We start from the raw sequence: 57,671 nt of genomic DNA, 5'->3' as shown, positions 1-57,671 counted from the left end.
TTCACGGCCAGCAGGCCGAGGCAATGCAGCGCATCTGGAACGCGACCAAGTCCTGAAATCAGCCGTGCCAGGCCATAGCTGACCCCGGAGCAGGGCCGCCGCGCTTAGTCCCGTAGCTGTCAGGGCCTCCCTCTGGTGACCACAGTGGCGCCAGAGCTAGCGGTGCTCCACTTACGCACTCCGCAGTAACTGCTCACTCTCCGCCTGCAGCAGCCGCGTAATCCATCAGTGCTCTCTCAAGCAGGGCGGTGGCGAACTCGGCGGCTGGCTTGAGATCGTTCTCGCTCAATGTGAGGGTCAATATGTAGCCGCCACGGATACGCTCAGCGCTCTCGGGCTCACTCAGCCGCAGGAGGGGCCATGTGCGACCATGTGCGAACGCCGAAGTTTCGCGCCATCTGGCCCTCCCGGTTCCTCGCGGCATGCTGACGGCTTCCGCCGCATATGCCACAGCGTCCGAGTACGTGAACTTCGTGTTCAGCGCCTGAGGTCGAAGGCCAAGGTTGTTGGCTATCGTGATGAGCTGCGCGGCCCGAGCGCGTCCGTTCAGGGCAGGCGACTGGGGGACAAAGCCAAGGTCGTCCTCCCATTTTCCACGCTCAGCGAGATCATGATGCCAGACGCGCAGTGCTCGTTCCTGTCGGTGCTTCCGATTGGAGTCGTCGAGAATCCACACAGCGACGGAGCTTGGTTCTATAACTCCTCGTAGGAGCGTCCAGGGCGCAGCATTCGTTACTACACGAGCACGGGTAACGAGCAGTTGCAACGTCAGGGCATGATCGAGAGCGGCTCCGATTGCATGCATGACGATGCTGGAGGTGTTGTACCCATCCATGCCAACGTCATCTTGCGCCAGCGAGCTGCTAGCACCGATCTCCCCTAGGCCAAAGCCCACCCGCTCACTGCCCTTGTCCGTCAGCGACTCGCCGATTTCGAAGAGGGGCGCGAGGAAGTCGAGGTTTCCCTGAGTCACGACATGTAACCGTACGCCCAACTTCCGTCAGTCGCCTTCTATTTTGCTCGTCACCCACCGTCATACCAGCGCAAGCTGGCGTATGGGGGGACCCCGACCTGGCATTCGATCTGGCGAGGAGAGTCACGCACTCATTGATGCACTTCTGTAACAAGCGCCGGTAAGCGCACCGCCAACCGCATCCAGTTCCGGGTGCGTCAACATCTGGCAGCCTTCCGTAGGAGTCGCAAATGCCGCAGCACGGCTCCACCGCAAGGGTCTCCGTCCGGATATCCCGTAGGGCCCACCGACGGACCACGTTGAAGATCCACACGCTCGAGGACTCGCAGGAGAGCCTGGCGAACGTGATTGGCTGCTTCTGCGGCATGTTCCTGTACCTGATGGAACACTCCGCGTAACGATCCTTCAGACGGCAAGTGGAGCGTTACGAGGTCGCAGGAGCCCCAACTTAAGGAGCGGGCGGGCTATGCGGACATACCCACGCGCGCAATCAGAAAATTCGAACTGACTTTCGCCACAGCTCTAAGGCCGACCGGTAGCCCATGAGGCCACCAAGCAACTACCGATTGCGGGCCGTAACGAATACCATCTACACACGTATATACAATCGAGCCCTTAATCATACCGAGGAAAAGGACCGCATGGATCTCGATCGTCAGCCCGCAATGGACCCTGGCAGCGCATTTGAGCAAACATGCTGGAATATCCTTCGCCGTCGCTATCCACCGGAGAAGCTTGCCTACATTCCGGCGGAAATGGGAGGCGACTGCGGAATCGAAGGATACTCTACGGACGGCATTGCGTACCAGTGTTATGCAGATCGAGATTCCTTGACTCTTCGCCATCGAACAGACAAGCAGAAAGGTAAGTTGTATGATGACACCGTGAAACTAAAGAAGTACGCCACTCGACTCGAAGGAGTTCTCAATGGGTTGATCATTCAACACTATTTTCTCATGGTTCCCGAGTATCATGCTGCCGATCTCATCTCATACGCCCATGATCGAGCAGCAGCAGTGCGCGGCTATGGCCTCAGCTTTATCAGCGATAATTTCGCCATTCATATCAAAACTCTCCAAGACTACCCGGCCGAACTGCGGGCTGCGCTGAAGGACGGGGCGGCCAAGGCTTCGATCCCACCACCTTCAATTGATATCGCCGAAGTCGTGCCGTTTCAGGTGGAGAAACCCCAACTGGTCACCGTAATCGAGGGCAAGTTGGCGTCCATCAGGAGTCGCAACCCTAATGCCAACCTAGACGCCCTGCGCGACCGCTTCATCCATGCTTTCCTACAGAAAGAGGAAGTCATGGCCGCCTTACGCGAATGGCCAGACACCTGGGAAGCGATAGAGCGTCGACGCCAGCTGCGTGAGGAATATTTGGAGCTTGAGAGCGAGCTGAGTCCAGACGACCCTAAGTCGCGAATCCTAGTGCTTGTGAAGACATATCAGGCAGAACTGGAGGCAAATGTAGCCGGCCTACGTGAGCCTGACGCTCAAAGGGTTGCGATGGGACAGGTAGGGGACTGGCTGATGCGTTGCCCCCTTGACTTCCGGGCGGCATCGTGAACGCCTCCCAGCCCTCAGACATAGAGGACCTTCTGAACATTCCTTATCACTTCACGAGGCAGCCTGACCCTGTCCCTCCTGCGCTGCGACCAGAACGCCGTGTGCCACTGGTCCTCCTTTTAGTTGCTAAATGTCACGGATCCGGCGCGAGCTGGAAGGTTCTACAGCTTCTAAGTTGGGCGATTCGAGATCGGAATCACATCGCGCTCATGATTGCCCTGTTGAGTGGCCGTGATCTCCCAGATCGGCCGGTAGTTCGTTTCGAACCTGCGTTAGATCGCGCCCTCGATTTAGCAGTAGGCCACGGATTCCTTGAACAGAAAGCTGCGCGTACCTTCAAGCTGACCCCAAATGGCAAGAGGCTAGTGCAGTCGATCACCTCTACAGATGCTTTCGCGAAAGAGCGTGAGATGCTATCCCTGATCCCTGGGAAGCTCACTAGAAAAGACTCTGACCGAATATACGAATGGCGCGCGATATGAGCAGACTCCGCTTTCGTCATCTCCAGCTGCGCGCTGAAACAGGTCGTGGTAGATTCGGCGCAGATATTGCTCTGCATGATGGGCTCATGGTCCTGTGGGCAGATAATTCGCGTGGCAAGTCCACGGCTGTACAAAGCTTATTGTTTGCACTCGGCCTTGAACGCATGATCACTGCGCGACCAACAAACGCGGTGACATCCGCCATGCGCGATAGGCTTATTTACGACGCCACTACAAAACAAGAGACACCTGTGTTGTCATCATGGGTAAGCGTCGAGATTGAGGGCCAGAATCGGAGGATCGCGACTATAACACGCTGGATCAAGCACGATGAATACAACTCGAGTTTGATGAGAGTTGTTGAAGGTCCAGCTATATCTTCCCCCGGAAACTACAATGGATATGACCTGTACGTGGGTCGCGCAGGAGCTGCAGCGAACCCGAGGGGCTTCCATCACTGGCTTGCGCAATTTATCGGATGGGATTTGCCGGCGTTGCCGGGAGCTGATGGCCGTATGTCCCGGCTGTACATGGAGCAAGTATTTCCACTTTTATTCGTAGAGCAAAGACGCGGGTGGGGCGGCATCCAAGCCCAGATGCCCTACTTCTCAGGCATAACCGATGTACGGCGACGTTCCATTGAGTTTCTTTTGGATCTAGAGGTTGGCAAGATCGAGGCCGAGCGTCTGCGCTTACGCGCGCAGGAAAAAGAACTTCAGGACGAGTGGCGCTCGGCTGTTCGGTCGTTCAAGGAAATCATCCGAGGCAGCGGACTCATAACTGCGCGTTTGCCCGAAACACTCACGATTGCTTGGCCCCCAAATGATGCTCCGTTCCTGGCCGAAGGGCGAGAAACAGAGTGGATTTCTATGAGCGACTTGTTGTTGCAACTCGAGGCCGAGCATCGAGAGTTGGAGGATGCAGTAGTACCCCGTGTAGCCGATATAGAATTCGGGACCGAAGAACGCCTTACGACTGCCCTTCGTGAGATTGACGGCGTGCGCGAAGCAGGCGAGTATCTTAGGGATGATATTCTGCGCGATCGCAACGAGTACCACGCGCTGCAAAAGCGCTTAGACGCATTGAGGGAAGACCTTCGACAGCATCAAGATATCGTCACCCTACAACGTCTCGGTTCAACTGATATAGATCGACTCCATGGCGACTGTCCTGTCTGTCACCAAGAACTTCCAGCCTCACTTATCGGCGCCCCATCGCCGATCCGCACTCTGAGCCCAGAAGACACTGTTTCCTATATAAAGCAGCAAATCGAACTTTTCGAAGTGATGGCGCGGGACACCGAGAGGACACTGACCGCCAAGGAGGAGCGGTGGGCAGCCATGCGTTCCAGGGCTTCAGAACTCAACTCCCTTGTCAGGGCTCTACGCGCAACCCTTAACACACCTAGCGGCACTCCATCTATCGAACTGATAACCCGCCAGGTTCAGCTTCGTGCGCGCATCGATCGGCTACGTTCATTGAACGAAAGATTCCTGGAATTGATTGGAACTCTAGACCGAGTCGCCGCTAATGGCAGGCTGATCCGTGCCGCCCTCCAAGACCTGCCTACAGACAGGCTGTCTGCCGCCGATCGCGAAAAATTGAACCGATTGGAGAGTTCCTTCGTTCAGCAACTTCATGCTTATGATTTTGGGTCATTCTCTGATGAGCGACTGCGCATCTCTGACATAGACTATCTTCCTAGGCGTGACGATTTTGACTTGCAGGCCGACATCTCAGCCTCAGACTCAATTAGGGTGATTTGGGCATACCTCTTGGGCTTGTTAGAGGTTTCCAAGAAAATGGAGAGCAACCATGTTGGTCTCCTAGTTTTGGATGAACCAAGACAGCAGAGCGCAAAACAAGTCTCGTTCAGGGCTCTGCTCGAACGGGCGTCTACGGACGCTAAGGATTGCCAGATTATCTTCGCGACGTCTGAGGATCTGGCAACTTTGAGACGAATGCTCACCGGCCTTCCTCATTACTTGTACGCAGTTGAAGACTACGTTTTGAAGCCGGTGGCTGAATAGAGCTCTGCGTGGTTCAGTGCCGACAGCTACAATCGTTGGAGTAATTCCCACGGCTCTTGCCACTGTCGTAGCAGAGTGAGTGTCCCGCGGAGCGGTGGGCTTTGGGGCGCCGGCGTGGCTGCCGAGATGTAGGAGCTATCGGCGAGATCTTCGGTGTGTATCGCCAAGTCCTCACTGAAGGGGTTCCCGCCGATGGCCGTGTTGGAGTATGCCGTATCCGAACTGTAGGAGGTACTGCGCACCAGCGACGCCGTTGATCTGATTCCGCGAGTCGCTCCGGATCGTGCTGCAGGAGCTCATCGACGCCTAGGCGAGCAACGTGAACGGCGCCGCCCGCTGCGAACGCACCAACTTGCGAGTCAACGAACGAAACGGCTCGCGGCCGCAGATCCTGGCGGCTTAGGCCGGTGATATCGACCTGGGGATCCCCAAGCTGCTCAAGGGGCCGTCCTTCCCGCTGATTCTCGACCCGCGCCGCCGCCAGCCGGGTGGCAGAGCGGTCATGACCAGATCGCCCCGGTTTGTCACGGCGTGAGATTCAGTCGCAGATGTAGCGAGGCTGTCGTTGGGTGGGCCCTCTTCGGGTGAGGAGGCCAACCATGCCGAGGCTGACGGCCCTGGGTGATCGCCTTAGAGATGGCGGGATTGCGCTCGTAGTCGCGGGCCAGGTCGCAGCAGGCGGGTCAACCTAGCCAAGGTCCGTAGGTGCACAACCCCCAGGGGTAGTTCGGAGACAGACTTGAACGCCACCATGCTCTGGAGCTTGGCCGCGTATTGGCCGTGAGAAGCCGTAGACCAACAGTTCGGCCATGGCCTTCCGTACCGTGACGAGAGCGACGGACTGCTCCACGTCGCCCACGTCGTCGCCGTCCCCGTCCAGCAGGCCGACAGTGCCACAGCCCTCGACATCTACTTCCACCCGGACGGTCTCCGCATAGGGGCTCATAGCGGCGAGCGTAGAGCCCGCCACCGACAAACCGGCCAGTTCAGCGCCGATCTCAGAACATCAACCTCATCGTCAAGAACGCCGCCACGTTGGCTGGGCTTTGCCGCTTCGGCACCTACACTGGCCACGAGCTTGCGCGCGGGCGGCGCCGCCTCTGCCTTCATAGCAGGAGGTCCCGCTGTCAGCGATCGCCGCCACGGCCGCTGGACCGACGGCTCTCCCGTCATCGCCAGCCACATCCGCCGGGCTCACAATGGAACGACACCCGTTTGCGGTAGCGGGCTGCAGCGCCACGTCCCTTCTCTGCATGTGGGCAGCAGGTCAGGGAAATGTCAGTAGTACCAGGAATAATCTGGTTGAGAAGGGGAGGTGCGATGTCCCGCGACGTTCCAGACCTCGATCATCAGTCCTTGCCTTCGCCCAATGGCTGCCGTTGGTGTGGCGTGGATGAACGCGATCATGCTCAGCGGTGGAAGCCACCTGTCGGCTGGCACCGCTGGGCGGAACCCACGTCCGATCAGCGCAAGGAGCGCATGCGAGAGCGCCGAGATCGGCGTGCTCGCCGTCAGGACCCTGATGCCCGCGCTACTCCGCTTGTCGCGTGAGCTCTGCGAATACCTCTCTGAGCTGGGTGGGTACCTGCTCGGGGCGAGTAAGCGACGAGGCCAGTCGGTACATCATCTCCGGCTTGCCGCCGGGACCCGCCTCGCTTTCTCGTTGAAGTAGATCTTGAACGTCCCTGCTGAACTTGCCGTTCCCACGGAGGGCTTTGAAGTCTTCGGCATACCACTGCCCTGATGTTCTGGGCCAGATAGTGTTGGCGGCCTCCGCCCACACCTCATCGTCGAAGAGTTCTTCAAACTCGTTCAGCTTCTGTGGCTCGCCGAGAAGCTTGACAATGTTGTCGTGGGCCTGCCCGAAACGCCCCCGGAGCCGGTCCGGCTTGAAGATCGCCAGATTTCTGCTGTCAGCGTCGATCATTAGCATGACCGATCGCTGATGCTCGACCAGATAGCTGGCCAGGTGCAGGGCGCCTTCGTTGTTGTTGCACGCCCACAAGGCGATGCCAGCCGCTTGTAGTGCGAGCCCCTCTGACAGACGGAACAACACCGGGATGGCCTGCTGCTCTGATGGGCCTTCGACGGCGAGGAAGACGCGCTCGTGCAGCAATACCGAGTTCCTTAGTCCCAGAGATGCTGCCAGGTGCTGCAGATGCCGGTCTATGGCGCCGTGCTCGTCGGTGCCGAGCCGTTCCATGACAGTTCGGCCCCCGTCGTCCAGCTTGAGGTTGACCACATCGGCGATGTCGACGCCGTCGATCAGGTTCATGGAGTGCGTGGCCACCATAACGCCAACGTGAGTGAGTGCGCTCTGCTCTCTGATCAACTGCATGATCTTGCGCTGATAGCCGTAGTCGAGGTGCGTGTCGGGCTCGTCATAAACAATGATCATCTGAGGTCGCGAGGGGACAGGCCCTTCCGTCGCATCCGTGGTCTCGGCGGCGAGGTCCTGCTCGGCCTGGAGAAACTCGCTTGTCCACTCCCAGATCGCCAGCGAGATCCGCCGGGCGCTGCCCTGTCCCGAGCGCTCCAGACCCACATGCTCCCCGAAAGCGCGAGCAATGCGCAGCGGAGCGGCTTTCAGCCCCTGAGAGAAGGAGACCTCAGGCTCGACGAAGACCTCCTTGAGGTCGGGGCACCGGCTCAGGATGTGGTCACACAACGATTTGGCGTCTGCCCGCAGGCTCTCTTTGACCTGGGTCTGGATCTCGTTTAGCTGCCCCTGCAGAGTTTCGTCGGACAGGTGAGTCTGAAAGCAGCTCTGCAGTACCGAGCGCACCGCCTCGTTGGGCTCAGAAGATCGTCCATCGAAAGGCAGCACGGTGGGCATGCGGGATTCCAAGTCTGGAGGAGCCTGCACCCATCCTTCAGGGCCGGAATGGAGGGCCGCGTACTCGCGCAGGGCCTGCTCGATCTCCGCCTTCTTGGTTCCGGACGGGGGCAGGCCGAGCTCCTTAGCCAATGCTCTGAGTTCAGGCACCTTGTACGAGGACAGATCGCGCAGGCGCTCGTCAAGCGGAACCGGCAGCCAGCATTCCAGGCGCGACACGAGGTCTGCGCCCGCCGAGCGCCGCAGTCGAATGGTGGCTCCGAGTCCGAATCTCTCCTGCTCCCACTCGTCGAGCGTGAACACGCCTTCGACCTCGGTCGACTCGCATCGCGACAGGCAGTCCGCCGACGACAAGTAGGTGCGGTCGTCATCTTCCAGGGGGCATCGGCCGACCAGGTAGCTCAGGGCCGCGAGGATCGCGCTCTTTCCACCGTCGTTGGGGCCTGCCAGGATCGTCGGCTTGCTAACGGGAATGCTGTCCAGCCGCAGCAGGGAGCGGAACCCCTTGACGGAGAAGCCAGTAAGCAACACGCGCTGTGAACTCCGATCGTGGGGAGGAGAGGGAGAAGTTTTGCGATCGCCTTTGATATCGGCGATAGCCACTCGAACCTCAGATGCAACATCGTAGAACGCCTATGCAGTCGAACGCTCAAGCTTTGCTCGACACGCCGGAAGGCTGAACTACACAACACTCTCGAAGGCAACAGCTCATGACTGAGCGTCCACGGATCATCGTGGCCGGGGCCGGCATCGCCGTCGCTGCCGCCACCGTGCCAGCCAGCGCACCAGGGGGATCGACGCTGCCGAGACGGGCGAAGAGGGCGACGAAAGCAGTCGCTGCCTGGAGGCCGTCGGCGGCCTCCCCGAGACCGACGCACTGGCCCGCCACCTGTACCCGCAGCTGGAAGCAGGCATGGGTGCACGGCGCCGACGGCAGCGTCCGACTGGCCGGCCCCTACTGCCTGACCGCCGCCCGCACGGCCCCAGAGCGGCCGTGCGGGTGCGCACCTGCACCACCGACGGAGACGACAAGCACGTCACCGACCCCGCCCGACACTGTGCCCACGACCCCGCCACCTCAGACGCTGCACAGCGCCACCGGCAAGAACCTGTGCCTCACCGCCAGCGGGGCGACGTCCACGACGCTAACCCTGCAGCCCTGCGACCAGCGTGGAGGTGTCCATGCAGACCATCTCCACCATCACTGACAAGGTGCTGGACGGGATGGCCGAGTGGCAGAACCGGCCGCTCGATCCGATCTACCCGGTCCTGTTCATCGACGCTATCCACGTGAAACTGCGGAACGGCCAGGTGGCCAACCGGCCGGTCTACGTGGCGATAGTGGTCACCGTCGACGGCGAGCGCGACATCCTCGGGCTATGGGCCAGCGACGGCGGTGAGGACGTCAAGTTCTGGCTGCACGTGCTGATTGAGATCAAGAACCGCGGCTGTTGGTGATGTGTTGTTGATGGTCTGCGACGGCCTGAAGGGGTTGCCGCAAGTCGTCGTACAGACGTGCGTGGTGCACCGAAGCCGTAAAGAAATAACACGATGCTTCCGGATTGATGGTTTGATGCGGTGGTATGGCCGTTCCGAGCGAGGTCCGCGAGCAGGTGGGCTTGAGGTTCGAGGTGTTGCTGCCTCATTTGAACGAGCGTCAGCGGCGGTTGCTGCTGGCTGCCGAGGCGCGGCTGCTGGGCCATGGCGGGGTGCGGGCTGTCGCCGAGATCGCTGGGGTCAGCGAGTCCACGGTCCGCAAGGGCGTGTTCGAGCTGGAAGGCGGTGAGGACCCGTTCCCCGATGGGCGGGTGCGGCGGCCGGGAGGCGGTCGTAAACAGGCTGGTCAGCTGGACCCCGAGCTGGTGAGCGCGTTATTGGCGTTGGTGGAGCCTGATGAGCGGGGTGATCCGATGTCGCCGCTGCGGTGGACCACCAAGTCACTGCGGAACCTGGCCGAGGAGCTGACTCGGCAGGGGCATCAGGTCTCGGCGCCGACGGTCGGCAGGCTGCTGCGGGCCAGTGGGTTCAGTCTCCAGGGGAATGCCAAGACATTGGAGGGCAAGCAGCATCCGGACCGGGATGCCCAGTTCCGCTATATCAACGAGCAGGTCAAAGAGCACCTGGCGGCCGGGGAACCGGTGGTCAGTGTGGATACCAAGAAGAAGGAGTATCTCGGCCGGCTGCCGATGGCGGGGACGCAGTGGCGGCCCAAGGACGAGCCCGTCGAGGTGGAGGACCACAGCTTCTTTTTCACTGGCCCGGACATTCAACATGCGATTCCGTACGGGATCTACGACCTGGCCGCAGACGCCGGCTGGGTGAATGTCGGTGTCGACCACGACACTTCGGCGTTCGCCGCCGCGTCGATCCGCCGCTGGTGGCAGGCCCGCGGCTGCAGCGACTACCCGGACGCAACCCGGCTGCTGATCACCGCGGACGCGGGTGGTTCCAACGGCTACCGGTACCGTGCTTGGAAGACGGAGATGGCCGCGTTCGCCGCCGAGGCCGCCCTGGACGTCACCGTCTGCCATTTCCCGCCGGGCACTTCCAAATGGAACAAGATCGAGCACCGGCTGTTCTCCCACATCACGATGAACTGGCGCGGTCGGCCGCTGACCAGCCACGAGGTCGTCGTGAACACGATCGCCGCGACTCGCACCCGGACCGGGCTGACGGTCCAGGCGGAGCTGGACACCGGCAGCTACCCGACCGGCGTGGCGGTCACCAAAGCGCAGGTCGAGGCGCTGCCGATCGAGCGACACGCCCACCACGGCGAGTGGAACTACACTATCCGAGCGACGACCGGTGAGCCCGGCATCCTTCTGGTGGGCAAGGCCGGGACACAGGCCCGGGCTGATGCGCTGGCGCTGCTGGCCGATCCGAGACTGACCGGGATGAGCCGCACTGAACTCGACGCACTCGCCGCCCGACTCGCCTCCGCTCAAGCCGCCCGGACCGAAGAACGCCTCTACCAGCAGCGCGGCGGACGGCGCCGCAAAGCACAAGGTGACCACGGGCGCCGGCTGTTCAGCGACGCCGACAGAGTCCTGATCACCGTGGTCTATCTGCGGCAGGTCTGCTCCCAGAAAGCGCTCTGCGAGCTCCTGGCGACTAACCCCGTCACCATCGGCCAGGCCGTGAGGGAGACCCGGAAACTCCTGGACCAGAAGCACATCGTGCTCGCCACCACCAGCCTGGCCTTCGCCACCGCCACCGACCTGCACAACTATCTCGAGCACGGGATCACCGTCGGCAGGTCGCCGCTGCCCGAGGCATTGTCCGATCCGAAGCTCACCGGGATGAGCCGCCAGCAGCTCCACCAGCTCACCGAGCGTCTGGCGCTGCCACACGCAGCCGCGGTCGAGCGTCGCCGCCACCGCCAGCGCGGCGGTGACCGCACCCCGGGAACTCGTCGAGGAGTGTTCAAGCAGAAGCTCACCGATCCCGAGCGCATCCTGGCCACCGTGCTCTACCTGCGCACACTCTGCACCCGCGAAGTCCTCGCCGAGGCATTCGACCTCAGCCGCGGCACCATCAGCAACGCCATCGCAGAAGTCGTGCCGCTTCTCAAGGAAGCCGACATCACCATCGAACCCGCAAGTACCCGATTCCGGACCGCCATCGACATGATCGCCTCCGTCGAATCAGGCAGCGAGCCCACAACACCGACCGAACCGCCGTGTTGATTCTTTACGGCTTCACCTGCTGCGCGCATCGTTCCGGTATGCCGCCCACCAGCATTGGGACGCCATCGCCAAGACCCTCAAGCCGATTTATACCGCCCCGACCGAGGCGGCCGCGCTCGATCGGTTCTACGAGTTCGCCGGAGTCTGGGGCGGCAAGTATCAGGCGATCGTGAAGTTGTGGGAGGACTCCTGGGCCGAGTTCGTGCCCTTCCTCAACTTCGACACCGAGATCCGCCGGGTGATCTGCTCGACCAACGCCATCGAATCAGTCAACGCCCGCATCCGGTGCGCAACTCGTGCCCGTCAGCGAGACCACCGGGGAAGTCAGTCCGACTGTGAGTGACACCGTCCTGTCGCGCTCACTCCTCCCTCTGGGGCCCACCTAGCCACTACTGCGCAAGACGATGGGACACCTCCAGGCGTGGCTGGCCTGAAAACTTAGCCGCGTATTGGCCGTGAAGGGCCATAGAACACCGGTGATCGCCGTAGACGACCGGACACAAAGCGAGAGGCCCGTCACCGCGTTTCCGCTGGTGACGAGCCTCTTCAAGCTGGTGTGGCAGGTGCAAGGTTCGAACTTGCGTAGGCTGAGCCGACGGTTTTACAGACCGCTCCCTTTGGCCACTCGGGCAACCTGCCGTGCCATCCGCTCTCGCGGCGACATCAGAAGAATAGCGGACTTCCGAGGTACACGTGACACCGGTTTGTCCCATGCCGGATCCCGCCTACCTGCTCCACCGAAACGGTATTCGCCCCACCATCGACCGAACCGTCCCTTTGAGCGGCCCCGCGTCCTTGACCTGCGGCGACGGCTTGCCAAGCACCAGGGCGCCGAGGAGGTCGCAGAGCGGGGCTAGCTCTGGCCTACCTTGAAGACGAGCAGGCGATCACCCGGAATGATGTCTCTGAGCTGAGCAAACGCGTTTCGAGAAGGCGGAGGGTCCGGCCCGATGCGGTTCGCCTGTTTGAAGGTGGTCGCGTTCGTGCTGGCCAACCAGCGCTGCCGAGGCTCGTACGGTGAGGATGAGCTTCGCGCGTCAGTAGGTGACAGTCGGCGCCGGCCCCAGGCACCCGCGCAATCCCCACCAACACCATCGAAAAGCGCCCTAATCGGGAGGCGACGCCGATGATCCTTCGGTGTGGCGCGTGGATCAAGGCCCGGCGCCCTGCACGACGCGCCGATGCTGGCTAGGCTCGTACGCTGGGGTCCGCGTTCGCAGAGGGCGCGTTTTCGAGGTCCGCAAGATCTGGAACCGGATACCGCCTAATGCTTACGCAGCGAGAGGATGTGCGTTTTGGCCGATTCATCTTTCGACATCGTCAGCAAGATCGACCGCCAGGAGGTCGACAACGCGCTGAACCAGACGGTCAAGGAGATCGGACACCGCTTCGACTTCAAGGGCACCGGGGCCAGCATCAGCTGGTCCGGGCAGAGTATCGAGATCAAGGCCAACAGCGAGGAGCGGGCCGGGGCCGCGCTCGACGTGTTCAAGGAGAAGGTGGTCAAGCGAGGCCTCTCCCTGAAGATCATCGACGCGGACGAGCCCAAGCTGTCCGGCAAGGAATATCGCATGCTGGTCTCGCTCAAGGAGGGCATCGACCAGGAGAACGCCAAGAAGATTTCCAAGCTGATCCGCGACGAGGGACCCAAGGGTGTCAAGGCGCAGATCCAGGGTGAGGAACTTCGGGTCAGTTCGAAGAAGAAGGACGATCTCCAGGAGGTCATGTCCCTGCTCAAGGGCAAGGATCTGGACATCGCCCTGCAGTTCGTGAACTACCGGTAGCGGGCGCCCCGCCGTACGTCAGAGATCGCGCAGGGCATATCCGGGGCACACGGCGAGCGCGCTGTCCACAAGGGCACGCGTTTTCTCCTGTGCCTCGGGCCTCCGCCCTCCATAAACGCCGCCCCTACATGTGTGCTGAGCGAGGGTGAGCCGCACGGTCTGCGCTGAAGCGCCCTGGTGACGTGGTGGAGGTCTACCAGTGCTGGCGGGCCCCGACGACGCTCGATGCCCGACTCACCGCCTCGCCAGGCCGCCGGGCGCCGTATCCGAGGCCTCGCAGTGATCCAGATATGCCAGGGTTGGCGTAATTGGGCGAGCGAAAGGTGAGGGTCTTGGCGTTATCGCGTGTTGTGGCCGGTCTGGCTGTGGGTGTGCTGGCCGCCGTACTTCCTGCGGGCAGTCCCGCCGCCCAGGCGAGCGCCGCGTTACCGCCGTGTCCGCAGATATTCGGGCATGGCGGCTACCCCAGCGGCGCCAACGGCGCCGACACCTGGAACCGGGATCAGGTACGCCAGCCCAACAACCCCACCGCCATCCGGAAGTACAAGGGCTGGGGTGCGGCAGGGGTCGAGGCGGATCTGCAGCTCACCAAAGACGGTACGAAGGCCGTCATGTGGCACAACACCTCCACCTGGGGCCTGAGCGGCGCCAAGAAGAACATCACCGACATCTGGTGGGCCGCCGGCGACACCGCGCTCAAGGGGCGGACGATCAACCGGGGCATCTTCAAAGGTGAGACCGTCTCCACCTTCCGCGAGTGGCTGGCCGCCATGAAGACCGACGGCATGATCGGGCTGGTCGAGATCAAGCCCGAGACGCGGCAGTTCCTGCTCGGCGCCGACGCCACGATCAAGTCGCGGGCGTGGGCCGAAGTCCTGGATCCGGTCAAGGAGCGATACGGGTCGCAGGAGATCATCCTGTACTCCCATGATGCCGGTATCGCGGCCGAGCTCAAGAGACGCGTCACCGCCGCGGGCCTGGCGCGGGTGCTGACCGGCGGGCCCATCTGGCCGGAGGTGACCAAATGGGAGGAACCGCCGCCCTCGTGGAAGCTGAACGAGAGCGCGTGGCAGGCCGCGCTCGATCGGTCGACCAAGCGGGTGGCGACCGACTACACCTCCCAGCTCAGCGCGTGGCTCAAGGGGAAGTGCCAATAACTGGTCATCGGCCGGCCGACTCGTCAGGGGCGTCACCATGACCATGCTCGTTCACGTCACCGCGGCCAAGAACACGCGGTCGATGCGGCGCAGCGGCATCCGTGCGGTGAGCGGTGGGCATGACGGGATCTCTGCGGGAGAGGTGTTCACCGCGCCAGGGACAGGAGGTGGAACGCGCCTCGGATGATGGACTGGCCTTTGGTCGCCACGTCCATCGTGTCGGGTGCGGTGGTGGGGTCGGACACCATGAGGCTGGTACCGCGAGCCTGCCCACCCCGGCCAGCGCGGCGTTGAGTCCGTCCGGCCCGCCGCTCGCGTCCAGCAGGGCCGGCGCCAGGCGCTGACGGATCTCACTGTCCGGCAGCGGAGCTCGGGCTGACGCGCCCAGCAGCCAGTTCAGCTGTTCTTCAGCGGTCTTGGAGGAAGTATCCGCCGCGGTTTCTTCGATCATTGCCGTGCCCCTCGTCCAAATGTCGAGTCGGTGTGGTCAGCGCGAGGTGCCAGCCAATCGGCGATGTCGGCGACGACGGCCGCGTCGACGTGCTGCGGCGACTCGTATTCCGCGGGAGTGGACGGGCCTGAGCCGGAGAAGAACAGGTGGTTGTCGGCGTCGTGGACGTGGATCGTGACGTCCGCCCGGTGGGCAAGGCCTGCTTGCCAGCGGGCGAGGTCGTCGGCGACGGTCACCTGGTAGTCGCGGCCGCCCTGCAGGATGAGCATCGGCTTGTTCAACGCCGCCGCGGTCGCCACCGGGTCATAGCCGCGCAGATCCAGCCAGTACGCCCCCGAAAAGCCGAACGGCAGGTCGGCGGCGGGCGTGTCGGGCGACAGGTCGGGGCTGTCGACCATCGCGGCCTGCCGCGTGATCATCTCGGCGGCGGCCTGCGCGCCGGGGTCCAAGGAGGCGAGGTAACTGACGACGCGCACGGCGGCCTGGTGCATCGGCTGGGCGTCACCGGCCAGCAGCACCAGACCGGCCACGGACGGCTCGGCGGCCGCGACTCGCGGGGCTACCTTGCCGCCCATGCTGTGGCCGGCGACGTACACCCGGGCGGCATCCACGTTCGAGTGGCGCTGCAGCAGGTGGATGGCGGCGACGGCGTGCGGGACGTACTCGTCGGTCATCGTGAAGTCGGACTGACCGGCGTGGGTGTAGGTCACCTTGTCGAAGCGCAGCACCGCCACGCCACGACTGGCCAGCCCCCAGGCCAGGTCCTTGAGCGGTTTGTTGGGGCCGCTGGTCTCGTCCCGGTCGAACGGTCCGCCGCCGCTGAGCAGCACCACGCCGGGCCACGGGCCGCGCCCGCGCGGCAGGCTCAATGTCCCGGGTACGGCCAGCGCGTCGGAGCCCACGGTGACCTCGTGCTCGTCGAAACTCTTACGACGCGCGTACGGCGGCGGCGTCCATTGCTCGGTGAGCGGGGGCGCGAGCCGCAGACCCTGCAGCAGGCCGGTCTCGTCGACCGACATGACCACCGTCAACCCGCCCCGCTCGCACGTCACCGGCACGCTCACCCGGGTCAGCCCCGCCTTGACCGGCTCGCTCACCGGTGTCCCCAACGCCGAGATCGGCCCGATCCTGGAGATCAGGCCCTCCCACTCGGCGCGCAGCGCCTCAGCGGACACCACCGCTCGCAGCGGCGGGGCAAATAACCGCTCGATGTCCGCGAAGTGCCCATTCTCCGCCATTTCGACGACCGCCGTGGCGGCGGCCGCCGGGCCCATTTCCACCATCATCACGACACCAACCTTTCTACTGTTTTGCGAACGGTAGCACAGCATGAGATCGTTGTGCGGATGGAATCCTTGGAGCTACTGGCACATCCGGTACGACTGCGGATCGTGCACGCGATGCGCGGCGGGCGCTCACTCACCACCACTCAGCTGTGCGCCCGGATCCCCGACGTCTCGAAAGCCATGGTCTATCGGCACGTCGACCTGCTCGCGTCCGGCGGAATCCTGGAGGTGGCCGACGAGAGGAGGGTGCGTGGCGCGGTGGAACGCCACTACCGCCTACGCCTCGACCGGGTCACCGTCGACGCCGACGCGCTCGCGGCGCTGTCGCCCGACGACCACCGGCGCGTCTTCGCCACCTCGATGGCGGTCCTGGTCGCCGAGTTCAACGCCTACCTCGACCGCGAGAACGCCGACCCGGTCGCGGATCTCGTCGGCTACCGGCAGCACGCCATCTGGCTCAACCGCGGCGAGCTGGAAGAGATGATCAACGGGCTACGTCGCGTACTCCTGCCCCTGCTGGCCAACCAGCCGACGCCGGACCGCGCGCAATACCTGCTCAGCCCCCTCTTCTTCCCTCTCGAACAGCCATCCGCCGACTCCGAGTGAAGCGCCGGCCCACCGCAAGCCGGAGAACGCCCGCATAGGCTCCAATGACGTGACGAAAATCCCCCTGCGCCGGTTCACGGCCCGTGCCCTGCCCATCGACGAACAAGGCAGGGTGCTCCTGCTCCACGGGTTCGATCCCGCCCGGCCCGATGAGCCGTTCTGGTTCACCATCGGTGGCGCCGCCGAGGACGGGGAGACGCTCCAGGAGGCCGCTCTGCGCGAGCTGCATGAGGAGGTCGGGATCCGGGTCGGGGCCGACCGGCTCACCGGTCCGTACGGCACGAGCACGATCGAGTTCTTCTTCGCCGAGTACGCCGTCACCCAGGACCAGACGTTCTTCGCGGTCCGGGTGGCCGAGGGCACGGACATCTCGTACGAGCACATGGAGGAGATCGAGAAGGCCACCACGCTGGGTCACCGCTGGTGGAGCCCCGAGGAACTGGAGGCCACTGACGAGGTCTTCTTCCCCGAGGACCTCGCCACCATCCTGCGCAAGATCAACTCGGCTGCTTGACGACCATAAGGCAATTGTTTTAAATGCGGTCATATCGGCCATCAGGAGGTCACCGTGAGTGGCGCGCCCGATTACCCGTTCCGCAATCCCACCGCTCTGGAGCCGCCTGAGGAATGGGCGAGCATGCGCGAGGGCTGCCCGGTAGCCCGGGTCCGGCTGGCCAGCGGCGATGAGGCGACGCTGCTCACTCGCTACGAGGACGTCAAGCAGGTGCTGTCAGACCCGCGGTTCACCCGGCACCTGGACGCTCCCGACGCCGCCAGGGTCAGCGCCGACGCCTCCGGCGGATCGTTCGCCAAGCGCAGGACGGGCATGGCCACCTCGGTCGGCGAGGGGCACCAGCAGTGGCGGCGGCTGGTCGGCAAGGCGTTCACGGTCAAGCGCGTCATGGCCATGCAGCCGCGGATGGTGGCGATGAGCGAGCAGTTGATCGACGCGATGGTGGAGCAGGGGGCGCCGGCCGATCTCGTCTCCGGGCTGGGGTTCCCGCTTCCGGTATGGGTGATCTGCGACCTGCTCGGGGTGCCCGATGAGGATCGTTTCCGGTTCCCGTACTGGTCCGACACGCTCCTTAACATGACGAAGTTCGAGCAGAAGGAGATCGACGCCGCGCAGGCCGACTTCAACGACTACCTCACGGCGCACATCGCCGCCAAGAAGGCCGAGCCGGGCGACGATCTGATCAGCGCCCTCCTGGCCCTCGTCGAGGAGGACGGCCTGATGACGGAGGCCGTCGTCCTGGGCACCTGCCAGGGCCTGCTGGTCGCCGGGCACGAGACCACCGCGAACATGATCGGCAAAATGGTGGCCATGCTCCTGGCCGACCGGCGGCAGTGGGAACGCCTGCTGGCGGACCCGTCCCTCATCCGCTCGGCGGTCGAGGAGATCCTGCGCTTCGACGCGAACCCTGGTTTCGGGATGCCGCGCTACCTCACCGAGGAGGTCGAGGTCGCCGGTACGACGCTGCCGGCCGGGACCACGGTGGTCTGCAGCCTGGCCTCGGCCAACCACGACGAGGACGCCTTCGCGCAGGCCGGCGACATGGACCTGGGTCGCTCGCCCAACGTCCATCTGGCCTTCGGCGTCGGGCCGTACTCCTGCTTGGGGCAGGCGCTGGCGCGTACCGAGTTGCAGACCGTTCTGGCCGTGCTGCTGCGGCGGCTGCCGTCGCTGGAGCTGGCGGTTCCCGCTCGGGAGCTGGCCCGCCGCGAAGGGCTGCTCATCGGCGGGCTTCAGCAGGTGCCCGTCAGGTGGTGACCGGGGGATGATCATGAGGGTGGCGGTGGATCGGGACAAGTGCTGCGGAGCGGGGCAGTGCGCGATGATCGCGCCGGAGGTGTTCGACCAGGATGAGGATGACGGGGTCGTGCTGCTGCTCGACGACACGCCGGATGCGCGCCTGCATCGGGCCGTACGGGAGGCGGCGAGCGTGTGCCCGGCCGCCGCGATCCAACTGTCCGAGTCCGACGTGACGGCGTAGTCACACCCCTGCCGTCCAGCTGTACGAGTCCCTGTGGTCCGCCCAGCTGTACGAGCCATCGGTGTGGCGGATTAGCCCTCGGTGCGGCGGATTAGCGGCGGTAGCCCGCCATGCGCTCCAACCGGGCGACCCGCTCGGAAGTGGGCGGGTGGGTGGAGAACAGCCGCCCGAACCCGGACCCGCTGAACGGGTTGGCGATCATCATGTGGGAAGCCGAGGTGAGGCGGCTGTTCTCCGGCAGCGGCAGTCGGCGCGCGCCCATCTCGATCTTGCGCAGCGCCGAAGCCAGCGCCAGCGGATCGCCCGTCAGCCGAGCGCCGGACTCGTCCGCCTGGAACTCCCGCGTCCTGGAGATCGCCATCTGCACCATCCCCGCCGCCACCGGTCCGAGAACCATCATGAGCAGCGCCCCCACGAACCCGGGCCCCTCATCGTCATCGGACCCGCCGAAGAACACGGCCACGTAGCTGAGCCAAGTGATCATCGTGGCCAGCGCGCCGGCTACCGACGAGACCAGGATGTCTCGGTTGTACACATGGGACAGCTCGTGGCCAAGGACTCCGCGCATCTCGTCCGGGTTGAGCAGCTGCGTGAGCCCGTACGTCACGCAGACCGCCGCCTGGCGCGGGCTCCGGCCGGTCGCGAAGGCGTTCGGCTGCACGGTGGGCGAGATGTACAGGCGCGGCATCGGCTGCCGGGCTTCGTTGGAGAGCTCCCGTACGATCCGGTAGAGCATCGGCTGCTCGACTTCGCTGACCTGCCGCGCCCGCATCGCCGACAGGGCGATCCGGTCGGAGAAGAAGTAGGCGATACCGCTGCTCGCCATGGCGAGCACGAACGCGAGCTGCAGTCCGGTGCCGCCGCCCAGCCACCCTCCCACCGCGAGTATCAACGCAGATAGGCCGCCCAGCAGAATGGCGGTGCGCAGACCGTTGTGGTGCAAGGTTCCCCCCTTCGCGGTGTGGGTTCACCTGGTCCAACGACGATCCCCCGGTTCATCGTTCCCTGTGGTGCCCGCCGCAGGGCACAGCACGACCGAACCGCCAGCTCAGAGGGTCGGAACCGCCCCCCATCCGCCAACTCTTCCGAAGGGGGATGCGCCCTATCCGCTGGCTCAGCGCGTCAGAACCACGCCCCATCCGCTGGCTCAGCGCATCGGAACTACGCCCCGTCCGCCTGCTCTTCCGGAGGGAGATGCGCCCCATCCGCTGGCTCACCCGGAGGCGGACAGCGACGTCATCCCCAGCACCAGCTGCGGTGCGACCGAGAACAGCAGCGCCACCACCACAGCGATCCCGACGGCCACCCAGGCGGCGGGAAGCGCCCTGCGAACCCCGGAGGGCGCGGGTTCGGCCGGGGTGAACAGCCGGGCCGTCCAGACCACGTAGTAGTACAGACCGATCACGGTGTTGACGGCCATGACCACCGCGAGCCACCCGGCCCCACCCTCGATGATCTCCCGGAACACCACCACCTTGGCGAACAGCCCCGCCAGCCCCGGTGGCAGACCGGCCAGGCAGATCAGGCAGAACGCCAGCGCGATCGCCGCCACCGGACTGCGGAAGGCGAGGCCACGGTAGTCGTCCAGCTCGTTGCGCGCGGTCGTCCGCGACATCAGCATGACGACCGCGAAGGCGCCCAGGTTCATGGCCGCGTAGATGACGAGGTACGCCACGGATGCCCCGATCGCCCCGGCGACATCACCGGCAGTGCCAGCCGCACCCGCCGCACCCGCACCGACGGTAAGGCTAGAGGCGGCGGTCATCGCCCCGGTCTGGGCCGTCACCGCGAGCGGGGCCAGGATGTAGCCCGACTGGGCGACCGAGGACCAGGCAAGCAGACGTACGGCGGAGCGTTGGCGCATGGCCAGGAGGTTGCCGACCGTCATGGTGAGCGCCGCGACGACCGCGATGATGGGCGACCAGGTCGACGCCTGGCCGGGCAGCGCCGTGACCAGAACGAGGATCAGGCCCGCGAACCCGGCCGCCTTCGAGATCACCGAGAGCAGCGCGGCGACCGGGATCGGCGCGCCCTGGTAGACGTCCGCCGCCCAGGCGTGGAACGGCACCACAGCGATCTTGAACGCGAAGCCCGCCACGACGAGCACCAGCCCGACCGTGACCACGCCCGGTAGCCCGTGACCGGCCGCTAGCAGCGACGAGTATGTCTCCTGCGCACCCACACCCGGCGCGGGGGCCTTCCCGCTGAACACCGAGGCGAGACGGGAGAGGTAGACCGTCCCCGCGATCCCGTACAGCAGCGAGACCCCGAACAGCATCACGGCCGTCGACACGACCGAGACCAGGAAGAGCTTGACCGCCGCCTCGGAGGAGCGCCCGTCGTAGCGTTTGAGCGCGGTGAGGGCGAAGACCGGCAGCGAGACCAGCTCCAGTGCCACCACCAGCATGATCAGGTCACGCGAGGCGGGCAGGGTCACCGCGCCGACCAGCGTACAGAGCAGCAGGAAATACCACTCACCCGCCGGAATGCCGCCCCCGGCCAGCTGGGTCATCGACATCAGCACGACCACGACGCCCGCGACCAGCACCAGCCCGGCGAAGATCAGCGTGAACCGGTCGACCACGAACGAGCACGCCGGCTCACTTCCGGGGCCCGCCGCGGTGGCGAGGCTGTCGGGAACGCAGAAGGTCGCCCGTGCGCCGTCACCTCGTACGGCCTGCGCCACGACGAACCCCAGGGCGACGACGACGCCCGCCAGACTGACCAGACCGAGCCCGGTCCTGGTACGTCCCCCGCCGGGGAGGAACGCGTCGAGCATCAGCACGAGCCCGGCCACCAGCGCGAGGACCAGGGGCACCGCGATGACCGAGTAGTCGATCTGCTGGATCATGACAGGGCCCCCAGCAGGGTCTGTACGGCAGGTGTGGTGAGCGAGAGGAGCAGTTTCGGCCAGAGCCCGAACAGCAGGATCAGCACGATCAACGGCACCCAGGCGGCGAACTCGTACCCCTGGATGTCCCGCGACACCCGCCCGCCGACGCCACCCTCGCCCTTGATCGCCCCCGCGACCCGCTTACTATCCGGCGACTCGCCTGCCCATGCAGCCTGCTCACTGTCCGGCAACTCGCCCGGCCACGCAGCCTGCTCACTGTCGGGCGACTCACCCGCCCACCCAGACCGCTCGCTGTCCGGCCACGCAGACGCGTCGGATGGTCGGCCGCCCACGCCAGAAGCGCCCGAGGGGGCGGCGGCCGGGACCGCCTGGGCGCGTTCGGGGCGCCCGTGTGTCACCCGGGACAGCATGACGAGGAAGTACGCCGCCGTCAGCACCGCGCCCAGCCCGCCGATCACCATGAACGTCAGGAACAGCCCCCGAGGCAACCCGCCCGCCGGCTGGAAGGCGCCGAAGAGGGACAGCATCTCCCCCCAGAACCCGGCCAGACCCGGCACCCCGAGCGAGGCGATGGCCGCGAAGGTCAGCACCGACCCCAGGTGGGGAAGTGTGGCCAGCATGCCGCCGCCGAGTGCGCGCATGTCGGCCGTGCCGTAGCGCTCCTTGATCGCGCCGGCGAGGAAGAACAGCAGGCCGGTGATGAGGCCGTGGGCGACGTTCGCGAACAGGGCGCCGTTGATGCCCACGGTGGTCAGCGTGGCGAAGCCCAGCAGGACGAAGCCCATGTGGCCCACGGAGGAGTAGGCGATCATGCGCTTGAGATCGCGCTGCGCGAGGCAGGCCAGGGCACCGTAGACGATGCCGACGACGGCGAACGCCCCCAGCCACGGCGCCACCGCCGCCGCCCCTTCGGGCAGGACGGGGATGGCGATCCTGGCGAAGCCGTACGTGCCCATCTTCAGTAGCACGCCGGCCAGCAGCACCGAGCCGACGGTGGGCGCTTCGGTGTGCGCGTCGGGGAGCCAGGTGTGCAGCGGCCACATGGGCGTCTTGACCGCCAGCCCGACGCCGATCGCCACGAACGCGAGGATCTGCACGGCTCTGGGCATGCCCGCGCCGTGTGCCTGGCCGAGGGCGACGATGTCGAGCGTGCCGGTGCGCGCCCAGACGAGCAGCAGGCCGAGCAGCATCACGACCGAGCCGAGCAGCGTGTAGAGGATGAACTTGATCGACGCGCCCCGGCGACCCTTGCCGCCCCAGATGGCGATCAGGAAGTACATCGGGATCAGCACGATCTCGAAGAACACGAAGAACAGCAGCAGGTCGAGCGCGAGGAACGTACCGATCATGCCGACTTCGAGCACGAGCAGCGTGAACACCAGCGCCCGCGGCCGCCCACCCCCGGCTCTCGGTCGCAGCAGCTGGCCGGGGCCGCGCGCGTCTCCCCAGCTCAGGTAGACGAAGCAGAGGAACGTCAGGAGGGCGGTCAGCGCGATCAGCGGCAACGAGATGCCGTCGACGGCAAGGTGGAAGTGGAGCCCCAGCCCGGAGATCCATTCCCGGTCGACGGCGAACTGCGGCCGCGCCGCCTGCCCGTAGTCGAACGTCGCCACCATCATCACGGCCAGCACCAGCGCGACACCCGACACGACCAGCCCGTAGACCCGCAGCCAGGGACGCAACACGCTGGGCGACACCAGCAGGAGCAACGCGCCGAGCAGCGGCACCGCCAGCAGCACCACAGGGAGCCAGCTCATCATGTGAACACCACCGCCCCCACTACGATCAGGAGGACCCCGGCGAGCACGCCGCTCACATAGAGCTGGACGTTGCCGTTCTGGGCGAGCCGCAGCAGCCCGGACAGCCCTCGCGCGGACCGCCCCGAGCCGCGCACCGCCCCGTCCACGACCACGTCGTCCGTCCTGACCACGAGCCTGGCCAGCGCCAGGACAGGCCGGACGAACAGGGCGGCGTAGACGCCGTCCACGTAGAACGCCCGCTCGCACGGCACGCGCAGGGGGCCGAGCAGCCGGGCCGGGTCGGCGAGGGGGTCGCTGCGCCAGAACGCGTACACCACCCCGCCGCCGAGCAGCGCGAGCACGACGCTGACGGCCGCCACGCCGAGCTCCACATGAAGCCCACCGGCGAACCCGAGAAGCACGGCGGGAACCGAGAGGAGCACGATGGGCACGAGCATCGTCCGCGGCGCCTCGCGGATGTCGATCACGTGGGCCGTGCCGGGCTCGGGCTCGGGGAGCGCCACGACTCTCGCCTCGCCGAAGAAGGTGCGTAGCCAGGCTCTGGTCGCGTACGCCCCGGTGACGGCGACGGTCGCGAGCGCGCAGCCGTACAGCAGCAGGGCGGCGGCATCCGTCAGGCCGCCACTCGACAGCGCGCGGTCCATGGCCAGCAGGAGCTCGTCCTTGCTGAAGAAGCCGCTGGCCGGAGGCAGCCCCGCGAGGGCGGCGAACCCGATCGTCATCGTGACGAACGTGACCGGCAGCGCCCGTCTCAGGCCGCCCATCTGACTCATCAGGTTGGAGCCGACGTGGTGGATGACCGCGCCGGCGCACAGGAACAGCAGCGCCTTGAACGCGCCGTGCGTGAGGAGGTGGAAGATCGCCGCGCTGTCGGAGCCCACCGCCAGCCCACCGGCCATATAGGACAGCTGGCTGATCGTCGAGTAGGCGAGCACGCGTTTCAGGTCGTCCTGGGCGAGCGCGGCCAGGGCGGCGCCCAGCATGCCGAGGGCGGCCATGACGGCCAGCACGTCGAGCGTGGGACGGGCGCCCTGGAACGCGGGGAAGAGCCGCGCCACGATGAAGATCCCGGCGGCCACCATGGTGGCGGCGTGGATCAGCGCGCTGATGGGGGTCGGGCCCGCCATCGCGTCAGGCAGCCAGGTGTGCAGCGGAACCTGTGCGCTCTTGCCCGCCACCCCGGCCAGCAGCAGCATGGTGGCGGTCACCAGCGTGCCCGTGGACATCTCGGGCACCTTCGCCAGCACCTCCGATATCCGGAAGCTGCCCGCGGCGCCACCGAGCACGAAGATGCCGAACAGGAAGCCGACGTCGCCGAGCCGGGTGACCAGGAACGCCTTGATGGCCGCCCGCGAGTTGCTCTTGTCCTCCCACCAGTGGCCGATGAGCAGGTAGGAGCACAGGCCCATGATCTCCCAGCCCACGTAGAGGACGAGGAGGTCGCCGGCGTAGACGACCAGCAGCATCGCGCTGGTGAACAGGCTGATGAAGGCGCTGTAGGAGGGATAGCGCGGGTCGTCGTGGAGGTAGCCGACCGAATAGACCTGTACGGCCAGCGCCACGAGGGTCACCAGGACGCCGAGGATGGCGGACAGGTCGTCGGCCTGGAGGGTCAGCGAGATCGGGACGGCGCCGGTGCCGATGGTGCCGTAGGTGCGGCCGACGGCCGGACCCGGCGTCGCGCCTTCGAGGAAGGCGAAGCCGGGTGCCCAGGCCAGCCAGAGCGCCAAGACCGCGGCGGCGGCCGTGGGCAGCACCGCGATCCACGCCGCCCGCGTGTTGGCCGCTGAGGCCCCTGAACCCGGTCTGCTTTCCGGGCGCCGGCGCGGCCAGCGCGACAGCAGCAGGCCGGCGAAGGCCGCGACGAACGGCAGGACGACGGCCAGCAGCGGGAAGACCGTCACGACGCGCCCCCTCGCTTGGCGGGCTCGGCTTTCGTGGCCGAGTCCCCCGCCGCCGCAGGCTCTGGTGTCGTGGTCGGATCCCCCGTCACCGCGTTCTCCCGCGTCGTGGTCGGGTCCTCCGCCACCGCGGGCTCACCCAGCCGACGTGTCGGCGGGTCATCCGACGTGCTGGGATCTGCGGGATCGCCCGGCATGCCGGAGTCTGCTTGGTCGCCCGACCTACCCCCCGGGTCCGCCGGGGTGTCCGACGTGCCGGGTTCGGACAGGTCGCGGAGCTGGTCGATGTCGACCGTACGGCGGTTGCGGTAGAGGGACAGCACGATCGCGAGCCCCAGCCCGACCTCGGCGGCGGCGATCACGATGATGAACAGCGTGAGCACCTGGCCGCTGTGCAATCGATCGCCCAACCACACGTCGAACGCGACCAGGTTGAGGTTGACGGCGTTGAGCATCAGCTCGACCGACATCAGCACGAGGATCGTGTTGCGCCGGGCGAGCACCCCGTAGACGCCGACGGAGAACAGAAGCGCGGAGACGACCGCCGGGTAGACGATGTGCACTAAGAACCCCCGGTCTGCTCAGGTGGCGGACCCCCGGGTATATCCGTGCGGGACAGCACGATGGCACCGATCAGCGCGGCCAGCAACAGCACCGAGAGCGCCTCGAAAGGCAGCACCCACGTGCTGAACACGCTGGCGCCCAGTTCCTTCGCCGCGCCGGCGCCGGGTTTCAGCGGTGTGTACGCCGTACGGAAGCCGTCGATCACCACGGTGACCAGGACGGCCGCCGTCGCCACCGCCACCACGGCCGCCACCCACCGGTTGCCGCTGTCGAGATCGGCGGAGCGGCCGATCGGAGCACGGGTCAGCATGATCCCGAACAGCAGCAGGACCACCACCGCGCCCACATAGATGAGCACCTGGACCCAGGCCACGAACTCGGCGGTCAGCACCAGATAGCCGCCGGCGAGGGCGCCGAACGAGACGACCAGCCAGAGGGCGGCGTGGACCAGTTGCCTGGTCGTGACGACGAGCAGCGCGGATCCGACCGCCACCGCACCCAGCAGCAAGAAGACGATCTCTTGCCCGGTGGGTGACAGATAGGAGGGCACCGCCTCGGTCACGAATCCTCCTCGGACTCCCTTGTCTTTTCAGGGTCGAGCCGCCCGGGCGGGCGGATGGATCGAGGATCGGCCATCCTGCGCCCGCGTCGGCTCGTGCCAGAAGTCTGCTCCCCGCGGCCGGGCGGCGACGACGGTTGGCCCGTGCCTGTGGAAAACTCTTCGGCAGATGGCCGACCTGTGGATGACGGGCCGGATTCGACGCCGGATTCAGCGCCGGGAGCCGGTCCGGAGGCGGTATCGGCGGCAGGTCCGGATGCGGTACTGGAAGCAGCGGTACTGGAAGCAGCGCCAGAAGCCGCTCCGGATGCGGGGCCAGAACCTACGCCAGATGCGGGGCCAGAAGCTTTATCGGTGCGGTCCGCGGCCGGGCCCGCCGTGCCAGGGCGGGCGGCGGACGGGTCACGGGCCGGGCGGCGGGCAGCGGTGAGTTCCTTCGGCGGCTCGGCGCCAGGGTCGTGGGCAGGAGGAGGCGGAACCGTGGGTGCCCAGGTCGCGAGCCGATCCTTCTCGTGCAGAAGGTTCCGAATGTCACCCTCGGCGTACTCGAACTCGGGCGACCAGAACAGCGCGTCGAACGGGCACACCTCGATGCAGATCCCGCAGTACATGCACAGGGCGAAGTCGATGGCGAACCGGTCGAGTACGTTCCGCTGGCGGGGACGTCCACCCTCAGGGGCCGGGAGGGTCTCCTTGTGCGAGTCGATGTAGATGCACCAGTCGGGGCACTCGCGCGCGCAGAGCATGCAGGAGGTGCAGTTCTCCTCGACCAGGGCGATGACGCCACGGCTGCGCGGCGGGAGGGCGGGCTTGACCTCGGGATACTGCTGGGTCACGGATTTGCGCAGCATGTGACGAAGAGTGACCGATAGGCCCTTCGCGAGGCCGACTCCCGGTATCCGCGCCATATCAACATCATGTCGCACTTGACCGCGCAGGTGAACGCTCCAGGCCCGTTGTCCCCAAGTTTTCCACAGCTATCCACAGGCAGACCGGAGGTTATCCACAAGATGTGTCCACACCCGATATGTGAAAGTCCTGCGCGATAGTCTTCCCGCCATGTCGTACAGCCAGCCGCCTCGTCCCAGCGGCGGAGCGTGGGCGGCGGCCATCGTGTGGGCGGTGCTGCCGCTGCTGACGTGTGGGCTGGCGACGCCGTTCACGATCGGGTTCGCGGCCTACTGGCTGCGGAGCACGTGGCACGTCGTCGCGGCGGGCTTCTATGCCATCTGCATCGGCTCGTTCTTGCTGGCGGCCATGAGCTACGCGGAGTTCGACGAGATCCCTGACCCGCTGTCGGGGTTGGTCTCGTTCGGGCTGGTGATCAGCTGGCTGGGCGGGGTCATCCACTCGGGCATCCTCGTACCCAAGATGGTCAGGGCCCGCCTCAACAGACCTGTCTACCAGCCTCCCCACCTGCACCGGAACACTCCCCCGCCCTTCGATCTGCACCAGCGCACCACCGCCCCGAGCCACCAGCGCCGACCGCACGAGCCCGAGTGGATCGGGCACTACCGGGTGCTCCAGCCGCTCGGGCGGGGCGGGCAGGGCGCGGTCTATCTGGCGATGGCGCCCAACGGCGTACGCGTCGCGGTCAAGGTCCTGCACGACCTCGTGGACGAGGTGGCGCGGGCCAGGTTCGCCAGGGAGGTGGACGCGGCGCGGCGGGTGGCGACGTTCTCCACGGCCCGGGTGCTCGACGTCAGCATCACGGGTCAGCACGCCTACATCGTCAGCGAATACGTCGAGGGTCCGTCGCTCGAACATCTCGTACGCAAGTACGGCCCGCGCGACGAGGACAGCCTTACGCGGCTGGCGTTATCCACAGCCGGGGCACTCGCCGCCATCCACAAGGCGGGGGTTGTCCACCGCGATTTCAAGCCGAGCAACGTACTGATCGGATCGGACGGACCGCGAGTGATCGACTTCGGGATCGCGCGGGCGCTCGACCAGATGACGGTCACCTCGGGCAAGATGGTCGGCACCCCGCCTTACATGTCGCCCGAGCAACTGTCGGGGGCACCGGTGGGGCCGCCGTCCGACGTGTTCAGCTGGGCTGTGACGATGATGTTCGCGGCGACGGGACGGCCGGCGTTCGGGGAGGACACGGTGCCCGCGGTGTTCAACCGGGTGCTCACCTTCCATCCGGACCTGTCGCCGTTACCGCCCGCCCTCCGCGCCATCGCGGGCGCCTGCCTCCACAAGAGCCCCGACGACCGGCCATCCGCGTCCGACGTGATGCTGGCCATCGTTCACTGACCCGATCCGCCTGGGCCTGACCCGCCTCCACCAGGGACGAACAGGGCCGAGCGGGCGAAGACGACTTCCGGGGCATGTGAGGCATGGGCCGCCGACATGATCAGGGTGTCGCGTCCCGGGAGTTGAGGGTCAGGGCGATGTACTCCTCACGCGACACCGCATGCACAGCCAGCCTCAGCCCGTGCCGGCGCGCGAAACGATTGGCCGCGTCGGGCAGCCATGACCCTGGGAGATGGTGCACAGCGTCTTCCCGCTTATTCAGGATTACAAGGCCTGACAAACCGTCGTAGTGGTAGAGCAGCAAGCTCACCGCGTCCGCCAGCCCCTCACCGATCCGTATCTTCGGCAGCTGAGCTTTACCCTGGTGGATCTCCAGCTTCTCGTATGGCGTAACACTGATGTACGCCCCCGTGCCGGAGCCGAGGATCAGGCCACGATCAGCACGCCAGCGCTGAATGCGAGCCGACACCGGACGTACGACGAGCAGTAGGGGGCTGAAGCCCACCGCCAGCCACTTGGCCTCCACGACGTCCAAGAGCATCCGGCCGACCGCCGAGATGCCGCGCCAGGCCATCCACATGCCGGTCGACGCGAGGTACACCATCGCGGCCAGTCCGGCGACGCCGACGCCGATGCTCACCGGTTTGCGGTACCTGAGCAGCGCTGGTGGAGGCTGGCCGTGGAGGCGACGCCAGCCGGGGGCGCGGGCGGCGAGCACGGCGCGTACCCGCTCCGAGGGGTGGTGGCGGGCGTCGACCAGCGGGATGCCGGTCCTCACCACGAAGTCGGTCAAGTGTGGGAAGTACCATTCGCCCGGCAGGTCGAGGAGCACCAGGCCGTCTTCGTCGAGCGCGGCCAAGCCCTGGACCGCGTGGGTCTTAGACTTTTTGGACGACACGAGGAACGCCTGGTCGTAGCTGTAGCAGTAGAGCGTCGCAGGCCTCAGCTGTAAGGATTGGCCGGATGCGGCGTCGGTGACCGCCAGTGCGTCACCGTCCCACGAGATGGCGGTCTTGGGACAGCGTGCTCCGGGATGCGCCCCCGCTACCGGTCGAAGCTGAACGTCCATGACGATCGTCGTCCTCCCCCTAGCCCCCTATTCACATAAGACGGATAAGTCGGAGGTAAAGTTTCGAGCACGGGAAACGCCCACGTGACGGCCCCAAACGACTAATCCGGCGACCACAATGGTCCCCGGGTGTTTCGTCACACGACCGTCGTGAGCAGAGGCCTGATAGAAGGACACCGCTTCGAGAAGCGGAAGGACGATGCCCGGCGAACCTCCATGGACACCACTCCACTAAGTGAGGACCTTCACCACACCCGTCAGCGCCAGTTGCGCCAGCGCCAGCGGCACCAGCACCACCCAGGCCAGCTTCTGCAGTTGGTCCTCGCGCAGCCGGGGAAAGCTCACCCGCAGCCAAATCACCAAAAAGGCCAGCACGAAGACCTTGACCAGCGTCCACACCCACCCGGCCAGCAACGGCCCGTGCCAGCCGCCCAAAAACAGCACTGCGGTCAGGAACGACAGCACGACGATCCCCACATACTCCGAGAGCATGAACAGGGCGAACCGCATCCCGGTGTATTCGGTCATCGGGCCCATGATGATCTCGGACTCGGCGATCGGCATGTCGAAGGGCGGGCGGCGCAGCTCGGCCAGGCCGGCCAGGAAGAACACCACGCCGCCGATGGCCTGCCACGGCAGCCACCACCACTGCCACGCCGACACGATCCCCGGGATGGACAGCGTGCCCGCCGCCATCGCGACCGAGGAGGCCGCCAGCACCAGCGGCAGCTCGTACGACATGAGCTGGGCGGCCGCCCGCATGCCGCCGAGCACCGAGTATTTGTTGGCCGACGCCCACCCCGCCATGATCGAGCCGAGCACCCCGATGCCCATCACCGCGAGTACGAAGAACAGCCCGAGGTCGAGGTCCACGCCGACGAGGCCCTGGTCGACGGGAATGGCGATCAGTACGAGCAGGTACGGCACCAGCGCGACGCCCGGGGCGATCATGAAGATGCGCCGGTCGGCCGCGGCCGGGATGACGTCCTCCTTCTGTGCGAACTTCACCCCGTCGGCGATGAGCTGCGCCCAGCCGTGGAAGCCGCCCGCGTACATCGGCCCGAGGCGCGACTGCATATGCGCCATGACCTTGTGCTCGGTCTGCCCGACGATCAGCGGCAGCACGAGGAACACGACGAGAATGGCGGCGAAGCGCAGCACCACGTCAAGCATCGGGTGTCCCCCAGTCGGCGGGTACGCCGGGCGGTAGCGTCTTGCGCCGGCTCGGCGAGCCGTGCCCCGATTCGCCCGGCTCCTTGGCTCCCGGCCAGGGCCTGGCCACCCGGGCGGCGAGGATGAAGTCCTTGCGCAGCGGATGCCCCTCGAAGCCGTCGGGCAGCAGCAGCGGCACCAGGTAGGGGTGGCCGTCGAAGAGCACCCCGAACATCTCGTACGTCTCGCGCTCGTGCCAGTTGGCACCCCGGTAGACGCCCACGGCCGAGGGCAGGCGCGGGTCGGCGCGCGGCACCCGGGTGCGGACGAGCACGCGCTCGCACGAGTCGGGGTCGTAGACGTGGGCGACCACGAAGAACCCGTCGGGCGGATCGTCGACCCCGGTCAGCCAGTCGAAGAAGGTGTGGCCGGAGTCCCTGAGGAAGGTCAGGACCTCGATCCAGTCCGCCGTGGCGACGTCGACGGTGGTCTCGCCGAAGGAGGTGGAGACCGAGACCCGCTCACCGAACCGCTCTTCCAGGGTCACAATTCTCCCTCGTGCGAGCGGGACCACACGTAGCGGTCGCTGAGCCGCTCCGCCGCGATCTTCTCCTGCAGCTTCATGATCCCGTGCAGCAGCGCCTCCGGCCTGGGCGGGCACCCGGGCACATAGACGTCCACGGGAATGATCTGGTCGACACCATTGGTGACGCAGTAGGAGTCCCAATAGGGCCCGCCGGTGTTGGAGCAGGCACCAAACGAGATCACGTACTTCGGATCGGGCATCTGCTCATAGAGACGCTTCACAGCGGGAGCCATCTTGTCGGTGACGGTGCCCGAGACGATCATCAGGTCGGCCTGGCGCGGCCCGTTGGCGAAAGGGATCACCCCGAACCGGATGAAATCGTGCCGGCTCATCGAGGTCGCGATGAACTCGATCGCGCAGCAGGCGAGCCCGAAGTTGAACACCCACAGCGAATATCGCCGCCCCCAGTTGAGCACGAAGCGCATCGGCTTGGGCGCCAAGCGCGAGATCGGCCCCACTGTGGGCATCGGGAGATCCGTGGCTGCCATACGACCATTGTCCCTCGCGATCTCCCCCAGGAGTAGAGAGTCCCCGGTTGATCGACCGAAAAACAACCTAAGTCCAGGCGAGTACGCGCTTCCGCCAGGCATAGAGGATGCCGAGCGCGATGAACCCCAGGAAGACGAACATCTCCACGAGCGTCGTCAGCCCGTATCCCGGCGCGTCGAAGACCGTGGCCCACGGGAAGAGAAAGACGGCGTCCACGGCGAAGACCACGTACAGGTAGGTGAAGACGTAGTAGCGCACCTGCGACTGGGCCCAGCCGTCGCCGACGGGGTCGACGCCGCACTCGTACGTGGTCAGCTTCTCGGCCGTCGGCCTGGTCGGGCGCAGGAGGCGGTTGGCCAGGAGGGCCCCGGCCACGATGGCCACGCCGATCAGCAGCAGCGCGGCGACCAGCACGTAGGACCCGAAGTAGCCGTCCATGTCCTGATCGTAACCCAGTCAAAGCTCCGTCCCTATCACCCCAAAACGGGGTAAACCACGCGATCTCCCCCATAGCCTGTCGGCCATGCACAAAAAGCGATTCTTCGGAGGAATCGCGCTGCTAGTCCTCTCCGCGGCAGGTGGTGGGCTGGCAACCGCCTCCCCCGAGCCTGAGCACGAGCACGACGTCATGGTCCCCGCGGAGCCGACCATGATCGACTTCGTTGACCCGGCGACCGTGGACGGTCTGGGGACCAGAAACCTGGGCGGCGACGAGGGCGAGAACGCGGGTCGCTATGTGCACATCACCTACCCCCAACTGCCGGACGCCCCCCGCCTCAACGCGGCCCTGCGCGGCGAGGCCGAGCGGGTGCTGCGCGGCTTCCGCAAGGCCACCAGGTTCGACGCGCCACGCCCCCGCCCTGAGCTGAACATGGACTGGCAGCTCACCGCCGCCTCCGGCGAGATCGTCGGGGTACGGCTGCGCACCGGCGAGTCCCTCGGCGACGGCTGGAGCAACTCCACCCGGACCCTCTGGTACGACCGCAAGACCGGCCAGGCGACCGGCTCGACGGGCCTGCTCGCCGCGCAGAGCGCGCTGTACGACCTCACGCGCCTGGTCAGGAGCCAGCTCGCCAAGCGCGGCACCCCGACGACCGCCCACGAGCTGACCGGCGAGCAGTTCGACTCGATGGCCTTCAACCATGACGGGGACCTGGTGGTGGAGTTCGACGACTGCCAGGTCGGGCCATGTTCCCTCGGCCGCGTGGCCGTGGCCGTACCCGCGCGGCAGGTGGAGCCCCTGCTTTCGCCGACCGGACGGGCCGCTCAGCATGCCGTACGGACGGCCGCCGAGCAGACGTCCGCGACCGTGCCGAAGACGGTCCCGACGCCCAGCCCGGAGGCCGCCAGCAACCAGGCGGGCTCGGTCGACTGCGCCGAGACCAAGTGTGTCGCGCTGACCTTCGACGACGGTCCAGGACCCGCCACGCCCCGGCTGCTCGACTTGCTGCTCAAGGCGAAGGCGCGAGCCACCTTCTTCATCATCGGCATCAACGCCGCCGCCCGGCCGGACCTGGTGCGCAGGATGAGTGCCGAGGGGCACCTGGTGGCCAACCACACCTGGGCGCACCGGGACCTGTCGCAGCTGCCGACCAGCAAGATCGCCGATTCGCTCGGCCGTACCCAGGACGCCATAACGACCACCATCGGCGAGCGCCCCACGCTGATGCGCGCGCCCTACGGAACGGTGAACGAGGACGTCACGGACGTGGCGGGAGAGATGGGCCTGGCCATCGTCGGCTGGGACGTCGACGCGGGCGACGGGCGCGTGGACGACGCCAAGACGATCACCGACCGGGTGACCCGCCGGGTGCGGGCCGGGAGCATCGTGCTCATGCACAACGTCAACAAGACGATCGTGGACGCGGTCCCGGACATCGTCAAAAGATTGCGCGGGAAGGGTTACACCCTCGTCACCGTTCCAGAGTTGTATGGAACAGCGGGGACGCAGGCAGGACGCCTATACCGGCCGGGGTCGGCGAGCACGCCAGAGCGCCCCCAGACGTAGTCCACGCCTTGGGGGGACGTATAGTTGGCGCTCGTGACCCGAACAGTCCTCTTCGCACGGCTGCACGTAGACCTGTGCACAATCGCCGGCGGCCTGTGTCACCCCTAGTGGTTCTCCGGTAGCCCCTGATTGCCTCCGCGTTTACCCGCATTATGTGGCGAGGAAACGTGTTGAACCTCGCGAGGATCTAGCATGGAAACTGAGAACGCGCCCACAGCCACCGGCGCGTCGAGGAGGACTGAGCTGTGACGAAGCAGGTCCAGCAACTCGACCGCGTGATCATCCGATTCGCCGGCGACTCCGGTGACGGCATGCAGCTCACGGGCGACCGCTTCACCGCGGGCACCGCGGAGTTCGGCAACGACCTGTCGACGCTGCCCAACTTCCCCGCCGAGATCCGCGCCCCCGCAGGCACCCTCCCCGGTGTGTCGAGCTTTCAGCTGCACTTCGCCGACCACGACATCCTGACGCCGGGTGACGCCCCCAACGTGCTCGTCGCGATGAACCCGGCGGCGCTCAAGGCCAACCTGGGCGACCTGCCCCGTGGCGCCGACATCATCGCCAACATCGACGAGTTCACCAAGCGCAACCTGCAGAAGGTCGGCTACGCGGCCAACCCGCTGGAGGACGACTCGCTCAGCGAGTGGCGCGTCCACGCGGTGGCACTGACCTCGCTGACGGTCAAGGCGCTCGAAGGCTTCGACCTGTCCAAGAAGGACGCCGAGCGTTCGAAGAACATGTTCGCGCTGGGCCTGCTCTCGTGGCTGTACCACCGGCCGACCGAGCACACGGTCAAGTTCCTGGAGCAGAAGTTCGCCAAGAAGCCGGAGATCGCCAAGGCCAACATCGCGGCCTTCCAGGCGGGCTGGAACTACGGCGAGACCACCGAGGCGTTCTCGGTCTCCTATGAGGTGAAGCCGGCCCAGCTGGCGCCCGGTGTCTACCGCAATATCTCGGGCAACCAGGCCCTGGCCTACGGCCTCATCGCCGCGAGCGTGCAGTCGAAGCTGCCGCTGTTCCTCGGCTCCTACCCGATCACGCCGGCCAGCGACATCCTGCACGAGCTGTCCAAGCACAAGCGGTTCGGCGTCCGCACCTTCCAGGCGGAGGACGAGATCGCGGGTGTCGGCGCGGCGCTGGGCGCGGCGTTCGGCGGCGCGCTGGGCGTGACCACGACGTCGGGGCCCGGTGTGGCGCTGAAGGCCGAGACCGTCGGCCTCGCGGTCACCACGGAGCTGCCGCTGCTCATCGTCGACGTACAGCGGGCCGGTCCGAGCACCGGCATGCCGACCAAGACCGAGCAGACCGACCTGCTGATGGCCATGTTCGGCCGCAACGGCGAGTCTCCGCTGCCGATCGTGGCGCCGATGTCGCCGAGCGACTGCTTCGACGCCGCCATCGAGGCGGCCAGGATCGCGGTCAAATACCGCACCCCGGTCATGCTGCTGTCGGACGGCTACCTGGCCAACGGCTCCGAGCCGTGGCGCCTGCCGGAGGTGTCCGAACTACCCGACATCTCCCAGGAATTCACCACGGCGCCCAACGGTGATGACGGCGAGTTCCTGCCGTTCAAGCGCGACACCGACACGCTCGCCCGCCCGTGGGCCATCCCCGGCACGCCGGGCCTGGAGCACCGGATCGGCGGCATCGAGAAGGCCGACGGCACAGGCAACATCAGCTACGACCCGAACAACCACGACCTGATGGTCAGGACCCGGGCCGCCAAGATCGCCGGCGTCGACGTGCCCGACCTTGAGGTCGACGACGCCGACGGCGACGCCAAGGTGCTGGTGCTGGGCTGGGGCTCGACCTACGGCCCGATCGCGGCGGCCGTACGCCGCATCAGGAAGAGCGGCGGCAAGGTCGCGCAGGCGCACCTGCGCCACCTCAACCCCCTGCCCGCCAACACCGGCGAGGTGCTCAAGAGCTACGACAAGGTGCTGCTGCCCGAGATCAACCTGGGCCAGCTCGCGCTGCTGCTGCGGGCGCGCTACCTCGTCGACATCATCAGCTACAACCGTGTGCGCGGGCTTCCGTTCAAGGCCGAGGAGCTGGCCGGAGTCATCCAGGACGTGATCGACAGTGACTGAGCTGATCAATGGGAAGGGCCTCTCGCTCGTCCCCAAGACGGACACCAAGCAGGGCCTGAAGGACTTCAAGTCCGACCAGGAGGTGCGCTGGTGCCCCGGTTGCGGTGACTACGCGATCCTGGCCGCCGTGCAGAGCTTCCTGCCGGAGCTCGGGCTCAAGCGCGAGAACATCGTGTTCGTCTCCGGGATCGGCTGCTCCTCCCGCTTCCCGTACTACCTCAACACCTACGGCTTCCACTCGATCCACGGCCGCGCGCCGGCGATCGCGACCGGGCTCGCCGCGAGCCGGCCCGACCTGTCGGTGTGGGTGATCACGGGTGACGGCGACGCGCTGTCGATCGGCGGCAACCACCTGATCCACGCGCTGCGCCGCAACGTCAACCTCAACATCCTGCTGTTCAACAACAGGATCTACGGTCTGACCAAGGGCCAGTACTCCCCCACCTCGGAAGTCGGCAAGATCACCAAGTCGACGCCGATGGGCTCGCTGGACAAGCCGTTCAACCCGATCTCGCTGGCCATCGGCGCCGAGGCGTCGTTCGTGGCCAGGACGATCGACTCCGACCGCAAGCACCTGCAGTCGGTGCTGCGCGAGGCCACCGCCCACCGCGGCACCTCGCTGGTGGAGATCTACCAGAACTGCAACATCTTCAACGACAACGCCTTCGAGCAGCTCAAGGATCCGGAGATCCGCGACGACATCACGCTGCGGCTGGAGCACGGGCAGCCGATCGTGTCGGCGTCGAAGGCGGTCGTCAGGGCGGCCAACGGCGGCATCGAGGTGGCCGACCGCGCCTCGGTGAGCGCCGACCAGATCCTGGTGCACGACGCGCACCACCCCGACTCGTCGCTGGCCTTCGCGCTGTCACGGCTGGACGAGCCCGCGTTCGAGCACGTGCCGATCGGCATCTTCCGCTCGATCGACCGGCCCGCGTACGACGTGCTGATGGCCGAGCAGATGGAGGAGGCCGTGGCGCAGAAGGGCGCCGGCGACCTCAGCGATCTGCTCATGGGTGGAGACACCTGGCGCATCGGCTGAAACCGTGGGGTAACGCAGCTCCTTCGCGAACCGATACACCTCCGATGCATCGGACTCGCGGGGGAGCTGCGGAGTGGCCGAAGCGCAAAACGGGCCTGGTCAATCCCGGCTGAACGCCTTCAACCTGCTGCGCCTCCTGGGCGCGCTGGCGGTCATCGTCGAGCACAGCTGGGTGCTGACCGGGCACGGGACACCCCTGACCCCCGACAGCGGGATAGGGGTCGGCGGCATAGGCGTCGGGGTCTTCTTCCTCATCAGCGGCTACCTGATCAGCACGAGCTGGCTGTCCGACCCGTCGGTCCGCCGCTACACGCTCCGCAGGGCATTGCGCATCTATCCCGCGTACGCGCTCGTCGTCGTCGCCACGGCCCTGCTGCTCGGACCCTTGGTGAGTACGCTGCCTGCCGCCTCCTACTTCGCCGGCTCCGGCGCCTGGAGCTACATCGCCAGAGGGCTGCTCATCCAGCCGGTGAGCTACGCGCTGCCGGGTGTCTTCCAGGGGCTCCCCTACCCGGACGCGGTCAACGGGTCGCTCTGGACGATCTGGGTGGAGGTGCTCTGCTACGTCGGTGTGGCGATCATGGGCCTGCTGGGGCTGCTGCGCCGCCGGACGGTCCTGGTCGGGCTGGTGCTGCTCGCGTTGGCCGCCGCCTCGGTCATCCACCTCACCGGTTACTCCGGTCCGCTCATCCCCCTGGTCGTGTCGGCGTACGCCGCGCAGCCCGTGGCGTTCTTCGCGCTCGGCATGCTGATCAGGGAGCTGCGCTGGGTCCCGCCGCTCTGGCTGACGGTCCCCGTGGTGCTCGCGTGGTGGCTGCTGTGGGGCACGCCGGTGGCCAATCTGGGGGCCATCGCGGCGGTCACCTGCCTCACGTTCCTCATCGCCTTCCGCGCGCCGACGTGGCTGCACCGGCCCACCGGCTCCTACGACCTGTCGTACGGGACCTACCTGCTGGCCTTCCCCGCCCAGCAGGTGCTGGTCCAGTACGGGCTCCGGGCGCCCGCGCTGGTGTTACTGGCCACGGTCGGCATCGTGCTGCCGCTGGCCGCGCTGAGCTGGCGGCTGGTCGAGCGGCCCGCGCTGCGCCTGCGGCAGCGCAAGCCCGCCCCGGTCCCGGTCGCGGTCCCCGAGGCCTCTTAGCGCGGCTCCGCCTGCGCCAGGAGCCGCTGCAGGTGCAGGCCCCGGTGCACGTCGATCTCGTGTGAGCGGCCGGTCCGTACGGCGGTGGCGAACTCGGAGCGCAGGGTCGCTCTGGTCTCCGTCGAGTCCTCCGGCAGGTGTTCGGAGTCGAGCACCAGCGTGCCCTCCGGGCCGTACAGCTCATAGCGGGTCCTGCGGCGCTGCGGGACCCGGCCGCAGATCGTCAGCTGGCTGATCACCTCGTTCTCGTGCAGGCAGGTCAGCGCCAGGAAGCCGGCCCGGTTGCCGGCCGGCCTGACCTCCGTGATGCGGCCCAGCGCCGCGTCGAGCAGGTCCAGGCCGTGCGGTCCGGTGTTGTAGAGCACGCCCGCGCGGGAGCGCCACGGGCTGTCGGCGAAGGTGTCGTCCAGGAATTCGCCGGTGAGCTGCATGGCGCGGGCACCGATGGCCGGGAAGTCGCGGGCCCGCTTGAGGAACTCGCGTACGGCGGGACGGTAGCGGTTGGTCAGCACGAGTTGCGTGGCCACGCCCGTGGCGTCCACCTCGCCGGCGAGCGCCTGCGCGTCGCGTACGGTCAGCGCGATCGGCTTCTCCAGCAGCAGCGCCCGGCCCTGACGTGCCGCCTGGACGGCCATGGCCGCCTGGACGTCGGGCGGGACGGCGAAGACCACGGCCTCGCACCGCTCCAGCAGCCGTTCGTAGGAGGTGAAGGCGGGCACGCCGAAGCGCTCGGCCAGCGCCCGGGCGGCCGGGGCGCGCCTGCTCCAGACGCCCGCCAGCCGGGTCTCGGGCCCGGCGGCGAAGACGGGGGCGTGGAAATCGCGCGCCCAGGGCCCGGCGCCGACCAGGCCCACGTTCACCGGCGCGCTCATGCCGTGACCTTGTAGACGTGGTAGGTGTTCTCCCGCTCGAAGGTGTCGGTGAAGCCGCCGTCCTTCACGGGCAGTGTCCTGTTCTCGAACAGCACCTCCACGCTGGAGGCCGACTCCAGCGCCTTGGGCAGTTTCAGCGTCTGCCGCCCCGGCTGGACGCCCGCCTTGGGCATGGCGAAGACGTAGGAGGAGCCGTCGAGGTCCTTGAGCATGGTGTCGAGTCCCGGCGCGAAGGTGTGGGCGTATGACTGGGTGTTCAGGACGGGCGCGAGCGTGCGGATCCGCCGGTTCAGCTCCGTCACGGCCGTCCGCGTCGCCTGGGCGCACGGCTCGCGCAGCACGTGCTGACTCGGGCAGGGCCCGGCGAAGCTGTGGTTGAAGTAGATGACGCCGCGTGCCTCGTGGATGAGGGAGTTCATCACCGCGCCGGCCAGCTCGTCGCCGGTGATCGCGCGCAGGCCGTTGGAACCCGGCCAGCCGAGCTCCACGAACGCGTAGATCGGCTGCCTCTTGCCGTCCAGGGCGTCGAGCTTTCTGCCCCGGTCGACGACCATGCCGTAGTTGGCGGCCCGCGGGCAGCGGTCGGTCGGCAGCTTGATGAAGTTCTCGGCCTCCGGGCAGATGCCGGTGTCGGTGTACCAGTACACGTCGGTGGACATGACGTCGGTGTAGCTGTTGACGAACTTCTTCGCCTCGTCGTCGGACTCCCACATGGCGATGCCCTTGCCGTAGTTGGCGTAGTGCAGGCGGCCGTCGTTCTTGGGTAGCTTGTCCTTCAGTGTGCGCATCGCCGTGTAGCCGCAGGGCGGCTTGTCGGGCAGGCACACCTGGCCCTCGCCGCCGTACTTGCCGCTCCAGACGCCGTCACCCGGCCCGGCGAACATGTCGGGCTCGTCGGCGATCATCCAGCCGACCGTCTCGCTGCCCGACCCCGCCAGCGGCTTGCTGGTGATCGCCGACATCCCGTTGGCGCGGATCAGGCTCATGTCGCTGTTGGCCGTCAGCTCGACGTAGGTGTTGAGCCCGGCCTCCTTGTCCATCCGCACGTCGCGTTCCTCGACGACGGACTCGAACCAGACCCCGATGGGGAAGAACGATGGATCGGTCCAGCCCGCGGCGGCCGGGGCGCTGAACTTGGCGTAATAGGCCGGGCCGCCGTCCCAGGGGACGCGCGGCAGGCCGAGGTCGTCACGGGTCGACTTGGCCTGCGCGAACACCCAGCCCACGGCGATCACCAACAGAGCGGTGACCGCGATGAGCAAGATCCGTCTGTTCGTCGTTCGAGAAGTCATTGCCCTCCCAGCTACGGGGCGATCCGGTAGACGTGATAGCTGTGCTCCGCGTCGAAGGTCTCGGTGAAGTGTCCCTCCCTGTCGACCGGGATGCTCCGGTCTTCGAAGATCTCCTCGATGTGGCCCGCCGCCGAAAGATCGCTGGGTACGGTCAGCACGCGCGGCCCCGGAGCCTGGCCTCGGCCGAGCATCGTGAACAGGTAGTAGGCGCCGTCGTGGCGCTTCAGCATGGTGTCCAGCTCGGGCGCGAAGTCGTAGGCGTACGACTGGGTGTTGAGCACCGGCGCGAGCCGCGCGATCCGGCGGTCGAGCTCGGCGACCCCGCGCCTGACCGCCTTCCCGCAGGCGCGCCGGAGCACGTTGTCCACCTTGCAGGCGGGGTCCGTGCCGTGCGCGTCATAGACGATCCCCCTGGCGCCGTGGATCAGGGCGCTCATCGCCGCGCCGCCCACCTGCTCGGGGGTGAGGCCGGACAGCGAGATGATCGCGTACACCGGCTGCCGTCGACCGTCGGCGGCGTCCAGGGTGCGCAGCCGCTCGACGGTCGCGCCGTAGTTGGCCGCCAGGCGGCACTGGGCCGCCGGCAGCTGCAGCCACCGGGTGGCCTCGGCGCAGACGTTGGGGTCGCCGTACCAGGAGACGTCGGCCGCGACCACGTCCGAGTAGCCGTTGACGAACTTGGCGGCCAGCGCCTCCTCCTCCCAGTAGGCCACGCCCTTGCCGAAGGAGGCGTACCGCAGCCGGTCGCCCTTGGGCGGGCGCTCGGCGAGCGTGCGCATGACGGTGTAGCCGCAGGTGACGAGTACGGGGACGCAGACGGGTTTGCTGGTGAAACCGCGGGCGCCCGTCCAGCGCCCGTTGCCCGGTCCCGCCCACACGTCGGCCTTGTCGGCGATCAGCCAGCCCACGGTCTCGGCGCCCGCGCCGGGCAGCGGGCGGCTGGTCAGCGCGGTCATGCCGGACTTCCTGAGCAGCTCAGGACGGCTGCCGTCGGCCAGTTCGACGTAGGTGTTGATCCCCGCCGCCCGGTCCAGCGCGACCTCCCGGGCAGTCCGCGCCGAGGCGAACCAGAGCCCCACGGGGAAGAACCCGGGACGGGTCCAGCCCGCCCTGGCGGCCGAGCCCTGGTAAGCGGCGGGCCCGCCTTCCCAGGGCACCGCCCGCAAGGCCATCGCCGGTGCGGGCAGCGTGCTCGCGACGGGCTTCGGCGGGACGGATCGCAGCCACAGCCCGCCCCCGACGGCCACCGTCGCGGCGGCGAGCAGCGCCGCCCACCGCGTGACTGTCAGTATCCTCACGCCATCCCTCTTCACGCCAACGCTCTCAACGCCGTGCGTCGGGTGTCTGCTCGGCCAGCGCCATGAGGTCGGCCGCCCGCGCCGACCAGGAGGCGCCGGCCAGCGAGCCGCGCAGCCGCTCCGGCGACTGCGGGCCGCCCTCGGCCAGGCAGACGCGGATGGCCTCGATGAACTGCTCAGGGGTGGTCGCGGTCCTGACGCGGTCGGCGTAGTGGGCCAGCTCGTCGAACTCGGTGCTGACCACGGGCAGGCCGAGCGCCAGGAACTCCTTAAGCTTGATCGGGTTAGCGTGCTTGATCCACTCGTTGTCCAGCCACGGCATGATCGCCACGTCGAAGCCGGAGCCGTAGGCGGGGATCACCGAATAGGGGCGCAGGCCCAGCCAGTGCACGTTGGGGTGCTTGGTGAGCCGTTCGATCTGCCCGTTCGCGTCGCCGACGAGCACGAGGGACGCCTCGGGCAGGCCGAGCGCGACCCGTTCCAGCAGGTCGAAGTCCACCACGAAGTCGTCCAGGGCACCGAAGAAGCCGATCCTGGGCCCCGGTACGGCCCGCAGGTCGGCGGGCTGCCGGTCGGCCGGTACGCGGCTGAAGTGCTCCAGGTCGACCCCGTGGTCGAGGAAGCGGGCCCGCGTGCCCGCGAGCGGGCGTTCCTCGGCCATGAGCCCTCGGCTGGCGTACACCACGTGGTCGGCACGTTCCAGAAGGTCACGTTCGAGGGTCTCGATCGTCCTCGTGTCGGACTCGGGGAAGGCGGAGTGGCGGTCCGAGCGGTTGAAGATCAGCGCCCGGCGGCGCATCGGGCGTACCACGTCCCAGGCGGTGGGGATGGTCACCACGATCACCGGCACCTTCAGGCCCAGCCACCCGCAGACCGCCCGTACCTGCGTCCTGACCAGCCAGGCGTTCAGCCCGCGGCCCAGGCGCGAGCCGTAGAGGGGGAGCGGGAGCGGCGACATCACCCACAGGTTCGGCTCCACCCGCCTGACGAACTTGGCCACGCTGCGCAGCTTCCTGGCGATGCGCCGCAGCACGAAGGTGGAGCGGCCGGGCAGCGGCATCCGCATGCCGATGCTGTTGACGATCAGCACCTTGCGCGATCCCGCGAGGTGGCGCATGAGCTGGAAGTCGGAGTGGGCCCGATTGTGGTACCACCAGTCCTGGGCGGAGAAGCAGACGTACGCGGGCGGCGATAACGGGCGACCGCCCGGCGGTGTCGGCCACTCGTCCATCGTCGCGAGTTCGCGCAACGCCGCCCGGTGCCGCTCCCCCGCCCGCCGGCCACGGGTGACGGCGCGCAGCGCCTCGTTCAGGGCGACCGCCAGGCGCATGAGCAGCGCGCGGGGCCTGCCGTACCGCTGCCGGTGCAGCCGCACCCGGTTGGCGGCGGCGAGTGTCCACAGCGGGGCGGAGTTGGCCTGCTCGCCGCCGAGGTGGACGGCCACCGCCCTTGGCTCGTAGCGGATCGAGAAGCCGTGATCGCGGATCTTGAGCATGTACTCGGTCTCCTCCGAGTACAGGAAGTAGCGCTCGTCGAGCGGTCCCACGGCGTCCAGGCAGGCGCGCGAGACCAGCCAGGCGGCGCCCGTCGCCCAGTCGGGCGTGCCCGGCCGCTCGTAGGCGCGCGGGTCGACGACGAGCTCGCCCAGCGGTGCGTGGCGGCCCGCTCTGAGCCCGCCGAGCAGCGCCTCTCCCACGGCCCGCAGGACTGTGGGGCGCCGGCGCAGGGACAGCTGCAGCATGCCGTCGGCGCCCAGCAGCCGGGGCACCGCGATGCCCGTGCCGGGCACGGCCAGCGCCTCGCGCAACAGGCGCACCGAGTCGGGTTTGAGCCGGATGTCGGCGTTGAGGATGAGGACGTCACAGCCGGGGGCGGCGGCGATGCCCGCGTTGACGCCGGCCGAGAACCCGCCGTTGCGGCCGGTCTCTACCAGCTCGACGGGTACTCCGGTCGCGAGTACCCGCTCCACCGTGTCGTCGGGGGAGTCGTTGTCCACGACGATGATCCGGGCCGGCTCCCCTTCGCTCAGCACGGTGTCCAAAGAGTGCAGGCACTCCTCGATGACCTGCCCGCTCTGGTAGGTGACGATCACGATGGCAAGCGGCGACCGCTCGGGAACAGTCATCAGGCACCAATCTGTGGGGATCAGGAGCGCCGGCCCGCGGCCAGCCGGTGCCACGCGGCCCCGGCCAGCAGCCTGAGCGCGAAGGGCAGGTCGTCACGTAGGTACCGGCGGATGAGTCGACGGGGCTCGAGGGCCAGCCTGAACAGCCATTCGCCGCCCACCCGCTGGATCCCGTCCGGAGCCCGCCGGAACTGCCCGGCGGCCATCGGGATGGCGGCGCCGCAGCCGATGTACCAGGCGTGCGGGAGTTCGGGGCGGAGCGCGGCTATGACGCGTTCCTGCTTGGGGAAGCCCAGGCCGACGAAGACGAGGTCGGGCGCGGCCGCGCGGACCTTCTCCACGGTCTCCCCCATCCCGCCGGCCAGCCGCTCGAAGCCGAAGGGCGGTGCGTACATTCCGGCGATCCGTAAACCGGGATAACGCCGGACCAATACCTCACCGGCGGCCTCCGCCACCCCCGGCTCGCCGCCGAGCAGGAACACCGACCGTCCCTCGCGGGCGGCGACCTCGCTGAGGGTGAAGATCAGGGAGGCCCCGGTGACGCGGTCGGATACGCGCAGTCCGCCGAGGCGGGCGGCCCACACCACCGGCATGCCGTCCGCGACCACGAGTTCGGCGCCCGCCACGAGCCCGGCGAGCTCGGGGTCGCGGGTGGCGGCGCGGACGATGTCCACGTTGGCGGTTACGATCATGCCGCCCAGGCCGTCGTGCCAGGCCCGCGCGAGGTGCTCGGCGACCTCCGGCTCGGTGATGGCGTCGATCCCGACGGCGCCCACCCGCGCGCGGGGCGCGAGGGGTAAGGCGCGGTTCTTTGGACCGTTCTCATCCGACGAGTGGTCCATCGGAATGCCGCACCCCCCCGTCAGCCGACTCACCCTTTGGACATCGGTATCGGGCTATATCCGTTACACGGTGGCCGACCGGAGGAGACACCGCCAGGATGGGGTCCATGAGAGTCGAACAAGGCGCGCTCGCGGGGACCTTGCTGTTCGTCCCGAGCCCGCACAGTGACGAGCGCGGCCTGTTCACCAGGACGTTCGACGCCGAGATCGCGGCCGAGCACGGCCTGGACCCTGCGGCGTTCGTCCAGGACAGCCAGTCCCGCACGGTCAAGGGCGCGATCAGGGCCATGCACGGCCGCTCCGGCCGGGGCGAGGCCAAGCTCGTCAGGTGCGCGCGCGGCGCGGTGTACGACGTCCTCGTGGACGCCCGGCCCGGCTCGCCCACCTTCGGCGAGCGGATGTCGGTGGTCCTCGACGACGAGACCTTCACGCACCTGTACGTGCCGCCCGGTCTGCTCCACGGCTACCAGGCGCTCAGCGACGCCGACGTCTGCTACCGGATCGACCGGCCGCACGACCCGGCCGAGGACATCTCCGTCCGCTACGACGACCCCGACCTGGCGATCGACTGGCCGCTGCCGGTCTCGGCGATCAGCGCGCGGGATCTGGCGGCCGGCTCGTGGAAAGAGGCACGGCGGCGGCTGGAGGGCTGACCTCGCGGCGCGCGACTGCCCTTTCAGCGTCCCCGCGCGCCCGCACCTCCCGGCGCGCGGCCCGCATCAACGCCCCGGCCAGGCCGATGAGCAGGAACGACAGCGCGGTGGCGGTGCTGAAGGAGTTCAGGTCGAACGTGGCCGAGCCCACCACCGGCACGATCAGGCAGGCGGCCAGCGTCAGCCCGAGGTCACGGGTGCGGTCGTCCACGCTGATGCTCCTGACCCGAACCGCCGACCACATCCCGACGACGAACAGGCCGACGAACGCCAGCACGCCGATCGCGCCGCCCTGCACGGCCGTCAGCAGATACTGGTTGTCGAAGACCGGGTGGTGCGGCGGGAACCAAGTGCCGTTGCCCCGGCCCAGCAGGGGATGCTGCGAGAACTCCGAGATCGCCGTGGTGTAGTCGTTGGTCCGCCAGCGCAGGCTCTCGTCGTTGTCCAGATTGGTGAACAGCCCGGCGATGGCGCCGATCAGACCGGGGACGAGCAGCTTCATGACGACCAGGAAACCGGCGAGCGCGACGGCCGCCCTGACGCGCCGGGCGTTGGGCCAGCCGAGGAACAGCACCGCCCCGGAGGCGGCCAGGCCCAGCACCGTCGAGCGTGAGGCGGAGAAGGCCATCCCGCAGGCGATCAGGGCCACCACGGTCCACCAGCGCCGCTGCGGCTCACCGTGTTCGCGCGCGCCGAAGGCGTAATGGAGGGCGACCGGCAGCACCATCGCGGACACGACGCCGAACTCGATGGGATGCCCCGCGGTCGAGGCCACCCGGTTGAGCCCGTTGCGCTCCAGGATCGTCACTTCCACCGCCCGCAGGCGGCTGCCGGGGATCTGCATGTACTGGGTCACGTCGAACGACAGCAGGAACTGGATCGCGCCGATCACCCCCATGATGGCGCCGACCACCACCAGCGTCTTCAGCACCAGGTCGATCCGCTCGCGGCTGGGCACGCCGTCCACGCCGATCAGCGCGATGCCCACCATCGCGACCGCGATGACCAGCACGTGGTCGGACAGGTCCTGCTCGTACGAGGGCAGCCACCCGGCGGAGGCGTAGGCGTAGGTCGCGAGGAAGGCGAGCGCGTAGAAGTAGATCGCGTACCGCACCGCCGACGGCCCCTTGGCCGCGCCGAGCGTACTGGTGAGGTGCGCGCAGAACCACCAGACGGCGGCGAACAGCCCGATGGCCTCCGCGTAGGTGAGGTCGAACGGCAGGCCGCCGATCACCTGGCGAGCGGGCACCAGCATGAGGACCACGGTGAAGATCGCGCACAGGGTGGCGGCGTCGGCCCTGTGGGGCACCGGCCGGACGATGGACCGCTCGATGGCCACGTTCAACGCTGCAACACCGCTTCCTCGGTCCTGACGTCCGCCTCGGGCGCCGGTTCCGGCCTGTCCCGCTCGTCTCTCCTGCGCCGCAGCCCGGTCATGACGCTCTCGGCGCAGAAGGAGGCGCCGAGCGCGGCGGCCACGCCCAGCGCGAACACGGCCGCGGCGCTGCGGATCTTCCCGCCGCGCTCCGGCTGCGGCTCGGTCGGGGAGACCATCTCGTTCAGGTTGATGTACGTCTCCGGCGGGGCCTTCAGCACTTCCTGGCGGCGTTTCAGCTCGACCTTGGCCCGCTCGGCCACCCGGACCACGATCGCCCGCGCATCCTGGGGTGCCAGGCTCTTGCCCTCGATGACCACGAAGGGCGCGCTGATGAGCAGTTCGGGATTGGGGTGGCCGTTGTTGACCTTGTAGGTGGTCTTGCCGTCCGGCCGGATGCCCATCTGGCCGGCCACCTCCGTGGTGTTGAGTATCTGCACCAGGATGGAGGCCGACATGTTCAGCCCGCCGTCGAAGTTGAGCAGCGGGTTGATGATCGGGTTGGGGTTCTTGGGGTTCGGCGGCCGGTACGACCCGCTCGGCGGCACCGTGAGCACCATGACCGTCGTCGAGGAGTACTGGACGGGGATCTGGGTGTAGACGCCGTAGGCGGCGGTCAGCGTCAGCAGGAACGCGGGAGCCGCGATGTACCAGCGACGCAGGAGGACGGTGATCGCGCTCCAGAAGTCCAACACAGCCCCCCAGGCATGTTCCAGCCGTACTTCAGAGCATCGGCGAGGCTGCGACCAGCGTTACTTATCACGTGTAACGTGCCAAAGCTTCACTCCGATGAGGGTGAGTGACCAAGCCCATGGCCTCGCTTGCTGTCGTCACCCCCAGCTATGGACCCGACGCGGATCAGTTCGCCGATCTGCACCGCTCCGTACTGGAGTACACCCCAGAAGACACCGTCCACCACGTCTTCGTGCCGCGCGCCGACCGGCGCCTGTTCGCCGCCCACGAAGGGCCCCGCTGCCGGGTCAGGACCGTGGGAGAGCTATTGCCGAAGCGCTACGTCAAGGTGCCCCGGCTGGGCATGTGGGTCAACGCCCTGCGTCCCTGGCCGCCCGTACGCGGCTGGGTGATGCAGCAGATCGTCAAACTGGCGGCCACGGCGGCGATGGACGCGGACGTGGTCCTGGTGGCCGACTCCGACGTGGTGCTCGTCCGGCCGACGACGGCCCAGCGCTCCCTGGTCGGCGGCCGGCCGCTGCTGCACCGGCTGGAGGACGGGGTGCACCCGCTCATGACGCGGCACGTGCTGTGGCACCAGGTCGCCCGCGAGCTGCTGAAACTGCCACCGGCGCCCGAGCCGCCGCTGCCCGACTACATGAGCCCGCTCACCTTCTGGGATCCCGCCATCGTGCGCGGGCTCCAGCGGCGGCTCACCGAGAACACTGGCCGGCACTGGGCCGACGCGTTCGGCTCCCGGCTGCACGTGTCGGAGTTCATGCTCTACGGGCTGTTCGTGGACGAGGTGCTCAGCTCGCCGGACGGGCGCCCGCCGTCGGACACCGGCCTGTGCCACAAGACCCCCGACGAGTCGCCGATGGACCTGCCGACCGCCCTGGCCTTCGCCGATCGGCTCGGGGACGGGGCGATCGGGATGATGATCTCCGCCAAGTCGGGCACCCCGCGAGAGGTGCGGCAGGCGGCCATCGAGCGCTGCGCCGAGGTCGCCAACCGGGTCGCCTGACCCGATTGGCGAACCCGGTTGCCTAGCCCGCGCGACCGTCCTGGTCGGGCTTTCGCTGGTCGGGGGCGATCCCCAGGAACTCGCCGTTGATCCGGGCGAACTCCTCCGTCGGGGGGCCGTCGCTGTCGCGGTCCGTGGACGGGTCGTCGTCGGATCCTCCGGAAGACATGACCGTTGGGCGGCCATTAAGGGGCTTCGCCGCTTCCGGCTCGGCGGCGGGTTCGGGGACGTCCGCTTCGTCCTTGGCCGGCTCCGCCGGCGCGGTACGGCCACGGACGCGGCGGATCCACATCAGGTAGGCGGCGCCGAAACCGAAGAGCAGGGCGACGACCAGCACCTCCACGGCCAGCTGGACCTTGCCCCCGCCGTCGTACTCGACCGGGATCAGCGCCACGTTGTTGACCGCGATGAACGTGCTCTTCGGCGCGCCCAGCGAGGTCTGGTAGCTGGTCAGCTCCTCACGCAGGCGCCGCTCGGCCCGTTCGAGGATGCCCTTCGCCGTCTCCGCCGTCCGGCTCACGACCTTGATGTGGATGAACGGGCCCTGCGTCACGACGCCCAGCAGGTCCGCGTTCGACCGGCCGTCGTCGATGACGATCTCGGTGCTGCCGTTCTCCTCGATCCCGAGCTTGCGCAGCTCGTCCTTGCTGTTGAGCGCGAGGATGAGGATGCCCGCGACCGTCCGCAGCCCGTCGTTGTACTGCAGCAGCGGGTTGGTCAGGCCGACCGGCTTGGTGGGATCCATCGACAGGGTGCCACCGGACGGCGGCGCGGTCAGGATGAGCGACGACTCGGTCTCGTAACGCGGTGACCCCACGAAGAACGCCACCAACGCCAGGAGGAGGGCGAGGGCGATGATGGGAGGTCCAACACGCTTGTTTCGGATAAGGCCTAACAGATCGTTCCAAAAAGCCATATTTACCCGCCCAAGCCCCCGCCAGTATGGGCCAATGCCCTGGCCATAAAAAATGGTACAGATTGCTTATCGTGACCGGCCGAGTCGATGTTACGAATCACCGGACTTGGTTGCCGTTCGCCCTACTTCGCGAGAACATCGGCGCGACCGTACCTCAGCCTCACCTCAGCTTCCGCTAGAAGGGCTGCCCGGATGACGTCCAGATCACCGAATGTACGCTCCTCCGCCTCACTCGTCGGCCGCGCCGAACCACCCATCGGGGTCGGCATGCCCGTCTACAACGGCGAGCCGTACCTGGAGGGCGCCCTGCGCTCGGTCCTCTCCCAGAAGGGGGTCGACTTCGAGCTGGTGATCGCCGACAACTGCTCGACGGACGGCACCGAGGAGCTCTGCCGCGAGCTGGCCAGGACCGATCCCCGCGTCCGCTACCTGCGGCGCGAGCGCAACGTCGGCATCACGGCCAACCACAACAAGGTCGTCCACGAGACCCGCGGTGAGTTCTTCTCCTACGCCACCTCCGACGACGAGTACCACGAGGACCGCCTGGCCCTGCTCTCGGCGGCGCTGCGCCGCCACCCGTCGGCGGCGGCGGCCGTCTCGGGCGTCGAGGAGATCGACGAGACGGGACAGACCATCGGCACCTGGCGCGACACCGCCCCCACCGACCAGCCCGACCCGGTGACGCGTCTGCGCCACCGGCTGGACAACTACGACGAGACCATGCACTTCTACGGGCTCATGCGCAGGGAGACGCTGCTGCGGGCCCGGCCGCTGGAGGCCATCCTGCCGGCCGACCGGGTGATGATCTCGGGCCTGGCGCTGCTCGGGCCGCTGGTCGTGGTGGACGAGCTGCTGCTGCGGCACCGCAACCACCCGGGCAGCAACAGCCAGGTCAACCACGCGCGGGCCTTCCGCGCCCGCGAGATGCCCGGAGACCAGCGCTTCTTCCTGCCCAACGTGGAGGAGGGCCGCGCGCTGCTGCGGGTCATCAGGAACGCTCCATTGACCCGCGGCCAGCGGCTGCGCGCCTACGCGGCGCTGCGGCCCTGGCTGCGGCGCAACGCCGTGCCCATGGCCCGCAACGTCGCCCACTCGGCCATCGACGTGGCCCGCGGCCTGCGCGGACCGCTCAGCTCGTCACCACCTCGCGAATCTTCCTGATCCGGTCTCGCGAGAGCCCGGTCACCACGTACACGATCAGCCCGGCTCCTCCGGCGGCGCAGAGCCGGACGAAGTCGAAGGCGCCCTCGGTCAGCCTGGACACCAGCCAGGCGGCCAGGCCGGCCAGCAGGCCGCCGAGGAGCAGCCGGAGGATCCCGGGCAGGACCGGTCCGAGCACGACGCCCGAGCGGCGCAGTTGCAGCGCCGTCACGGGCAGGGCGATCAGCAGCGCGACGGCCGCGTGCGCGATGGCCACGCCCCGGATGCCGTCCAGGCGGGCGCCGGCGTACAGGGCGGGCAGCAGGGCCAGGGCCCAGCTCAGGTTCATCCAGACGACGAGCCTGGTCGCGCCGAGCGAGGTCAGGATGTCGAAGGCCAGCGCGGTGAGCATCCGCACCACCATCAGCGCCATGAGGAAGGACAGCGCCTGGGCGGCGGGCAGCCACCGCTCGCCGTACAGGAAGGGCACCACCAGGGGCGCCAGCACGCCGAAGAGGACCGCGACGGGCAGCACCAGTGTGATCAGCATCGGCACGATCTGCTGGACACGCGCGGAGAACGCCTCCGGGCGCTCCTCGGCCACCCGTGAGAAACCGGGCAGCGTGACGTGGCGCAGGGCCTCGCCGACCAACCCCGGCACCCAGCTCGACACGTTCAGCGCGATCATGTAGAAGCCGAGCGTGGTCGCGCCCAGGAGCCGGCCGATGATGATGGCGTCGGCGTTGAGCACCAGCGCCTCGATGGCCAGGCTGACCGCCAGGGGCACGCCGAAGCCCAGCAGCTTGCGGGCGATGGCCCGCTCGAAGCCCAGCCGCAGCGGCATCTTGGCCCAGATGAAGACCAGGATGCCGCTCACCAGGGAGTTGGCGACCGCGCCGATGACGAAGCTGTAGACGCCCGCGCCCATGACCGCCAGCGTGATCGCCACCGGCACCTGGACGGCGATGCCGGCCATGTTCGCCTTGGCTATCTTGTCCTGCTGGAAGGCACGGAGCATGACCGCGCTGCGTACGTTGACGAACCCGTCGATCACGATGATCACGGTGAGCAGCCGCACCACCGGCGTGGCGGAGACATTGCCCGCCAGCCCGGTGAAGTAGGGCGCCGCCACCCAGAACGCGGCGTAGATGGCCACGCTGAGGGTGAGGACCACGGTGGTCGCGGTGACCACCATATCCTCCAGCTTGCCCCGCCACTGCACGACGGCCGCCACGATGCCGGCGTCGTTGATGTAGAAGAGGAACTGGTTGGCGGCCAGCGCGACCGCGTACAACCCGAAGTCCTCCGGGGCGAGCAGGCGGGCCAGCACGAGGCTCAGGGTGAAGGTGGCCACCTTCGACCCGCCCCGCGCCAGCAGCCCCCAACGCAGTCCCCTGCCCGCCGATCCGGCCCGATGATCGCTGACGGGCTCGCTCACTACCGGTTCACTCACCGTCCGGCACCCGTTCGAGCCAGATCTCGCGCCAGAAGGGGAAGAACTCGCGGGGGCAGTTCAACGAGTGGACGCCCTCGCACACCACGTCCTGCAGCACGATGCAGGGCGTCTTCATCTCCAGCATCCGTCCCGTGGGCTCGTCGATGCAGCGGTCCACCCGGGCGCGGACCCGCGCGGTGCGGCCGCAGTGGCGGGCCAGCTCGGCGTCGAAGTTCATGCCGCGGTTGGACAGGTCCTCGTTGACGGTGGCCAGGATCTCCTGCTTGGACCGTACGCGGACCAGCTCGCCCGGCTGGAGGTCGAGCGTCTGGACCGGCGTGCGGCCTCTGACCTGGCCCTTCATCGTGCCCCACGGCCGGCCGCCCTTGATGCGCAGCGCGCGGGGCAGCTTTCTCCTGGTCAGGTGCTGGAACCGGTTGTACAGCCCGATTCCGGTGGCCTTCAGGGTCCTGAGCACGCCGACGTTCCGCGTCCGCACGTCCGCCACGAACTGTCCCAGATCGGCCATCGGCAGCGGTACGGGCGCCGCTCTCAGCAGCTCGGTGGCCTGGCAGGAGTAGCGTTCGGTGCCGTCCTCGCCCGGCGGCTTGCGGCTGTTGATCTCCAGCAGCGGCAGCAGCCGGGAGTCCGGCACGGCGTTCGGGGGCAACTCGTCCGCCGCGACGCGCTTGATCCACGCCTGTTTCCAGTACATGGAGCAGGCCGTCTGGCAGCCGCCGTGCGCCGAGCCGTCGCACCGCGCGCCGAGCAGGTGCACGGCGCTGTCCATACGCCGCAGGCCCGTCTTGGTCAGCGTGTCGCACAGCTTGTGCGCCACCTTGTGCACGGTGAGGCGCTGGCCGCAGAACTTCAGCATCTCCGGCATGAACGGCAGTCCGTCCAGCTCACCGCGCTCGTCCAGCGTGGCCAGGATCTCGGCCTCACTGCGGATCTCCACCAGGTCGCCGACCCGCAAGCTCATGGTTTCCATTCCCTCACCAACTCCGCGTCTTCGAGGCTCGCCGCCGCTTCCGCCACTGCCTGGAACGGGAGGCCGGCCCGTTCGGCGATGTCCAGGAGCGAGTGCGTGCCGTCCGAGAGGTTCAGCACCCAGAGCATGGCCATCTGGGCCTGCTTGGTGTCGCTCCTGCCGCCCAGCGCCCCGTACAGGCCGCGCCGGCCCAGCTGCGGCTCGCCGTAGGGGCTGAGGTTCTCCAGGCGCCGGTCTCCCTCCAGCACCCGGGTCACCTCCCAGCAGGTCTCCAGGGTGTCCTCCATCGCCTCGGGGAGCACGAACGCCGGATTGTCCCCCGAGGTGTGGTACTCGGGATAGCCCGCGTACGTCGATCTGGTCAGGCAGCCGACGGGCAGGTCGAAGCCGGGCGAGCAGTACTGCCGCTCGTCGTAGCCGTACGGGGAGAAGTCGAGCGTGCGGTGCGGGCGCCCGGAGGAGCGCAGCACGTGCCCCACCGCCCGGTCGATCTCCGTGTCGCCGCGCCTGCTCCGCTTGTACGTGAGCGCGCCGCCGTCCCCCGCGCACGCGAGCACCAGCCCGTGCCTGACCCGCTCGACCGCGTCCCGGTTGCGGGCCAGCCAGGTGATCGACCCGATCGTGCCGGGCGCGAACAGGAAGCGGTAGGTGTAGCGCGGCGACGCCGCCGCCAGCCGCCGGGCCAGCTGGACGGCCACCGCGATGCCCGCCAGGTTGTCGTTGGCCAGCGACGGGTGGCAGGTGTGGCAGGAGATCAGCACCTCTTCGTCCGTCCGGCCGGGCACGACGTGCTCGGCGTACGTGAGGTGGCCGTCCGCCAGCGTGGAGTCCACCACGACCTCGTACTCGCCCTCCCGGAGGCCCTCCAGCGTCTCGTGACGCAGGCAGAACCCCCAGTCCTCGGCGTAGTAACTCGTCCGGTAGGGGATGAGCCCCGGCTGGTCCGGCAGCGTGTGCAGGTGGCCGCGGAGCTCGGCCAGCGGCATCCGGGCCGACACCGGCACGCTGTAGCCGACCACGTGCAGGTTGGACTCGGCGAAGTCGACGACCTTGGCGCCCGTGGGGTCCTTGATGTAGGCGTCGCGGATGTTCCACTCTTTGGGCACGTTCCAGTCGAGCACCTGCGTGCCGGTGGGCACCTCGTGCACGTTCAGCGCGAGGTGCTCGCCGACGATCTCCAGGGTGCGGCGGACGCCGTCTCCCGTGATGCTCCGGCACAGCGGGTAGAGACGCTCGACGAGCTCGTGCATCTCCTTTCCTGAGCCGGTCACGAGGGCATCAGCCGCTCGTCGACCGTGCCCGCGGCCTGCCGGTCCGACAGGCGGGCCAGGCGGGTGAACCGGCGCTCGAAGCCCTCCCTGGTCAGCCCGTGCCGCCGGTAGGCGTCGATGAGTTCGAGCGCGCCCTCCTTCACCGAGCGGCGCGCCTCGTATCCGGGCAGCGCGGCGCGGATCCGCGAGAAGTCGACCCGGTAGGAGCGCGGGTCGGCGCCCGTCTCCCCCGTGATGGCCAGCGTGGCGCCGGGCACCGCCTCCACCACGGTCGCCGCGATCCCGGCCACGGTGACGTTGTTCTGCTCGGTGCCCACGTTGAACGCCTCGGCGTGTACGGCCTCGCGCGGCGCGACCAGGGCGGCGGCGAACGCGTCCGCGATGTCCAGCGCGTGCACCAGGGGCCGCCACGGCGTGCCGTCGGACAGCACGCGTACCTCGCCGGACAGATGCGCGTGCCCCACCAGGTTGTTGAGCACGATGTCCGCGCGCAGCCGGGGCGAGAAGCCGAAGGCCGTCGCGTTTCGCAGGAAGACCGGCGTGAAGTCGGCGTCGGCCAGCTTCAGCACCTCATCCTCCACGCGTACCTTGGACTCGGCGTAGGGGGTCACGGGACGCAGGGGCGCCTCCTCCGTGACCAGGTCGTCCCCGCCGGCGGCTCCGTAGACCGAGCAGGTGGAGGCGTACAGGAAGCGCCGCACCCCTGCCTCTCGGGCCAGCCGGGCCAGCCGTACGGAGGCGTGGTAGTTGATGTCGTAGGTCAGCTCGGGCGCCAGCGAGCCGAGCGGGTCGTTGGACAGGGCGGCCAGGTGCACGACCGCGTCGAATCCGGCCAGCGCCTCGGCCGGGACCTCGCGCAGGTCCAGGGCGAGCCCTCGCGGGTCGTCGGGCTGCGGCCCGAGGACGCAGTCGGCGAACAGCCCCGAGTCGAGGCCGGTCACCTCGTGTCCCGCTTCGGCGAGTACGGGGGACATGACGGTGCCCAGGTAGCCCTGGTGCCCGGTCAGCAGTACACGCATATCCGGCTAGTCTCCTGCGAGGTCGAGGGTCAGTTTGCGGGTGTGGAAGGCTTCGGCGTACCTGTCGCCGCACTCGATCCCGCGGATGCGGGCGAGCCCGAGGAAGGCCTCGTCGTCGAACCAGGTACGCCGGAGCTGCGAGGGGTAGTGCCGCCGCAGCAGGGCGACCTTCTCCGCCGCCACCTCCGGCCGCAGCGGCTGGTAGGCGGTGGGGCGGCCGAGGTCGCCGTCCCACTTGACGATCTCGTAGCCGAGCGTCAGGTGGTCGCGGAAGGCCGTGGGCACGAGCTCGGCCAGGCCCCGGTGGTCCTGGTGGGCGTCTCCCGGATGCGGGCCGAGGATCAGGTCGGGATCGGTCCTGGCCCGCAGCAGCTCCAGCGCCTCCTTGGCCTGCTCCCAGTGCGCGGGCAGCCGGCCGTCGGGCAGCTTGAGCACGGTCAGCCGCAGGTCGGCCCCGGGACAGAAGGCGGTGAGCGCCGCGTGCTCCTCGTCCTCTCGCTCGGTGCCGCCGCCGGACAGGACCAGCGCGTCGACCTGGAGCCCGGGCCGGCCCGCGCAGAGGGTGAGCAGCGTGCCGCCCGCCCCGATCGCGATGTCGTCGCAGTGCGCGCCCAGCGCGACGATACGGCCCAACCGGGCGGCCGTCAGCCGGATCATGCCTCCCACAGCGCCCAGGGCCTGTCGCCGCGCGAGTACGCCTCGTCCAGCTCGATCCGCTGGTTGACGGTGTCGGTCGGCCGCCAGTAGCCGCGGTGCCGGTAGGTCATGAGCCGGCCGCGCTTGGTCAGCTCCACACAGCCATCCCCCACCAGATCCCCATTTTCCGGAATGTGATCGAAAATTTCCTGACGGAGCACGAAATATCCGCCGTTGACCCAGATCGGCATCTGGGTGACCGGCGCGATGTCCCTCGCCAGCCCGTCGTCGTCGATGTCGATGCAGTGGAAGGTGCCGGGCGGCGGCACGACCATCATGGATGCCCCCACGTCGGCGGCCGTGAAGCGGTCGACGATCTCCGGCAGCGGCGCGTCGGTGAGCACGTCGGCGTAGTTGGCCAGGAACACCTCCTCGCCGTCCAGATGGTCGCGGACCCGGCGCAACCGCTCGCCGATCGGCGACTGGACGCCGGTCTGCACGAAGGAGATCGACCAGTCCGAGATGTCCTGCGACAGCAGCTCCACCTCGCCGCCGCGCAGCCGGAAGTCGTTGGAGGCGGTCTCCTTGTAGTCCAGGAAGAACTCCGTGATGTGCTGGGCACCATAACCGAGGCAGAGGATGAACTCGGTGTGCCCGAAGTGGGCGTAGTAGCGCATCACATGCCAGATCAGCGGCCGAGGACCGACGAGCTGCATGGGCTTGGGTACCTCGCCCGGCGCTCCGGTGCGCATCCGCGTGCCGTACCCACCGCAGAAGAGCACGACCTTCATGGCAGGATCTCCAGACTCGGGATGGGAAAGACCAGCCGACCGCCCCACTCGCGGACATAGGAGAGCTGTTCGGTGAGTTCGGCTCGCAGGTTCCACGGGAGCACCAGGACGTAGTCCGGCCGGTCCTCGGCCAGGCGCTCGGGCGGCAGGATGGGGATCCGGGTGCCCGGCGTGAACCTGCCGTGCTTGTACGGATTGCGGTCCACCGTGTACGCCAGCAGGTCCTCGCGTATCCCACAGTGGTTGAGCAGCGTGTTGCCCTTCCCCGGAGCGCCGTAGCCGGCCACGGTCTTGCCCGCCTCGGCCGCGTCGATGAGGAAGCGGAGCAAGTCGCGGCGGACCTTGGCCACCCGGGCGGCGAACTCCGCGTACCCGGCCAGCTCGTCGAGCCCGGCCCCCTTCTCCCTGGCCAGCACGTCGGCCACCCGCTCGGTGGGCTCGCCGCCCGCCTCCTCGGGCCGGGCCCAGAGCCGGATCGAGCCGCCGTGCGTCGGCAGCAGCTCCACGTCGACCAGGGCCAGGCCGCCGGTGGCCAGGGCCCGCCGAGCGGAGGCGACCGTGTAGTACTGGAAGTGCTCGTGGTAGATCGTGTCGTACTGGTTCAGCTCCACGAGCGTGAGCAGGTGCTGCACCTCGATGGAGACCCACCCGTCGTCGGCGACGAGCGCGCGCAGCCCTCGGGTGAAGCCGACGACGTCGGGGATGTGCGCGTACACGTTGTTGGCCACGACCAGATCGGCCGGCCCGTGCTCGGCGCGGACCGCCGCCCCGGTCTCCGGGTCCAGGAAGGCCGTAAGCGTGGCGATGCCCTTGTCCCTGGCCGCCTGGCCCACGTTGGCCGAGGGCTCGATGCCCAGGCAGCGCACCCCTCTTTCCGCCACGTGCTGTAGCAGGTAGCCGTCGTTGCTGGCCACCTCGACCACGAAGCCCGGCGCGAACCGGTCCACGGCCGCCGCCACGAACTCCCGGGCGTGCTCCACCCAGGAGGTGGAGAA

At 67.7% G+C, this 57,671-nt stretch carries 48 protein-coding genes, 1 tRNA gene and 2 pseudogenes (2 of these 51 running past the window's edge); 20 read left to right on the top strand and 31 right to left on the bottom strand.

All coding sequences use genetic code 11. The features are described 5' to 3' along the window. Positions 1–56, top strand: the final stretch of a protein-coding gene (locus AB0B64_RS27720; RefSeq protein WP_358180646.1) for a tyrosine-type recombinase/integrase. The gene continues 1,321 nt to the left of window position 1, outside the view; only the last 56 of its 1,377 coding nucleotides appear in the window; its start codon lies off the left edge, out of view; it ends in the stop codon at positions 54–56. Between the two features lie 137 nt (positions 57–193). On the opposite strand, the gene AB0B64_RS27715 is transcribed toward AB0B64_RS27720, so the two are convergent. Next, positions 194–973, bottom strand: a complete 780-nt coding sequence (locus AB0B64_RS27715; protein ID WP_358180643.1) for a hypothetical protein — start codon at positions 971–973, stop codon at positions 194–196. Between the two features lie 641 nt (positions 974–1,614). Here AB0B64_RS27715 and AB0B64_RS27710 point away from each other — a divergent pair. Together AB0B64_RS27710 and AB0B64_RS27705 are read left to right on the top strand one after the other, a co-directional pair. After that, the gene (locus AB0B64_RS27710) at positions 1,615–2,541 is read left to right on the top strand and encodes a hypothetical protein (RefSeq protein ID WP_358180641.1); all 927 of its coding nucleotides are present in this window, start codon (positions 1,615–1,617) and stop codon (positions 2,539–2,541) included. A gap of 478 nt (positions 2,542–3,019) precedes the next feature. Next, on the top strand, positions 3,020–5,053 hold the full coding sequence (locus AB0B64_RS27705; RefSeq protein WP_358180638.1) for a hypothetical protein: 2,034 nt from the start codon (positions 3,020–3,022) through the stop codon (positions 5,051–5,053). Between the two features lie 1,531 nt (positions 5,054–6,584). On the opposite strand, the gene AB0B64_RS27700 is transcribed toward AB0B64_RS27705, so the two are convergent. Next, complete coding sequence (locus tag AB0B64_RS27700) at positions 6,585–8,492, bottom strand: AAA family ATPase (RefSeq protein WP_358180635.1); 1,908 nt, start codon at positions 8,490–8,492, stop codon at positions 6,585–6,587. 573 nt (positions 8,493–9,065) lie between these two features. Here AB0B64_RS27700 and AB0B64_RS27695 point away from each other — a divergent pair. The 3 genes and pseudogenes from AB0B64_RS27695 to AB0B64_RS27685 form a co-directional block, all read left to right on the top strand. Next, positions 9,066–9,396 (top strand): annotated as a pseudogene (locus AB0B64_RS27695) (transposase); the annotation flags it as partial. 76 nt (positions 9,397–9,472) lie between these two features. Beyond that, positions 9,473–11,575 carry an ISAzo13 family transposase gene (locus AB0B64_RS27690; protein ID WP_358180632.1) on the top strand — a complete coding sequence of 701 codons (2,103 nt, stop codon included), beginning with the start codon at positions 9,473–9,475 and terminating at the stop codon, positions 11,573–11,575. A gap of 16 nt (positions 11,576–11,591) precedes the next feature. After that, complete coding sequence (locus AB0B64_RS27685) at positions 11,592–11,918, top strand: transposase (protein ID WP_358180696.1); 327 nt, start codon at positions 11,592–11,594, stop codon at positions 11,916–11,918. A gap of 214 nt (positions 11,919–12,132) precedes the next feature. Here AB0B64_RS27685 and AB0B64_RS27680 read toward each other — a convergent pair. Continuing rightward, a tRNA-Tyr gene (locus AB0B64_RS27680) sits at positions 12,133–12,214 on the bottom strand. Positions 12,215–12,861: 647 nt separating this feature from the next. On the opposite strand from AB0B64_RS27680, the gene AB0B64_RS27675 reads away from it, so the two are divergent. Together AB0B64_RS27675 and AB0B64_RS27670 are read left to right on the top strand one after the other, a co-directional pair. Next, on the top strand, positions 12,862–13,359 hold the full coding sequence (locus AB0B64_RS27675; RefSeq protein WP_357954907.1) for a YajQ family cyclic di-GMP-binding protein: 498 nt from the start codon (positions 12,862–12,864) through the stop codon (positions 13,357–13,359). Between the two features lie 332 nt (positions 13,360–13,691). Beyond that, positions 13,692–14,516, top strand: a complete 825-nt coding sequence (locus tag AB0B64_RS27670; protein WP_358180629.1) for a glycerophosphodiester phosphodiesterase family protein — start codon at positions 13,692–13,694, stop codon at positions 14,514–14,516. Positions 14,517–14,963: 447 nt separating this feature from the next. Here AB0B64_RS27670 and AB0B64_RS27665 read toward each other — a convergent pair whose 3' ends face one another. Continuing rightward, positions 14,964–16,253 (bottom strand): alpha/beta fold hydrolase, encoded by a 1,290-nt coding sequence (locus AB0B64_RS27665; RefSeq protein WP_358180693.1) that lies wholly within the window; start codon positions 16,251–16,253, stop codon positions 14,964–14,966. Positions 16,254–16,313: 60 nt separating this feature from the next. Here AB0B64_RS27665 and AB0B64_RS27660 point away from each other — a divergent pair, with 60 nt between their 5' ends. From AB0B64_RS27660 to AB0B64_RS27645, 4 genes are read left to right on the top strand one after another with little or no spacing between them, the layout of a single operon-like run. Continuing rightward, the gene (locus tag AB0B64_RS27660) at positions 16,314–16,859 is read left to right on the top strand and encodes a helix-turn-helix domain-containing protein (RefSeq protein ID WP_358180626.1); all 546 of its coding nucleotides are present in this window, start codon (positions 16,314–16,316) and stop codon (positions 16,857–16,859) included. 49 nt (positions 16,860–16,908) lie between these two features. After that, on the top strand, positions 16,909–17,373 hold the full coding sequence (locus AB0B64_RS27655) for an NUDIX domain-containing protein (RefSeq protein ID WP_358180623.1): 465 nt from the start codon (positions 16,909–16,911) through the stop codon (positions 17,371–17,373). Between the two features lie 54 nt (positions 17,374–17,427). After that, complete coding sequence (locus AB0B64_RS27650; RefSeq protein ID WP_357954897.1) at positions 17,428–18,630, top strand: cytochrome P450; 1,203 nt, start codon at positions 17,428–17,430, stop codon at positions 18,628–18,630. A 13-nt stretch (positions 18,631–18,643) separates the two neighbouring features. After that, a complete protein-coding gene (locus AB0B64_RS27645) occupies positions 18,644–18,853 on the top strand; it encodes a ferredoxin (RefSeq protein WP_357955012.1) in 210 nt (69 codons plus the stop codon). Between the two features lie 91 nt (positions 18,854–18,944). Here the strand turns inward: AB0B64_RS27645 and htpX are convergent, their stop codons facing one another. From htpX to AB0B64_RS27610, 7 genes and pseudogenes are all read right to left on the bottom strand, one after another. Beyond that, positions 18,945–19,796, bottom strand: coding sequence for a zinc metalloprotease HtpX (gene htpX / locus AB0B64_RS27640; RefSeq protein ID WP_357954895.1), 852 nt, complete (start codon positions 19,794–19,796; stop codon positions 18,945–18,947). 270 nt (positions 19,797–20,066) lie between these two features. Further along, entirely contained in the window at positions 20,067–21,704 is a 1,638-nt protein-coding gene (locus AB0B64_RS27635; protein ID WP_358180620.1) for an NADH-quinone oxidoreductase subunit N, read from the bottom strand. After that, positions 21,701–23,467, bottom strand: coding sequence for an NADH-quinone oxidoreductase subunit M (locus tag AB0B64_RS27630; RefSeq protein WP_358180617.1), 1,767 nt, complete (start codon positions 23,465–23,467; stop codon positions 21,701–21,703). Before AB0B64_RS27630 ends, AB0B64_RS27635 begins: the two co-directional genes overlap by 4 nt. Next, positions 23,464–25,371, bottom strand: a complete 1,908-nt coding sequence (locus AB0B64_RS27625; protein ID WP_358180615.1) for an NADH-quinone oxidoreductase subunit L — start codon at positions 25,369–25,371, stop codon at positions 23,464–23,466. Before AB0B64_RS27625 ends, AB0B64_RS27630 begins: the two co-directional genes overlap by 4 nt. Positions 25,372–25,646: 275 nt before the next feature. Beyond that, a pseudogene (nuoK, locus tag AB0B64_RS27620) lies at positions 25,647–25,931 on the bottom strand (NADH-quinone oxidoreductase subunit NuoK); the annotation flags it as partial. Continuing rightward, the gene (locus AB0B64_RS27615) at positions 25,931–26,494 is read right to left on the bottom strand and encodes an NADH-quinone oxidoreductase subunit J (protein ID WP_357954888.1); all 564 of its coding nucleotides are present in this window, start codon (positions 26,492–26,494) and stop codon (positions 25,931–25,933) included. The gene AB0B64_RS27615 and the pseudogene nuoK, both read right to left, overlap by 1 nt. Next, positions 26,491–27,342 (bottom strand): 4Fe-4S binding protein, encoded by an 852-nt coding sequence (locus tag AB0B64_RS27610; protein ID WP_358180612.1) that lies wholly within the window; start codon positions 27,340–27,342, stop codon positions 26,491–26,493. The genes AB0B64_RS27615 and AB0B64_RS27610 overlap by 4 nt, the downstream gene beginning before the upstream one ends. 208 nt (positions 27,343–27,550) lie before the next feature. Here AB0B64_RS27610 and AB0B64_RS27605 point away from each other — a divergent pair, with 208 nt between their 5' ends. Then, a complete protein-coding gene (locus AB0B64_RS27605; protein WP_358180609.1) occupies positions 27,551–28,750 on the top strand; it encodes a protein kinase in 1,200 nt (399 codons plus the stop codon). 100 nt (positions 28,751–28,850) lie between these two features. Here the strand turns inward: AB0B64_RS27605 and AB0B64_RS27600 are convergent, their stop codons facing one another. The 5 genes from AB0B64_RS27600 to ndhC form a co-directional block, all read right to left on the bottom strand. Further along, positions 28,851–29,819: a hypothetical protein gene (locus AB0B64_RS27600; RefSeq protein ID WP_357954883.1), complete on the bottom strand. Its 969-nt coding sequence runs from the start codon at positions 29,817–29,819 to the stop codon at positions 28,851–28,853. Between the two features lie 231 nt (positions 29,820–30,050). Further along, entirely contained in the window at positions 30,051–30,992 is a 942-nt protein-coding gene (locus AB0B64_RS27595; protein WP_357954881.1) for a complex I subunit 1 family protein, read from the bottom strand. Then, the gene (locus AB0B64_RS27590) at positions 30,985–31,518 is read right to left on the bottom strand and encodes an NADH-quinone oxidoreductase subunit C (RefSeq protein WP_358180606.1); all 534 of its coding nucleotides are present in this window, start codon (positions 31,516–31,518) and stop codon (positions 30,985–30,987) included. Before AB0B64_RS27590 ends, AB0B64_RS27595 begins: the two co-directional genes overlap by 8 nt. Beyond that, positions 31,515–31,982 (bottom strand): NADH-quinone oxidoreductase subunit B family protein, encoded by a 468-nt coding sequence (locus AB0B64_RS27585; protein ID WP_357955010.1) that lies wholly within the window; start codon positions 31,980–31,982, stop codon positions 31,515–31,517. The genes AB0B64_RS27590 and AB0B64_RS27585 overlap by 4 nt, the downstream gene beginning before the upstream one ends. A gap of 130 nt (positions 31,983–32,112) precedes the next feature. Then, positions 32,113–32,484 carry an NADH-quinone oxidoreductase subunit A gene (gene ndhC / locus AB0B64_RS27580; RefSeq protein ID WP_357954877.1) on the bottom strand — a complete coding sequence of 124 codons (372 nt, stop codon included), beginning with the start codon at positions 32,482–32,484 and terminating at the stop codon, positions 32,113–32,115. An 85-nt stretch (positions 32,485–32,569) separates the two neighbouring features. On the opposite strand from ndhC, the gene AB0B64_RS27575 reads away from it, so the two are divergent. From AB0B64_RS27575 to AB0B64_RS27560, 4 genes are all read left to right on the top strand, one after another. Then, entirely contained in the window at positions 32,570–34,054 is a 1,485-nt protein-coding gene (locus AB0B64_RS27575) for a polysaccharide deacetylase family protein (RefSeq protein WP_357954876.1), read from the top strand. 245 nt (positions 34,055–34,299) lie between these two features. Then, positions 34,300–36,144, top strand: a complete 1,845-nt coding sequence (locus AB0B64_RS27570) for a 2-oxoacid:acceptor oxidoreductase subunit alpha (RefSeq protein WP_357954874.1) — start codon at positions 34,300–34,302, stop codon at positions 36,142–36,144. Next, a complete protein-coding gene (locus tag AB0B64_RS27565; RefSeq protein WP_358180603.1) occupies positions 36,137–37,183 on the top strand; it encodes a 2-oxoacid:ferredoxin oxidoreductase subunit beta in 1,047 nt (348 codons plus the stop codon). Before AB0B64_RS27570 ends, AB0B64_RS27565 begins: the two co-directional genes overlap by 8 nt. Positions 37,184–37,256: 73 nt before the next feature. Beyond that, positions 37,257–38,324 (top strand): acyltransferase, encoded by a 1,068-nt coding sequence (locus AB0B64_RS27560; protein WP_358180600.1) that lies wholly within the window; start codon positions 37,257–37,259, stop codon positions 38,322–38,324. Here the strand turns inward: AB0B64_RS27560 and AB0B64_RS27555 are convergent. From AB0B64_RS27555 to AB0B64_RS27535, 5 genes are read right to left on the bottom strand one after another with little or no spacing between them, the layout of a single operon-like run. Continuing rightward, positions 38,321–39,196, bottom strand: a complete 876-nt coding sequence (locus AB0B64_RS27555) for a Gfo/Idh/MocA family oxidoreductase (RefSeq protein ID WP_357954870.1) — start codon at positions 39,194–39,196, stop codon at positions 38,321–38,323. The genes AB0B64_RS27560 and AB0B64_RS27555 overlap by 4 nt on opposite strands. Beyond that, positions 39,193–40,488 carry a hypothetical protein gene (locus AB0B64_RS27550; protein WP_358180597.1) on the bottom strand — a complete coding sequence of 432 codons (1,296 nt, stop codon included), beginning with the start codon at positions 40,486–40,488 and terminating at the stop codon, positions 39,193–39,195. Before AB0B64_RS27550 ends, AB0B64_RS27555 begins: the two co-directional genes overlap by 4 nt. 11 nt (positions 40,489–40,499) lie before the next feature. After that, on the bottom strand, positions 40,500–41,786 hold the full coding sequence (locus AB0B64_RS27545) for a hypothetical protein (RefSeq protein ID WP_358180594.1): 1,287 nt from the start codon (positions 41,784–41,786) through the stop codon (positions 40,500–40,502). Between the two features lie 25 nt (positions 41,787–41,811). Continuing rightward, positions 41,812–43,911: a glycosyltransferase gene (locus tag AB0B64_RS27540; protein ID WP_357954864.1), complete on the bottom strand. Its 2,100-nt coding sequence runs from the start codon at positions 43,909–43,911 to the stop codon at positions 41,812–41,814. Between the two features lie 20 nt (positions 43,912–43,931). Then, positions 43,932–44,753, bottom strand: coding sequence for a WecB/TagA/CpsF family glycosyltransferase (locus AB0B64_RS27535; protein WP_358180591.1), 822 nt, complete (start codon positions 44,751–44,753; stop codon positions 43,932–43,934). 107 nt (positions 44,754–44,860) lie between these two features. Here AB0B64_RS27535 and rfbC point away from each other — a divergent pair, with 107 nt between their 5' ends. Further along, the gene (gene rfbC, locus AB0B64_RS27530; protein WP_357954860.1) at positions 44,861–45,406 is read left to right on the top strand and encodes a dTDP-4-dehydrorhamnose 3,5-epimerase; all 546 of its coding nucleotides are present in this window, start codon (positions 44,861–44,863) and stop codon (positions 45,404–45,406) included. On the opposite strand, the gene AB0B64_RS27525 is transcribed toward rfbC, so the two are convergent. After that, positions 45,345–46,745 (bottom strand): O-antigen ligase family protein, encoded by a 1,401-nt coding sequence (locus AB0B64_RS27525; RefSeq protein ID WP_357955009.1) that lies wholly within the window; start codon positions 46,743–46,745, stop codon positions 45,345–45,347. The two genes, rfbC and AB0B64_RS27525, sit on opposite strands and share 62 nt — an antisense overlap. Before the next feature lie 2 nt (positions 46,746–46,747). Beyond that, the gene (locus tag AB0B64_RS27520) at positions 46,748–47,473 is read right to left on the bottom strand and encodes a hypothetical protein (protein ID WP_358180588.1); all 726 of its coding nucleotides are present in this window, start codon (positions 47,471–47,473) and stop codon (positions 46,748–46,750) included. A gap of 107 nt (positions 47,474–47,580) precedes the next feature. Here AB0B64_RS27520 and AB0B64_RS27515 point away from each other — a divergent pair, with 107 nt between their 5' ends. Next, entirely contained in the window at positions 47,581–48,477 is an 897-nt protein-coding gene (locus AB0B64_RS27515; RefSeq protein WP_358180585.1) for a DUF6492 family protein, read from the top strand. A gap of 22 nt (positions 48,478–48,499) precedes the next feature. Here AB0B64_RS27515 and AB0B64_RS27510 read toward each other — a convergent pair whose 3' ends face one another. Beyond that, the gene (locus AB0B64_RS27510) at positions 48,500–49,306 is read right to left on the bottom strand and encodes a hypothetical protein (protein ID WP_358180582.1); all 807 of its coding nucleotides are present in this window, start codon (positions 49,304–49,306) and stop codon (positions 48,500–48,502) included. Positions 49,307–49,585: 279 nt separating this feature from the next. Between AB0B64_RS27510 and AB0B64_RS27505 the strand changes: the two genes are divergently transcribed. Continuing rightward, on the top strand, positions 49,586–50,554 hold the full coding sequence (locus AB0B64_RS27505; RefSeq protein ID WP_357954851.1) for a glycosyltransferase: 969 nt from the start codon (positions 49,586–49,588) through the stop codon (positions 50,552–50,554). On the opposite strand, the gene AB0B64_RS27500 is transcribed toward AB0B64_RS27505, so the two are convergent. The 7 genes in view from AB0B64_RS27500 to AB0B64_RS27470 are tightly spaced (at most 17 nt apart) and all read right to left on the bottom strand, a layout consistent with a single transcriptional unit that may run on beyond the window. Beyond that, positions 50,523–51,986 (bottom strand): oligosaccharide flippase family protein, encoded by a 1,464-nt coding sequence (locus AB0B64_RS27500; RefSeq protein WP_358180579.1) that lies wholly within the window; start codon positions 51,984–51,986, stop codon positions 50,523–50,525. The two genes, AB0B64_RS27505 and AB0B64_RS27500, sit on opposite strands and share 32 nt — an antisense overlap. Next, on the bottom strand, positions 51,979–52,950 hold the full coding sequence (locus AB0B64_RS27495; RefSeq protein ID WP_358180576.1) for a hypothetical protein: 972 nt from the start codon (positions 52,948–52,950) through the stop codon (positions 51,979–51,981). Before AB0B64_RS27495 ends, AB0B64_RS27500 begins: the two co-directional genes overlap by 8 nt. Further along, the gene (locus tag AB0B64_RS27490; protein WP_358180573.1) at positions 52,947–54,209 is read right to left on the bottom strand and encodes a DUF4910 domain-containing protein; all 1,263 of its coding nucleotides are present in this window, start codon (positions 54,207–54,209) and stop codon (positions 52,947–52,949) included. Before AB0B64_RS27490 ends, AB0B64_RS27495 begins: the two co-directional genes overlap by 4 nt. Positions 54,210–54,226: 17 nt before the next feature. Next, positions 54,227–55,249 (bottom strand): SDR family oxidoreductase, encoded by a 1,023-nt coding sequence (locus AB0B64_RS27485; RefSeq protein WP_358180570.1) that lies wholly within the window; start codon positions 55,247–55,249, stop codon positions 54,227–54,229. 6 nt (positions 55,250–55,255) lie between these two features. Continuing rightward, complete coding sequence (locus AB0B64_RS27480) at positions 55,256–55,906, bottom strand: PIG-L deacetylase family protein (protein WP_357954841.1); 651 nt, start codon at positions 55,904–55,906, stop codon at positions 55,256–55,258. Next, positions 55,903–56,676: a sugar phosphate nucleotidyltransferase gene (locus AB0B64_RS27475; protein WP_357954839.1), complete on the bottom strand. Its 774-nt coding sequence runs from the start codon at positions 56,674–56,676 to the stop codon at positions 55,903–55,905. The genes AB0B64_RS27480 and AB0B64_RS27475 overlap by 4 nt, the downstream gene beginning before the upstream one ends. After that, on the bottom strand, positions 56,673–57,671 hold the 3' portion of the coding sequence (locus tag AB0B64_RS27470) for a class I SAM-dependent methyltransferase (protein ID WP_358180567.1). It continues 219 nt past the right edge of the window; 999 of the gene's 1,218 nt are visible here — the last part of the coding sequence; its start codon lies off the right edge, out of view — the gene reads right to left on this strand; its stop codon occupies positions 56,673–56,675. The genes AB0B64_RS27475 and AB0B64_RS27470 overlap by 4 nt, the downstream gene beginning before the upstream one ends.

Source organism: Nonomuraea sp. NPDC049129 (genome assembly GCF_040648495.1).
Taxonomy (GTDB): Bacteria; Actinomycetota; Actinomycetes; order Streptosporangiales; family Streptosporangiaceae; genus Nonomuraea.
This window is presented reverse-complemented; position numbering and strand designations above follow the sequence as displayed.

What these genes read in the sequence shown, in the direction of transcription:
- AB0B64_RS27710 (WP_358180641.1), top strand. Translation starts at nt 1,615, where the DNA reads ATGGATCTCGATCGTCAGCCCGCAATGGACCCTGGCAGCGCATTTGAG.
- AB0B64_RS27705 (WP_358180638.1), top strand. Translation starts at nt 3,020, where the DNA reads ATGAGCAGACTCCGCTTTCGTCATCTCCAGCTGCGCGCTGAAACAGGT.
- AB0B64_RS27690 (WP_358180632.1), top strand. Translation starts at nt 9,473, where the DNA reads ATGGCCGTTCCGAGCGAGGTCCGCGAGCAGGTGGGCTTGAGGTTCGAG.
- AB0B64_RS27675 (WP_357954907.1), top strand. Translation starts at nt 12,862, where the DNA reads ATGTGCGTTTTGGCCGATTCATCTTTCGACATCGTCAGCAAGATCGAC.
- AB0B64_RS27665 (WP_358180693.1), bottom strand. Translation starts at nt 16,253, where the DNA reads ATGATGGTGGAAATGGGCCCGGCGGCCGCCGCCACGGCGGTCGTCGAA.
- AB0B64_RS27660 (WP_358180626.1), top strand. Translation starts at nt 16,314, where the DNA reads ATGGAATCCTTGGAGCTACTGGCACATCCGGTACGACTGCGGATCGTG.
- AB0B64_RS27645 (WP_357955012.1), top strand. Translation starts at nt 18,644, where the DNA reads ATGAGGGTGGCGGTGGATCGGGACAAGTGCTGCGGAGCGGGGCAGTGC.
- AB0B64_RS27635 (WP_358180620.1), bottom strand. Translation starts at nt 21,704, where the DNA reads ATGATCCAGCAGATCGACTACTCGGTCATCGCGGTGCCCCTGGTCCTC.
- AB0B64_RS27630 (WP_358180617.1), bottom strand. Translation starts at nt 23,467, where the DNA reads ATGATGAGCTGGCTCCCTGTGGTGCTGCTGGCGGTGCCGCTGCTCGGC.
- AB0B64_RS27610 (WP_358180612.1), bottom strand. Translation starts at nt 27,342, where the DNA reads ATGCTGCGCAAATCCGTGACCCAGCAGTATCCCGAGGTCAAGCCCGCC.
- AB0B64_RS27605 (WP_358180609.1), top strand. Translation starts at nt 27,551, where the DNA reads ATGTCGTACAGCCAGCCGCCTCGTCCCAGCGGCGGAGCGTGGGCGGCG.
- AB0B64_RS27600 (WP_357954883.1), bottom strand. Translation starts at nt 29,819, where the DNA reads ATGGACGTTCAGCTTCGACCGGTAGCGGGGGCGCATCCCGGAGCACGC.
- AB0B64_RS27595 (WP_357954881.1), bottom strand. Translation starts at nt 30,992, where the DNA reads ATGCTTGACGTGGTGCTGCGCTTCGCCGCCATTCTCGTCGTGTTCCTC.
- AB0B64_RS27585 (WP_357955010.1), bottom strand. Translation starts at nt 31,982, where the DNA reads ATGCGCTTCGTGCTCAACTGGGGGCGGCGATATTCGCTGTGGGTGTTC.
- ndhC (WP_357954877.1), bottom strand. Translation starts at nt 32,484, where the DNA reads ATGGACGGCTACTTCGGGTCCTACGTGCTGGTCGCCGCGCTGCTGCTG.
- AB0B64_RS27575 (WP_357954876.1), top strand. Translation starts at nt 32,570, where the DNA reads ATGCACAAAAAGCGATTCTTCGGAGGAATCGCGCTGCTAGTCCTCTCC.
- AB0B64_RS27555 (WP_357954870.1), bottom strand. Translation starts at nt 39,196, where the DNA reads ATGAGCGCGCCGGTGAACGTGGGCCTGGTCGGCGCCGGGCCCTGGGCG.
- AB0B64_RS27550 (WP_358180597.1), bottom strand. Translation starts at nt 40,488, where the DNA reads ATGACTTCTCGAACGACGAACAGACGGATCTTGCTCATCGCGGTCACC.
- AB0B64_RS27540 (WP_357954864.1), bottom strand. Translation starts at nt 43,911, where the DNA reads ATGACTGTTCCCGAGCGGTCGCCGCTTGCCATCGTGATCGTCACCTAC.
- AB0B64_RS27535 (WP_358180591.1), bottom strand. Translation starts at nt 44,753, where the DNA reads ATGGACCACTCGTCGGATGAGAACGGTCCAAAGAACCGCGCCTTACCC.
- rfbC (WP_357954860.1), top strand. Translation starts at nt 44,861, where the DNA reads ATGAGAGTCGAACAAGGCGCGCTCGCGGGGACCTTGCTGTTCGTCCCG.
- AB0B64_RS27505 (WP_357954851.1), top strand. Translation starts at nt 49,586, where the DNA reads ATGACGTCCAGATCACCGAATGTACGCTCCTCCGCCTCACTCGTCGGC.
- AB0B64_RS27495 (WP_358180576.1), bottom strand. Translation starts at nt 52,950, where the DNA reads ATGAGCTTGCGGGTCGGCGACCTGGTGGAGATCCGCAGTGAGGCCGAG.
- AB0B64_RS27490 (WP_358180573.1), bottom strand. Translation starts at nt 54,209, where the DNA reads ATGCACGAGCTCGTCGAGCGTCTCTACCCGCTGTGCCGGAGCATCACG.
- AB0B64_RS27485 (WP_358180570.1), bottom strand. Translation starts at nt 55,249, where the DNA reads ATGCGTGTACTGCTGACCGGGCACCAGGGCTACCTGGGCACCGTCATG.
- AB0B64_RS27480 (WP_357954841.1), bottom strand. Translation starts at nt 55,906, where the DNA reads ATGATCCGGCTGACGGCCGCCCGGTTGGGCCGTATCGTCGCGCTGGGC.
- AB0B64_RS27475 (WP_357954839.1), bottom strand. Translation starts at nt 56,676, where the DNA reads ATGAAGGTCGTGCTCTTCTGCGGTGGGTACGGCACGCGGATGCGCACC.